This window comes from Halobaculum rarum, assembly GCF_040025155.1.
Taxonomy (GTDB): Archaea; Halobacteriota; Halobacteria; order Halobacteriales; family Haloferacaceae; genus Halobaculum; species Halobaculum rarum.
On record NZ_CP157275.1, the window covers coordinates 1272934 to 1329844 of the forward strand.

Annotated in this window: 52 protein-coding genes (1 of these 52 cut by a window edge); 29 read left to right on the forward strand and 23 right to left on the reverse strand. The window is 69.5% G+C overall.

The genetic code is table 11. From position 1 onward, the window contains the following. The first annotated feature begins 59 nt into the window (after window positions 1–59). Together ABJD39_RS06765 and ABJD39_RS06770 are read left to right on the forward strand one after the other, a co-directional pair. Window positions 60–209: a hypothetical protein gene (locus ABJD39_RS06765; protein WP_348613324.1), complete on the forward strand. Its 150-nt coding sequence runs from the start codon at window positions 60–62 to the stop codon at window positions 207–209. Window positions 210–510: 301 nt separating this feature from the next. Beyond that, on the forward strand, window positions 511–3048 hold the full coding sequence (locus ABJD39_RS06770; protein WP_348613326.1) for a DEAD/DEAH box helicase: 2538 nt from the start codon (window positions 511–513) through the stop codon (window positions 3046–3048). Between the two features lie 30 nt (window positions 3049–3078). On the opposite strand, the gene ABJD39_RS06775 is transcribed toward ABJD39_RS06770, so the two are convergent. Continuing rightward, complete coding sequence (locus ABJD39_RS06775; protein ID WP_348613328.1) at window positions 3079–3780, reverse strand: Sjogren's syndrome/scleroderma autoantigen 1 family protein; 702 nt, start codon at window positions 3778–3780, stop codon at window positions 3079–3081. Between the two features lie 139 nt (window positions 3781–3919). Here ABJD39_RS06775 and ABJD39_RS06780 point away from each other — a divergent pair, with 139 nt between their 5' ends. Next, the gene (locus tag ABJD39_RS06780; RefSeq protein WP_348613330.1) at window positions 3920–6115 is read left to right on the forward strand and encodes an ATP-dependent DNA helicase; all 2196 of its coding nucleotides are present in this window, start codon (window positions 3920–3922) and stop codon (window positions 6113–6115) included. Between the two features lie 33 nt (window positions 6116–6148). Here the strand turns inward: ABJD39_RS06780 and argF are convergent, their stop codons facing one another. The 9 genes from argF to ABJD39_RS06825 all read right to left on the reverse strand — a co-directional run bounded on the left by argF (window position 6149) and on the right by ABJD39_RS06825 (window position 15695). After that, window positions 6149–7084 (reverse strand): ornithine carbamoyltransferase, encoded by a 936-nt coding sequence (gene argF / locus ABJD39_RS06785; protein WP_348613332.1) that lies wholly within the window; start codon window positions 7082–7084, stop codon window positions 6149–6151. 108 nt (window positions 7085–7192) lie between these two features. Next, the gene (locus ABJD39_RS06790) at window positions 7193–8290 is read right to left on the reverse strand and encodes a [LysW]-lysine hydrolase (protein ID WP_348613334.1); all 1098 of its coding nucleotides are present in this window, start codon (window positions 8288–8290) and stop codon (window positions 7193–7195) included. Between the two features lie 40 nt (window positions 8291–8330). Next, a complete protein-coding gene (locus ABJD39_RS06795) occupies window positions 8331–9494 on the reverse strand; it encodes an aspartate aminotransferase family protein (RefSeq protein WP_348613336.1) in 1164 nt (387 codons plus the stop codon). Next, a complete protein-coding gene (locus ABJD39_RS06800) occupies window positions 9491–10411 on the reverse strand; it encodes an acetylglutamate/acetylaminoadipate kinase (RefSeq protein WP_348613338.1) in 921 nt (306 codons plus the stop codon). The genes ABJD39_RS06795 and ABJD39_RS06800 overlap by 4 nt, the downstream gene beginning before the upstream one ends. After that, window positions 10408–11451, reverse strand: coding sequence for an N-acetyl-gamma-glutamyl-phosphate reductase (gene argC, locus ABJD39_RS06805; protein WP_348613340.1), 1044 nt, complete (start codon window positions 11449–11451; stop codon window positions 10408–10410). The genes ABJD39_RS06800 and argC overlap by 4 nt, the downstream gene beginning before the upstream one ends. Beyond that, the gene (lysX, locus tag ABJD39_RS06810; protein WP_348613342.1) at window positions 11448–12323 is read right to left on the reverse strand and encodes a lysine biosynthesis protein LysX; all 876 of its coding nucleotides are present in this window, start codon (window positions 12321–12323) and stop codon (window positions 11448–11450) included. The genes argC and lysX overlap by 4 nt, the downstream gene beginning before the upstream one ends. A 1-nt stretch (window position 12324) precedes the next feature. Further along, the gene (gene lysW, locus ABJD39_RS06815; protein ID WP_348613344.1) at window positions 12325–12495 is read right to left on the reverse strand and encodes a lysine biosynthesis protein LysW; all 171 of its coding nucleotides are present in this window, start codon (window positions 12493–12495) and stop codon (window positions 12325–12327) included. A 428-nt stretch (window positions 12496–12923) separates the two neighbouring features. After that, window positions 12924–14432: an argininosuccinate lyase gene (argH, locus tag ABJD39_RS06820; RefSeq protein WP_348613346.1), complete on the reverse strand. Its 1509-nt coding sequence runs from the start codon at window positions 14430–14432 to the stop codon at window positions 12924–12926. Next, a complete protein-coding gene (locus ABJD39_RS06825; protein ID WP_348613348.1) occupies window positions 14433–15695 on the reverse strand; it encodes an argininosuccinate synthase in 1263 nt (420 codons plus the stop codon). 413 nt (window positions 15696–16108) lie between these two features. On the opposite strand from ABJD39_RS06825, the gene hemC reads away from it, so the two are divergent. The 5 genes from hemC to hemL all read left to right on the forward strand — a co-directional run bounded on the left by hemC (window position 16109) and on the right by hemL (window position 22705). Further along, window positions 16109–17287 carry a hydroxymethylbilane synthase gene (gene hemC / locus ABJD39_RS06830; protein WP_348613350.1) on the forward strand — a complete coding sequence of 393 codons (1179 nt, stop codon included), beginning with the start codon at window positions 16109–16111 and terminating at the stop codon, window positions 17285–17287. Continuing rightward, window positions 17288–18142, forward strand: a complete 855-nt coding sequence (gene cobA, locus ABJD39_RS06835; RefSeq protein ID WP_348613352.1) for a uroporphyrinogen-III C-methyltransferase — start codon at window positions 17288–17290, stop codon at window positions 18140–18142. Next, entirely contained in the window at window positions 18139–18957 is an 819-nt protein-coding gene (locus ABJD39_RS06840) for a uroporphyrinogen-III synthase (protein WP_348613354.1), read from the forward strand. The genes cobA and ABJD39_RS06840 overlap by 4 nt, the downstream gene beginning before the upstream one ends. Before the next feature lie 414 nt (window positions 18958–19371). Next, a complete protein-coding gene (locus ABJD39_RS06845) occupies window positions 19372–21006 on the forward strand; it encodes an ammonium transporter (RefSeq protein ID WP_348613722.1) in 1635 nt (544 codons plus the stop codon). 355 nt (window positions 21007–21361) lie between these two features. Further along, complete coding sequence (gene hemL, locus ABJD39_RS06850) at window positions 21362–22705, forward strand: glutamate-1-semialdehyde 2,1-aminomutase (RefSeq protein WP_348613356.1); 1344 nt, start codon at window positions 21362–21364, stop codon at window positions 22703–22705. A gap of 14 nt (window positions 22706–22719) precedes the next feature. Here the strand turns inward: hemL and ABJD39_RS06855 are convergent, their stop codons facing one another. Continuing rightward, complete coding sequence (locus ABJD39_RS06855) at window positions 22720–23457, reverse strand: hypothetical protein (protein ID WP_348613358.1); 738 nt, start codon at window positions 23455–23457, stop codon at window positions 22720–22722. Window positions 23458–23459: 2 nt separating this feature from the next. Beyond that, window positions 23460–23834 (reverse strand): cupin domain-containing protein, encoded by a 375-nt coding sequence (locus tag ABJD39_RS06860; protein WP_348613360.1) that lies wholly within the window; start codon window positions 23832–23834, stop codon window positions 23460–23462. Window positions 23835–23946: 112 nt separating this feature from the next. On the opposite strand from ABJD39_RS06860, the gene ABJD39_RS06865 reads away from it, so the two are divergent. Together ABJD39_RS06865 and ABJD39_RS06870 are read left to right on the forward strand one after the other, a co-directional pair. Next, window positions 23947–24168, forward strand: a complete 222-nt coding sequence (locus ABJD39_RS06865; RefSeq protein ID WP_348613361.1) for a hypothetical protein — start codon at window positions 23947–23949, stop codon at window positions 24166–24168. Between the two features lie 87 nt (window positions 24169–24255). Further along, on the forward strand, window positions 24256–24969 hold the full coding sequence (locus tag ABJD39_RS06870; RefSeq protein ID WP_348613362.1) for a DUF5828 family protein: 714 nt from the start codon (window positions 24256–24258) through the stop codon (window positions 24967–24969). Window positions 24970–25001: 32 nt separating this feature from the next. On the opposite strand, the gene ABJD39_RS06875 is transcribed toward ABJD39_RS06870, so the two are convergent. Beyond that, window positions 25002–25400 carry a VOC family protein gene (locus ABJD39_RS06875; RefSeq protein WP_348613363.1) on the reverse strand — a complete coding sequence of 133 codons (399 nt, stop codon included), beginning with the start codon at window positions 25398–25400 and terminating at the stop codon, window positions 25002–25004. Between the two features lie 58 nt (window positions 25401–25458). Between ABJD39_RS06875 and ABJD39_RS06880 the strand changes: the two genes are divergently transcribed. The 4 genes from ABJD39_RS06880 to ABJD39_RS06895 all read left to right on the forward strand — a co-directional run bounded on the left by ABJD39_RS06880 (window position 25459) and on the right by ABJD39_RS06895 (window position 28178). Beyond that, entirely contained in the window at window positions 25459–25701 is a 243-nt protein-coding gene (locus tag ABJD39_RS06880; RefSeq protein ID WP_348613364.1) for a hypothetical protein, read from the forward strand. Between the two features lie 130 nt (window positions 25702–25831). Then, window positions 25832–26221, forward strand: a complete 390-nt coding sequence (locus ABJD39_RS06885) for a helix-turn-helix domain-containing protein (RefSeq protein WP_348613365.1) — start codon at window positions 25832–25834, stop codon at window positions 26219–26221. 246 nt (window positions 26222–26467) lie between these two features. After that, window positions 26468–27778: a threonine synthase gene (gene thrC / locus ABJD39_RS06890; RefSeq protein WP_348613367.1), complete on the forward strand. Its 1311-nt coding sequence runs from the start codon at window positions 26468–26470 to the stop codon at window positions 27776–27778. Window positions 27779–27908: 130 nt separating this feature from the next. Then, window positions 27909–28178 (forward strand): hypothetical protein, encoded by a 270-nt coding sequence (locus ABJD39_RS06895; protein WP_348613369.1) that lies wholly within the window; start codon window positions 27909–27911, stop codon window positions 28176–28178. Between the two features lie 54 nt (window positions 28179–28232). Here ABJD39_RS06895 and serA read toward each other — a convergent pair whose 3' ends face one another. Continuing rightward, window positions 28233–29831, reverse strand: a complete 1599-nt coding sequence (serA, locus tag ABJD39_RS06900) for a phosphoglycerate dehydrogenase (protein WP_348613371.1) — start codon at window positions 29829–29831, stop codon at window positions 28233–28235. Between the two features lie 200 nt (window positions 29832–30031). Between serA and serB the strand changes: the two genes are divergently transcribed. Both serB and ligA read left to right on the forward strand, forming a co-directional pair. Continuing rightward, window positions 30032–30694: a phosphoserine phosphatase SerB gene (gene serB, locus ABJD39_RS06905; protein ID WP_348613373.1), complete on the forward strand. Its 663-nt coding sequence runs from the start codon at window positions 30032–30034 to the stop codon at window positions 30692–30694. Window positions 30695–30755: 61 nt separating this feature from the next. Beyond that, on the forward strand, window positions 30756–32906 hold the full coding sequence (gene ligA, locus ABJD39_RS06910) for an NAD-dependent DNA ligase LigA (protein ID WP_348613375.1): 2151 nt from the start codon (window positions 30756–30758) through the stop codon (window positions 32904–32906). A 444-nt stretch (window positions 32907–33350) separates the two neighbouring features. On the opposite strand, the gene ABJD39_RS06915 is transcribed toward ligA, so the two are convergent. Continuing rightward, a complete protein-coding gene (locus ABJD39_RS06915; protein WP_348613377.1) occupies window positions 33351–34202 on the reverse strand; it encodes an ABC transporter permease subunit in 852 nt (283 codons plus the stop codon). After that, window positions 34199–35161, reverse strand: a complete 963-nt coding sequence (locus ABJD39_RS06920) for an ABC transporter ATP-binding protein (RefSeq protein ID WP_348613379.1) — start codon at window positions 35159–35161, stop codon at window positions 34199–34201. The genes ABJD39_RS06915 and ABJD39_RS06920 overlap by 4 nt, the downstream gene beginning before the upstream one ends. A 112-nt stretch (window positions 35162–35273) precedes the next feature. Between ABJD39_RS06920 and ABJD39_RS06925 the strand changes: the two genes are divergently transcribed. From ABJD39_RS06925 to ABJD39_RS06960, 8 genes are all read left to right on the forward strand, one after another. After that, window positions 35274–36578 (forward strand): O-acetylhomoserine aminocarboxypropyltransferase/cysteine synthase family protein, encoded by a 1305-nt coding sequence (locus ABJD39_RS06925; protein ID WP_348613381.1) that lies wholly within the window; start codon window positions 35274–35276, stop codon window positions 36576–36578. Beyond that, window positions 36575–37861: a homoserine O-acetyltransferase MetX gene (gene metX / locus ABJD39_RS06930; protein ID WP_348613383.1), complete on the forward strand. Its 1287-nt coding sequence runs from the start codon at window positions 36575–36577 to the stop codon at window positions 37859–37861. Before ABJD39_RS06925 ends, metX begins: the two co-directional genes overlap by 4 nt. Window positions 37862–37957: 96 nt before the next feature. Continuing rightward, complete coding sequence (locus ABJD39_RS06935; protein WP_348613385.1) at window positions 37958–39259, forward strand: O-acetylhomoserine aminocarboxypropyltransferase/cysteine synthase family protein; 1302 nt, start codon at window positions 37958–37960, stop codon at window positions 39257–39259. 266 nt (window positions 39260–39525) lie between these two features. After that, window positions 39526–39945, forward strand: coding sequence for a PPC domain-containing DNA-binding protein (locus tag ABJD39_RS06940; RefSeq protein ID WP_348613387.1), 420 nt, complete (start codon window positions 39526–39528; stop codon window positions 39943–39945). An 88-nt stretch (window positions 39946–40033) separates the two neighbouring features. Continuing rightward, a complete protein-coding gene (locus ABJD39_RS06945) occupies window positions 40034–40213 on the forward strand; it encodes a hypothetical protein (protein WP_348613389.1) in 180 nt (59 codons plus the stop codon). After that, window positions 40210–43785 (forward strand): DNA polymerase II large subunit, encoded by a 3576-nt coding sequence (locus ABJD39_RS06950; protein WP_348613391.1) that lies wholly within the window; start codon window positions 40210–40212, stop codon window positions 43783–43785. Before ABJD39_RS06945 ends, ABJD39_RS06950 begins: the two co-directional genes overlap by 4 nt. A 149-nt stretch (window positions 43786–43934) precedes the next feature. Continuing rightward, window positions 43935–44270 carry a DUF7130 family rubredoxin-like protein gene (locus ABJD39_RS06955; RefSeq protein ID WP_348613393.1) on the forward strand — a complete coding sequence of 112 codons (336 nt, stop codon included), beginning with the start codon at window positions 43935–43937 and terminating at the stop codon, window positions 44268–44270. A 74-nt stretch (window positions 44271–44344) separates the two neighbouring features. Further along, entirely contained in the window at window positions 44345–45271 is a 927-nt protein-coding gene (locus tag ABJD39_RS06960) for a ketopantoate reductase family protein (protein WP_348613395.1), read from the forward strand. 110 nt (window positions 45272–45381) lie between these two features. Here ABJD39_RS06960 and ABJD39_RS06965 read toward each other — a convergent pair whose 3' ends face one another. The 7 genes from ABJD39_RS06965 to ABJD39_RS06995 form a co-directional block, all read right to left on the reverse strand. After that, entirely contained in the window at window positions 45382–46947 is a 1566-nt protein-coding gene (locus tag ABJD39_RS06965) for a sulfatase (RefSeq protein ID WP_348613397.1), read from the reverse strand. A 268-nt stretch (window positions 46948–47215) separates the two neighbouring features. Then, complete coding sequence (locus ABJD39_RS06970) at window positions 47216–47602, reverse strand: NifU family protein (RefSeq protein WP_348613399.1); 387 nt, start codon at window positions 47600–47602, stop codon at window positions 47216–47218. A 64-nt stretch (window positions 47603–47666) separates the two neighbouring features. Continuing rightward, a complete protein-coding gene (locus ABJD39_RS06975; protein WP_348613400.1) occupies window positions 47667–48002 on the reverse strand; it encodes a DUF5783 family protein in 336 nt (111 codons plus the stop codon). 461 nt (window positions 48003–48463) lie between these two features. Continuing rightward, window positions 48464–49090: an RAD55 family ATPase gene (locus ABJD39_RS06980; protein WP_348613401.1), complete on the reverse strand. Its 627-nt coding sequence runs from the start codon at window positions 49088–49090 to the stop codon at window positions 48464–48466. Window positions 49091–49412: 322 nt separating this feature from the next. Further along, window positions 49413–49877, reverse strand: a complete 465-nt coding sequence (locus ABJD39_RS06985; protein WP_348613403.1) for a hypothetical protein — start codon at window positions 49875–49877, stop codon at window positions 49413–49415. Further along, entirely contained in the window at window positions 49877–50572 is a 696-nt protein-coding gene (locus ABJD39_RS06990) for an RAD55 family ATPase (protein WP_348613405.1), read from the reverse strand. Before ABJD39_RS06990 ends, ABJD39_RS06985 begins: the two co-directional genes overlap by 1 nt. 77 nt (window positions 50573–50649) lie before the next feature. Beyond that, window positions 50650–51102: a chemotaxis protein CheW gene (locus ABJD39_RS06995; RefSeq protein WP_348613407.1), complete on the reverse strand. Its 453-nt coding sequence runs from the start codon at window positions 51100–51102 to the stop codon at window positions 50650–50652. A gap of 188 nt (window positions 51103–51290) precedes the next feature. Here ABJD39_RS06995 and cheB point away from each other — a divergent pair, with 188 nt between their 5' ends. The 5 genes from cheB to ABJD39_RS07020 all read left to right on the forward strand — a co-directional run. After that, window positions 51291–52337: a chemotaxis-specific protein-glutamate methyltransferase CheB gene (cheB, locus tag ABJD39_RS07000; RefSeq protein ID WP_348613723.1), complete on the forward strand. Its 1047-nt coding sequence runs from the start codon at window positions 51291–51293 to the stop codon at window positions 52335–52337. Window positions 52338–52386: 49 nt separating this feature from the next. Further along, complete coding sequence (locus ABJD39_RS07005; RefSeq protein WP_348613409.1) at window positions 52387–54681, forward strand: chemotaxis protein CheA; 2295 nt, start codon at window positions 52387–52389, stop codon at window positions 54679–54681. After that, the gene (locus tag ABJD39_RS07010; protein ID WP_348613411.1) at window positions 54678–55502 is read left to right on the forward strand and encodes a CheR family methyltransferase; all 825 of its coding nucleotides are present in this window, start codon (window positions 54678–54680) and stop codon (window positions 55500–55502) included. Before ABJD39_RS07005 ends, ABJD39_RS07010 begins: the two co-directional genes overlap by 4 nt. Further along, complete coding sequence (locus tag ABJD39_RS07015) at window positions 55502–56728, forward strand: HEAT repeat domain-containing protein (RefSeq protein ID WP_348613413.1); 1227 nt, start codon at window positions 55502–55504, stop codon at window positions 56726–56728. Before ABJD39_RS07010 ends, ABJD39_RS07015 begins: the two co-directional genes overlap by 1 nt. 92 nt (window positions 56729–56820) lie before the next feature. After that, window positions 56821–56911, forward strand: the beginning of a protein-coding gene (locus tag ABJD39_RS07020) for a CheF family chemotaxis protein (RefSeq protein ID WP_348613724.1). Its footprint extends 722 nt past the window's final position; the window shows 91 of its 813 coding nt (coding positions 1–91); its start codon is at window positions 56821–56823; the stop codon falls past the right edge of the window.

The following is a 56911-nucleotide window of genomic DNA, read 5'->3' on the forward strand; positions in this document are numbered from 1 at the left end:
CACGGTCTGTTTCTGGCACGCGGTTCGCCACGTCGCCCGGCTGGAACTGCTCGACCCGGATGCGCGCACGGTACTCGCCGCGGGCGGTCGCGCCGCGGCCCTCAGTCGGATCGGAGACGCTGCTCTCGGTGTCTCTCGTCGCCATCGCGGTGCTGACGCTGTCGCACGTCGCCGTCGTCACGTGGATAGACGCGCGACAGGGCGTCTGAGAGGGCCGTCCGGAAGGCCCCCGATAAGAAGCGGCCGTCCGCCCCCGAGCGATTGAGAACGCGAGAAACGATTATCAGGGATCCTCGTGTTGGCCCGACCGATGACATCCGACCGCTGTCACATCACGGAGTGGGCCGCGCTCCTCGAGGAGTCGGTGCCCGAGACGGCGTGCGACGAGCGTCGGCTCGAGTTCCGTCCGCGCGAGGAGCGCTGAGCCGGCCCTCCGGGTCGCGACGCGGCGGGTTTCACTTCCGCCGCGGTTCGCGAAGGTTTACCCCGCGTGAGGCGCAAGTGTGAGCGATGGCCGAGGCCGCCGCGGAGACCGAGTACGTCGATCATCCCCTGCTCGTCGAGGGGTTCATCGAGGACCGCCGCTACCAGACGGAGCTGGCGGCGACCGCCCGCGAGGGCCACACGCTCGTGTGCCTCCCGACCGGCCTCGGAAAGACGACCGTTTCGCTGCTCGTCACCGCCCACCGGCTGTACGAGACCGGGGGAAAGGCGCTGTTCCTGGCGCCGACGAAACCCCTTGTCCAGCAGCACGCGGACTTCTACCGCGAGGCGCTGGACATCGCCGACGAGGAGATAGTCGTGTTCACCGGGGAGGTCCGGCCCGACGACCGCGCCGAACTGTGGGAGAGCGCGAGCATCGTCATCGCCACCCCGCAGGTCGTCGAGAACGACCTCGTCGGCAACCGGATCTCGCTCGCGGACGTGACCCACCTGACGTTCGACGAGTGCCACCGCGCGAGCGGCGACTACGCGTACGTCTACATCGCCGAGCGCTACCACGCCGACGCCGAGCAGCCGCTCGTGACCGGGATGTCCGCCTCGCCCGGCGGCGACCGCGAGGAGATCACGGCGGTGTGTGAGAACCTCGGCATCGACCAAGTGGAGGTGATGACCGAGGACGACGCCGACGTGGGCGAGTACACCCACGACACCGACGTGCAGTGGGAGCGCATCGACCTCCCGGAGCCGATCGTCGAGATCCGCGACGCGCTCAACGAAGTGATCACGGACAGGCTGGAGAGCCTGAAGGAGTTGGGAGTCACGAACACCACCCAGCCGGACGTCTCCCAGAAGGACCTCAACAAGATGCGCGGGGAGCTCCAGCGCATGATGGACGGCGGTGATTCCGACGCCTACACCGGGATGTCGGTGCACGCGGAGGTGATGAAGCTCCGGCGGGCGGTCGAACTGGTCGAGACGCAAAGCGTGGAGGCGCTATGCCGGTACTTCGAGCGCCAGCGCAACGCCGCGCGCTCGTCGGGCGCCTCGAAGGCGAGCCAGCGGATGGTCTCCGAGCCAAAAGTGAGAGAGGCGATGCGCAAGGCCGAGAGCTTCGACGACCTTCACCCGAAGTTCCGGCGCACGCGGGTACTGCTCGCACAGACGCTCGGCATCGGCGGCGGCGAGCGCGTCATCGTGTTCACCGAGTCCAGGGACACCGCCGAGGCGCTCACCGAGTTCCTCTCTGCCTCCTTCGACACCCGACGGTTCGTCGGGCAGGGCGACAAGGAGGGCTCCGACGGGATGACGCAAAAGGAGCAACAGGAGACGCTCGACGCCTTCCGCGCCGGGGAGTTCGAGGTGCTCGTCTCCACCAGCGTCGCCGAGGAGGGGCTGGACGTGCCGGAGGTCGATCTGGTCCTGTTCTTCGAGCCGGTCCCGACAGCGATCCGCTCCATCCAGCGGAAGGGCCGGACCGGCCGGCAGGCGGAGGGCGAGGTGGTCGTTCTCCTCGCCAACGACACGCGCGACGAGGCGTTCTTCTGGATCTCGCGGCGCCGCGAGAAGGAGATGGAGAACGAACTGCGCGAACTGAAGGGCGTCGCCGACGAGTTGACGGACGAACTCGACGACGGACAGGCCGGGTTGGAGGAGTTCGAGGGCAAGGCCGAGAAAAGCGAGGCCTCGAACGGACAAGCGGGGAGTGAAACGACCCGCGAGACGGGCGATCGAAGCGCCAGCAGCGAAGACAGCGACGCCGGCACCGCGACCGCCTCGACGTCCGCGGTCGCCGCCACGAACGGCCAGCCCGGGTTGACGGACTTCGAGCCCGACGGCGACACGACCGAGAGCGACGACGAGGCGACGACAGACGACGCCAGCGACGCCGACGGCGACGAGAACGGACCCGACGCCGACGACGGCGTCGTCGCCACCGCCGGGACCGACGCCGACGGCACCGAGATCGTCATCGACCAGCGCGAGCTCGAGTCGACCATCGCGCGCGATCTCTCCACCCGCGAGGGGATCACCACCCGGCTGGAGACGCTGGAGGTCGGCGACTACGTGCTCTCCGACCGCGTCGCCGTCGAGCGAAAGTCGGTCGCGGACTTCCTCGACACGCTCGTCGGCGGCGACCGCTCGATGTTCGAACAGGTGAGAGACACCGCCCGCGCGTACGCCCGGCCCGTCGTGATCATCGAGGGCGAGGACCTCTACGGCGAGCGCAACGTCCACCCGAACGCCGTCCGTGGCGCGCTGTCGTCGCTGGCGATCGACTTCGACGCGAGCGTCCTTCGGACCGAGGACGAGGCCGACACTGCCGACCTGCTGGAGGTGATCGCCCGGCGCGAACAGGAGGAGAACGACCGCGAGGTGTCAGCGCACGGCGAGAAGGGCGCGAAGACGCTCGCCGAGCAACAGGAGTACGTCGTCTCGTCGATCGCGGACATCGGCCCCGTCACCTCGCGGGCGCTGCTGGAGCACTTCGGCACCGTCGAGGCAGTGATGTGCGCCCGCGAGGAGGACCTGCTGGAGGTGTCCGGCGTCGGGCAGGTGACCGCCGAGCGCATCCGCGAGGTCATCGGGAGCAACTACCCGGAGTGAACTGAGCGCTCCCGGGACGGCCGATCGCCGTCAGCGACGCAGCGCGGCGAGCGCGTCGGCCGCTTCACGGGCGGCTTCGAGATGCGCGGTCGCCGTCCGTGGATCGGTCGCGTCGCGGGCGGCCTCGGCGTGCTGCCGGAGTGTCGTCGCCAGCGCGTCGCCGGCGGCGGCGAGCGCGTCGTCTCCGGTGTCGGCGGCGGAAGTCGTGGCGGCCGCTCGGGTCGCGTCCGCCGGCTGCGGCGTCCCCGACTGTCGCGTCGGGTCCGCGGTCGATCGTGTCTCCGTGCCCGTGTAGTCGTGAGCGCCGGAGGCGTCGCCGGCGGTCGCATCGGCGGGGGCCGATCCGTCCGTCGGACCGGTCCGCGCCGTCGGATCTGTTTCCCCGGGTTCGGAGGCGGGGGCGGAGCCAACTTTCGGGTCGGGTGCGGTACCGGCTGCGGCATCCCTCTCGTCCGGTGCCGAGGCTCCCTCCTCCCGGGCCGCGGCGGCATCCTCGCTCGACCCGCCGTCGCCGCCGTCACACTCCGGACAGAACTCCTGTCCGTTCTGTCGGAAGACGGGCGACCCGCAGGCGTCGCAGTGGGAGTTCGTCATCGTCGCGCCCTTGAGCAGGAGTTCGCTCATCCGGCGGGTGGACTCACGCTTCTCCTCGTCGCGGGCGAACTTCTCGCGGAGCTTCTCCCGTTCGGCCTCCTTGTCGAAGCCGGAGTCGTCCTCGGCGGTGTCGCTCATGTCCGAGGGGTGGGCACGAGCGGCGAAAAAGTCAGCGACGGCCGCCGATGCGGCGGCGGCCCCGACCCCGCGAGCGGGCGTCGGTTCGTCCGCACCGCGGCACCCGTAGGTTCAAAGCCGATGAGGCGAAAGACCGTATGTGTCGACGACGGACGGCCACCTGCGCTTCTTCCCGTACGACGAGCCGTATCCGAACCAGGAGGAGGCGATGGACCGAATCTCCAACTCGCTGGAGCGCGGGCAGGACGTGCTGTTCGAGGGGGCGCCGGGGACCGGAAAGACCCTCTCGGCGCTCGTGCCCGCGCTGCAGCACGCCCGCGATCACGACCGCACCGTCGTCATCACGACGAACGTTCACCAGCAGATGCGGCAGTTCGTCGAGGACGCCCGCGCCATCCACGAGACCGAGCCCATCCGCGCGACGGTGTTCAAGGGGAAGTCGTCGATGTGTCACATCGACGTGGACTATCAGGAGTGCCAGACGCTCCGGGACACCACGCGCTCGCTCGTCGAGGACCAGTCCGACAAGGAGCAGTTGGAGCAACGGCTGGACGACCTCACCGACGAGATGCGCGAGGGGACAGAGGGCGCCGGCGAGAGCGGCGGTGCCGGAAACGCGGCCGAGGCCAGACAGGCCGTGCAAGAGGAGGTGGAGCGCCTCGACGAGGAGATCGACGACGAGGCCGCGAACACCTGCGACTACTACCTCCAGAACCTCACCGGCGACACGGGCGAGTTCTTCTCGTGGCTGTTCGACGACGTGCGTACGCCCGACGAGGTGTACGAATACGCCGGCAACCGCGGCTTCTGTGGCTACGAACTGTTGAAGGAGGGGATGGAGGAGGTCGAGCTCGTCGTCTGTAACTACCATCACCTGCTCGACCCGCAGATCAGAGAGCAGTTCTTCCGGTGGCTCGACCGCGACCCGAAGGACGTGATCACCGTCTTCGACGAGGCGCACAACGTCGAGGACGCCGCCCGCGACCACGCCTCGAAGACGCTCACCGAGAACACCCTGGAGTCGGCGCTCAACGAGTTGGAAGAGAGCGACGACTCCCGCGCGGAACCCGCCGAGAACGTCCTCCGGGCGTTCACCGAGGCGCTGCGGGACACCTACGAGGACACCCTCGGCTTCGGCGCGCGCGAGGGGATCGGCGAGAACTGGGAGGACGTGAGCATCGCGAACGATGACCGCCGCGACGACCTGACGCTCGCGTTCCTCGAGCGCTACGAGGGGAGCGGGATCCGCGCGGAGTGCGACCTCGCGCTCCAACTCGGCAAGCGACTGGACGAGGAGTACGAGGAGGCGTACCGCGAGGGCGAGACCACCACGAGACGCGAGTGTCAGACCCTTCAGGCCGCCGCGTTCGTCTCGGCGTGGATGGACGGCGGCGGCGAGTTGGGCCAGCATCCGGTCGTTTCCGTCCGACGGGACGCCGGCACCGACGAGGTGTACGGCCGCGCGGAGCTGTACACCTGCATCCCTCGGGAGGTGACCGCGGACCTGTTCGACGAGGTGTACGCGAGCGTCCTCATGTCCGCGACGCTTCGACCCTTCGACGTGACCGTGGACGTGCTCGGGCTATCGGACCCGGCGACGCTCGCGTACGGCATGGCGTACCCCGAGGCGAACCGCCGGACGTTCTCGGTGGCGACGCCCGCGCTGTTCGCCTCCGAGCGCGACGATCCCGCCACGCAGGAGACGATCGCGGCGACTCTCTCGGACGTCGTGCGGTTCACGCCCGGCAACAGCCTCCTGTTTTTCCCGTCGTACGCCGAGGCCGAACGCTACCACGAGTTGCTCTCGGGTGACCCGAACCTCGGCACGCTCCTGCTCGACGGCTCCGAGCCCGACACCGAGCAACTGCGCCGCCGGCTCGTCGAGGGCGATAGCTCGACCCTGTTCACCTCGCTGTGGGGCACCCTCGCGGAGGGCGTGAGCTTCGACGGCGACGACGCCCGGACGGTCGCGGTCGTCGGCGTGCCGTACCCGCATCTCTCCGAGCGGATGGAGGCGGTGCAGGACGCGTACGACCGCGCGTTCGCCGAGCGCTCTCGGGACGCCGGCTGGGAGTACGCCGTCGAGATCCCGACGGTCCGGAAGACGCGGCAGGCGCTCGGGCGGGTGATACGCTCGCCCGACGACTTCGGCGTGCGCGCGCTGCTGGACAAGCGCTACACGTCCGCCGACATGGGGAAGTACTCCGTGCGCGACACGTTCCCGCCGGAGGAGCGCGAGGAGCTGATCGACATCGGCCCGGAGAAGCTGAAGTTCGCGATGCTGAACTTCTTCACCGACCACGCGGCCTACGACGGGGAGCCGCCGGAGCCGTAGCGGGTCGCGAGAACGAGAACGACGCGTGGACGACTACTCCAACAGCTCCACCAGCAGCCCCTTCTGCGCGTGCATCCGGTTTTCCGCCTGTTCCCACACGAGCGAGCGCTCCGACTCCAGCACCGCCTCGGTCACCTCCTCCCCGCGGTGGGCGGGCAGGCAGTGCATGAACGCCGCGTCGGTGCCGTCGAGGAGTTCCTCGTTCACTTGGTACCCCTCGAAGTCGGGGAGCTTCACCTCGCGGAGGTCCTCCTCCCCCATGCTCACCCACACGTCGGTGTAGACCACGTCCGCGTCGGCGACGGCCTCCTCGGGGGTGTCGACGGCCACGGGTTCGGTACCCAGCTCGGCACAGCGCTCGTACACGTCGTCGCCGAGGCCGTAGCCGTCGGGCGTGGCGACCGTGAGATCGAGGCCGGCGAGCGCTGCCCCGACGGCGAACGAGCGCCCGACGTTGTTGCCGTCGCCGACCCACGCCGCCTGCACCTCCGAGAGGTCGCCGACCGACTCGCGGATCGTGAGCAGGTCCGCCAGCGTCTGGCAGGGGTGGGCGTCGTCGGTGAGCCCGTTGATCACCGGCACGTCCGCGTACTCCGCGAGTATCTCGGCGTTCTCGTGGGCGAACGTCCGCACCATGATAGCGTCGGCGTAGCCGCCGAGCGCGCGGGCGGTGTCCTTCAGCGGCTCGCCGTGGCCGAGCTGGATCGCCTCGGGACCGAGGAACATCGCGTGGCCGCCGAGTTGGGTCATCCCCGTCTCGAAGCTCGCGCGCGTCCGAGTCGAGGGCTTCTCGAACAGCATCGCCAGCGTCGTCCGCGGGAGCTGCGTGAGGTCCTTGCCCGCCTTCAGATCGGAGGCGCGCGCGAGGACGCCCGCGAGTTGGTCGGTCGTCAGGTCGTCGATGTCGAGGAAGTCGCTCGGGAACTCCTCGGGTTCGTCGGTTGCTGTCGATGTCGTGTGAGTGCTCATCGTGATCGTTGGTCGTGGGGTGGGTGTCGGGTGTGGTGAGTCGGTGTCGTGTGACGGTGCGTGAGAACGGGAGCGGGCGACGGTCGGGGCCGCCGGGTCCGCCGTGAGTCAGTCGTCCGTTCGGCCTCGCAATCGTCGGCCTGCGTCGACCAACACCTCGACGGCGCAGTCGAACTCCGCGAGGGGAAGCCGTTCGTCGGGCGCGTGATCCAGCGAGGAGTCGCCGGGGCCGTACGTCGCCATCGGCACGTCCCACGCGCCGGCGAAGATGTTCACGTCGGCGGTTCCGGTCTTGCGGAGCAGGCGAGGGTCGCCGCCCGCACGGCGGATCCCCCCGCGGATGGCCGTCGCAACGGGATCTCGGGGGTTTCCCATCACGGGCGGGATCGGCTCGTTCCAGTGGACCGTCCCGGCCTCCAACTCGGCGTCGGCGCGCTCGCGGACGTCCTCGGGGTCGAGCGACGGGGGGACGCGGAACTGCACGTCCATCGTCGCCTCCATCGAGAGCCCGTCGTCGGAGAGCCCGCCCTCGATATCGACGGGCTTGGTCGTCACCTGCTCGAAGACGGCCCCGTAGTCGTAGTAGTCGAACGCGTCCTCGACGCGCCGCCACCAGTGCATCGCGTGTTCGACCGCGTTGGGGTCCGGCCGGGAGGTGTGTCCCGACTCGCTGGTCGCGACGTAGGTGCCCGAGATGAGGCCGCGGTAGCCGAGCGTCACGGCGTCCCAGCCGGACGGCTCGCCGTTGATCACCGCCTCGGGCGCGCCGCGGGTCTCGACGAGGTGGCGCGCGCCGCGCGAATCCGTCTCCTCGCCGGTCACGCCGACGAAGGAGACGCCCGTCTCGACGGCCGCGACGGCCATCGCCGCCAGCGAACCGGTCGCGTCGACGCTGCCGCGACCCCACAGCACGAGGCCGTCGGCGCCCAACTCCTCGTCGCCGTCGGCGATCTCGACCGGGATATCGCCCGGGACGGTGTCGACGTGGGAGGTGAGCAGCAGCGAGTCGTCGCCGGGCGCGCGGACGTTCCCCACCTCGTCCGTGTACGCTTCGCGGCCGTGGTCCTCGAAGAACTCCACGAGAACCGCCGCGGCGTCGGCCTCCTCGCCCGAGACCGACGGGGTCGACACCAGGTCGTACAGCAGTCGGCGTCCCTCGGTGTCGAGCGCCTCCGTCGGGTCCAGCGGGTTCGACACCGCCATCATCCGGACACCTCGGACGCGGTCACGAGGGTCGGTACTGCCATCACAGCACCTCCGTCAGGGCGTCGACGACCTCGCGAGCGTGGCCCTCGTTGATCACCAGCGGCGGGAGCAGCCGGAGCACCGAACGCCCCGCCGGCAGCGCGAGGATCTGATGCTCCAGCGCCAACTCGCGCAGGTAGCGGTTCGCCCCGCGCTTCACCTCGATGCCGATCATCAGGCCCTCGCCGCGCACCTCGCGCACGGGGAGGTCGTGCTCCGCGACCGCCTCTTCTAGTTGGGTGGTAAGGTAGTCGCCGACCATCGCCGCGTGGCCGGGCACGTCGTTGGCGACCAGTTCCTCGAGGGTCGCGTTGGCCGCGGCGGCGACGACCGGGTTGCCCGAGAACGTCGAGCCGTGGCTGGCGGCGCCGTCGGCGATCCAGTCGGCACACAGCGTCGCCCCCAGCGGGAGGCCGGAGGCGACGCCCTTCGCCGTCGTGAGGATATCGGGGTGGACGCCCGCGCCCTCGCAGGCCCACAGGTCGCCCGTGCGGCCCATCCCCGTCTGGATCTCGTCGAACACCAGCGCCGCGCCGGCGTCCTCGGTCAGGTCGCGCGCGGATTGCAGGTACTCGGAGTCCGCGGGATTGATCCCGCCCTCCCCCTGCACGGGTTCGAGGAACACCGCGGCCGTCTCGTCGTCGACGGCCTCGGCGAGCGCCTCGCTGTCGCCGTAGTCGACGAACTCGACGCCGCCGGCGACGGGCTCGAAGGGGGCGCGGTACTTCTTCTTCCACGTCATCGCCAGCGCGCCCAGCGTCCGGCCGTGGAAGCCGCGCTTCGTGGCGACGATCTTCTCGCGGCCGGTGGCCGAGCGCGCGAACTTCATCGCCGCCTCGTTCGCCTCCGTGCCGGAGTTACAGGGCCACACCTTCGAGATGTCGCCGGGGGCGACCGCGCCGAGGCGCTCGTACAGCTCCGTGCGGGCGCCGTTCGGGTACGACGCCTGCACGTACAGCAGTTCGGCCGCCTGCTCTTGCACCGCGTCGACCACGGCGGGCGGGCAGTGACCCAGCGGCGTGCACGCGTAGCTGGCGCCGAAGTCGAGGTACTCGGTGCCGTCGTCGGCGGTGAGATGGACGCCCTCGCCGGACTCGATCTGGATGGGTTTCTCGGAGAAGACGAACCCCTCGCCCGCGCCGTTCAGGTCCTCGAAGGCGGTCATCCGTCCACCTCCGTGTCGGCGACGGCGTCCCCCTGCTCAGCGATCGCCGACCGCTCGATGCGCGTCCCCGCCCCGTCGAGAGCGGCGACGATGGGATCGCGGACGTTCGCGTCGGCGACGGTCACCGCGCTGGCGCCGGATTCGAGCGCCTCGGTCGCCGCCATCACCTTCCGGGTCATGAACCCCTCGGCGGCGGCGGCCAGCGCGTCGTACTCCTCGCTCGTCGCGACCGACTCGATGAGGGTGTCGGGGTCGTCCGGGTCCGCGTACACACCCGACACGTCCGTGAGGACGACCAATTCGGCGCCGAGCACGCCCGCGACCGCCGCGGCCGCGCGGTCGGCGTCGGTGTTCACCGGAGTTCCCTCGCTCTCGGACTCCATACCGAACATCGGCGGGGACACGACCGGCGTGTACCCGTCCGCGAGCAGGGTGTCGAGCAGGTCGGCATTCACCTGCTTCGGCGTGCCCGAGTGGTCGCCGCGTTTGATCTTCCTCTTGCCGTCTTCGACGACGCGAACGGCGGACTTGCGCGGGCCGGTCAGCAGTCCGCCGTCGACGCCCGAGAGGCCGACCGCGTCGACGCCGGCGTTCTTCATCGCGGCGACGAGGTCCGTGTTCACCCCCCCGGCCATCGCCATCGTGAACGCCTCCATCGTCTCCGCGTCGGTGAAGCGGCCGGTGACCCCCGAGGGCGTCTCGACGTACTCCGACTCGATCCCGAGCCGGTCGAGCAGGTCGTCGACGGCGGTCGAGCCGCCGTGGACGACGACCACGCTGCGCCCGTTGGCGACGAGATGTGCCACGTCGCCGACGGCGCCCGCGGGGTCGACCGCGCGCGCGCCGCCGAGCTTCACGACGACCGGAGGAACGTCGCCCGAGCCGTCGGTCAGCGGCGTCGATCCGAAGCCGGTCACGGTGCGCCCACGGGGTGGAGCCCCTGGAACTCCAGACCGGCGGTCTCCTCGAGCCCGAGCGCGACGTTGGCGGCGTGGACCGCCTGCCCCGCCGCGCCCTTCATCACGTTGTCGATGGCCGAGAACGCGACCACGCGACCGTTTTCGGGGTCGAGCTCGAAGCCAACCTCGGCGTGGTTCGTCCCGGCCACGGCCTTCGGCTCGGGGTAGCGGTACACGCCGCCGCCGCCCGCGACGAGGCGGACGAACGGCTCGTCGTCGTACGCCTCGCGGTAGGCGCCCCACAGGTCGCCCGTGGTGACGCGCTCGCTCGGGAAGGCGTGACACGTCGCCGCCGCCCCGCGGGTCATGTCGACCGCGTGGACGGTGAATGAGAGGGAGAGACCCAGCTCCTGCTGGATCTCCGCCTCGTGGCGGTGCCCGGTCGGCGCGTACGGGCGCACGACGCCCGAGCGCTCCGGGTGGCTGGAGGCGGCGCCGCCGCCGGCGCCGCCCTCCGAGGAGCCGACCTTCAGGTCCGCGACCACCTGATCGTCGGGCGTGACGATCCCGGCGTCGACCAGCGGCTTCAGCGCCAGCATCGTCGCCGTCGCGTTGCAGCCGCCGGAGGCGATGAGGTCCGCGCCCTCCAGTTTCTCGCGTCCCAACTCGGGGAGCGCATACGCCGCGTCCGCGAGGTGCTCGGGCGCGACGTGGCCGTCGTACCACTCGTCGTAGTCGGCCTCCTCGCTGAGGCGGAAGTCCGCCGAGAGGTCGACCACCGTGCCCGCGGCGTCGCGGAAGGCGTCGATGTGCTCCATCGAGACGCCGTGGGGGGTCGACGCGAACAGCACGTCAACCGAGTCCAACTCCTCCGGCGAGGAGAAGCGCACGTCGACGCCGCGGAGGTTCGGGTGGACGTAGCCGAGCGTCTTGTTCTCGTATTCGCGGCTGGTCGCCTGCACGAGTTCGAAATCGGGGTGGCCGGTCAGCAGGCGGCACAGTTCGCCGCCCGCGAAGCCGGAGGCGCCGACGACGGAGGCGGTGAGTTTCTCGCTCACGCCGTCATCACGGCTTCGTTCGCCGTCTCAGCCTTCAGTTCGAGCCAGTCGACGACCGCCGCCGGCACGTCGACGTCGCTCGCCTCGTTCAGCGCCTTGAACTCGACGGTGTGGTTCACCTCGTGGACGGTGTACTCGCCGTCCTTCGTCTCCATCAGGTCGACACCCAAGAGACCGCCGCCGACGGCGTCGCTCGCCTTCCTCACCAGCTCTTTCGCCTCGTCGTCCAGCTCGAACGTGGCCGTCTCGCCGCCCTTCGCGGCGTTGGTGAGCCAGTGTTCGGAGGAGCGCGTCATCGCGGCGACCGGCTCGCCGTCGCACGCCAGCACGCGGATGTCGCGGCCGGGCTTGTCGACGTACTCCTGCACGTAGAACACCTTGTGCTCATAGTGCCCGAGCGTCGCCTTGTGTTCGAGAACGGCCTCGGCGGCGTTCTCGGTGTCGAGCTTGGCCATCAGCCTGCCCCACGAGCCGACGACCGGCTTGATCACGCAGGGGTAGCCGAACTCCTTGATGGACTGCATGGCCGCCTCCTTCGTGAACGTCACCTCCGTCGCCGGCGTCGGGACGCCCGCGGACTCCAGCGCGAGGCTGTTCTTCACCTTGTCCGCACAGACCGCCGCGGTCTCGGGACTGTTGATCACCGGGACGCCGTACGCCGAGAGGAACCGCGTGGCGTACAGCGACCGAGAGGTCGCGAGACAGCGGTCGATCACCAGATCGCAGTCGGCGATCTCGGCGGTCGTCTCGTTCAGGCCGAACCGCTGCTTGCGCACGTCGATCTTGGCGACCTCGTGGCCGCGGTCGCGAAGCTCCGACAGGAGGAGCTTCTCGTCCTTGCGGATCCGGGAGTAGAGCAGGCCGAGCTTCATCTCACTCCCCCCAGTCCTCTTCGAGCTCCGGGGCTCGATCGAGGACCGGCGGGGAGACGTCGACGACCTCCAACTCCGCTCCGCACGTTTCACAGTCGACGATCTCTCCGACCTCCAGGTCGTCGTGCAGGGTCACCGTTCCCCCGCACTCGACGCATTCGGATTCGGTCATGGTGTACTCCTCTCTATCGGGGAAGGCACCTTTAATCCGTCGATTCTGTCAGCGAAAATTATTGTCGGAGTCGTCGCTATCGAGCGGGAGCGGACGAGTCGGCGCGGATCTCGAATCCGATGTTCGAAATCTGAGTAGTGTAGGCCCCGAGGGGGGCCGGCGGGGCCACCGCCGCCGGCGGTCGCGGGGCGACGGCCGGGACCGGTCGGGGTCGGGCCCCCGGTCGCGGTCGGCCGCCCCGCGGTCGTCGCGGCGGTCGTGGAAGTCGTGGGAGTCGCGGAAGCCGGCCGACCGCCGGAGCGGCCGCTCGCAGTCGGGCGAGCGGTCGTCTCGCGGCTTCGCCGCTCGACTGTCCGAGGCGCTTCGCGCCTCGCATTCGTCGGGTCGTCGGGCGTCCGGTCATGAGTGGGGTCGTGGTCGGTCGTCGGTCAGACGTACGGTTCGACCGCATCGGCCAAGTCCGTTTCGGCGGCCGCCAGCGCGTCGCGGCGGGCGTCGACGGCGGCCTCGTGGTCGTCGTAGGTCTCGGTCATGCGCGCGAGGGAGTCGGCCACGGCGTCGGGTGCCGGGCCGCCGCGCGACGCTCGGGAGCCGACGCTCCCGACGGGGTCGAGCGTGGCGTCGAGGTCCTCGCGGCTCACGTGTTCGTATAGGGACTCCCCAAGTACCTCCTGTGCGGCCGCGTCAAGATTTGCAGCGAGCGTCTCCGGGTCGGCGTCGGCGGGCGAGGTCGCGGCGGCGGCCGCGACGACCTCGTGAGCCGTCCGGAACGGGATCCCCGCCGCCGCCAGCGCGTCGGCGACGCCCGTGGCCGTCGAGAAGCCCGCGCCCGCGTCGGCCGCGCACGACTCCGCGTCCCAGTCGCCGGTCGCGACCGCGCCGGCGACGACCTCGGTCGCCTCGGTCGCGTCGTCGACGGCGTCCCACGCGTGCGGCGTCGCGCGCTGGAGGTCGCGGTTGTACGCCCGCGGCAACCCCTTCAGCGTCGTGAGCAGTCCGGTCAGGTCGCCCGACACGTCGCCCGTGACCGCGCGGGCCAACTCCAGCGTGTCCGGGTTCACCTTCTGGGGCATGATCGACGACGTTGACGCGTAGTCGTCCGAGGGGAGGAAGTAGCCGTCCTTGGCGTGCTCGATCAGGTCCGCGGCGAGCCCCGACAGCGTCGCCGTCAGGTTCGCCAGCGCGGCGGTCCCCTCAACGAGGAAGTCACGCGCGGAGGCTGCGTCCGTCGAGTTCTCGACGATGCCGTCGAACCCGAGCAGGTCGGCGGTGCGCTCGCGGTCGATGTCGAAGGTGGTGCCGCCGAACGCCGCGCCGCCCAGCGGCGACTCGTTCGTCCGGTCGAACGCCGCGAGCAGCCGAGCGGTGTCGCGCTCGACCGCACCCGCGTACGACGACAGGAAGTGCCCGACGGTGACGGGCTGGGCGTACTGCCGGTGGGTGAACCCCGGCATGACCGTGTCGGCGTGTTCGGCGGCCGCGTCCAGCAGCGCCTCACGCAGCGCCAGCGTCGCCTCGGCGGCCGCCAGCAGGTCCGCGCGGTAGCGGTAGCGGATGCAGGCGGCGACCTCGTCGTTGCGCGAGCGCGCGGTGTGCATCTTTCCACCGACGGCGCCGACCTCGGCGACGACCGCCGACTCGATCGCCTCGTGCACGTCCTCGCCGTCGGGGAGCGCGCTGTGGCCAGCCGCCTCGACGGCGGCGAGCCCGGAGAGGATCTCGCCGGCCTCGTCGTCGCCGACGATCCCTTGCTCCACGAGCATGACCGTGTGCGCGCGGTCGACGGCGAGGTCGGCCGCGAAGATGCGCTCGTCGGCCGCGAGGCTCGACATGAAGCCGCGGGCCGGGCCCCCGGCGAAGCGGTCGCGCCGGACGACCGTCTCGGTGTCCGCCTCGGCGTCGCCGGGCTCGGCCTCGCTCTCGCCGGTGTCAGTCATCTACTCGTCGGCCTCACCGGATTCGTCCTCGCCGCTGCCATCGGCCGCCAGCGTCTCCCCGCCCTCGCCGGCCTTCACGTTCTCGAGGACCTTGTTCGCGAGGCGCTCCTGGAAGCCGTGGTACTTCGCGACGCCCGTCGCGTCGGCCTGCTCGATGCCGTCGACCGTCTCCGTGTTGAACGAGGCGGCCGACTCGGAGTAGACGCCGTACTCGGAGTCGCGGGCGACGGGGCGGCACTGGCCGCCCTGCAGTTTGACGGTGACCGTCCCGGTGACCTTCTCCTGGCCGGCGTCGAGGTAGCCCTCCAGGGAGTTCACGAGCGGGGAGTTCACGAGGCCCTTGTACCCCTGCTGGGCCCACTGGTCGTCGATCTGTTGCTTGAAGTCGCGCTCGGACTTCGTGAACACGAGCTGTTCGAGCGCCTCGTGGGCCGTCAGGAGGACGGTCGCCGCGGGGTGCTCGTAGTTCTCGCGCACCTTCAGCCCGAGCATGCGGTCCTCCATCATGTCCGTGCGGCCGACGCCGTAGGCGCCCGCGATCTCGTTCAGCTCCTCGATGAGCGAGACCGAGTCGACCGTCTCCCCGTTCAGCGTCACCGGGTAGCCCATCTCGAAGCCGATCTCCACCAGCTCCTCGCCGTCGACCTCGCCGGGCGTCGTCGTCCAGTCGTAGATGTCCTCCGGCGGGACGTACGTCGGGTCCTCGAGGTCGTCGCCCTCGACCGAGCGCGACCAGAGGTTCGTGTCGATCGACCACGCGCCCTCGTTGCCGCCCTCGACGGGGAGGTTCTTCTCGTCGGCGTACTCGATCTCCCACTCGCGGGTGAGGCCGAGTTCGCGCACCGGCGCGATGACCTCCTTGTCGGAGGCGCGCCAGACGGTCTCGAAGCGCAGTTGGTCGTTACCCTTCCCCGTGCAGCCGTGGGCGAGGGCGTCGCAGTCGTGCTCCTCGGCCACGTCGAGGATGGCCTCGGCGATCACCGGACGCGCGAGCGCCGTCCCGAGCGGATAGCCCTGATACGTCGCGTTCGCGCGCACGGAGTCGAAACACAGCTCCGCGAACTCCGTCTTCGCGTCGACGACGTAGTGCTCCAAGTCGAGCGCCTCGGCCGTCTCCGCGGCCTCGTCGAACTCCTCCTCGGGCTGGCCCACGTCGACGGTGACGCCGACGACCTCGTCGTAGCCGTACTCCTCCTCGAGGAGCGGGACGCAGACGGTCGTGTCGAGTCCACCGCTGAATGCGAGCGCAACGCGTTTCGTCATACCTCACGCTCGCACGTCGACACCCATAAATTCGGCGTTTGTAAACTTTGAAAATTAATCGCGGACTGCACGCTACCCGGAGGAAGGCGAGCGGATCGAGTCGATGAGGAGTGGTGTTGGTGGGCCTAGCGGCCCGGTCGTCGCGGCGCGGAGGCTCGGTTCCGGGCCGCGGCACCGCGGACGCGTCGCTCGAATGAGGCGCGAACGTGAGCGACGGCGTCCGCTGTCATACACGGTGATACACCCTCGATCGGTAAAAACGGTACCGGTCCGGCGAAGGTTGCGACACGGGGCGATGACGGACCCTGGCGACGGACGTGGCACGACGCCGCGGAGTGACTGTGCACTGGTGCCGTATCCCGCCGTATTGGCGAAGCGAACCCGTTTTCCCCGGCGGCGCCGGAGTTTCGGGCATGACAACTGGGACGCTGCGGCTCGCAACCCGCGGCTCCGACCTCGCGCTCCGACAGGCGGCTGGCGTCCGAGACGAACTCTCGACGCGCCGCCGCGACGTGGAGCTGGTCGAGGTCGAGACGCGCGGCGACCGACTCGACGAGGACCTCATCACCGAACTCGGCCGCACCGGCGCGTTCGTGCGCGCGCTCGACGAACACGTGCTCGCAGGCGAGGTCGACGCCGCGGTCCACTCACTGAAGGACATGCCCACCGAGATGCCAGACGGCCTCGTCGTCGCGGCCGTCGGCGAGCGCGCCCCCGCCGGCGACGCGCTCGTCACCCGCGAGGGCGGCGACCTCGCCGACCTCCCCCGCGGCTCGGTCGTCGGGACCTCGTCGCTGCGGCGGAAAGCGCAGGTGCTCGCCGAGCGCCCCGACCTGGAGGTTCGCCCGCTTCGCGGCAACGTCGACACGCGGCTCCAGAAACTGATCGCGCCCGACCTGCAGGCCGAACACGAGGCCCGCGTCGAGGCGGAGGCCGACCACAAGGGCGACCCCGGCGCACGCGAAGAGGACCGCGAGTACGAGCGCACCGTCGAGGAGTGGTTCGACGACCTCACCGAGTTCCAGCGCGGGGCGATGGAACACGACCTGGACCACGAGTACGACGCCATCGTGCTCGCGGAGGCGGGCCTCCGGCGCTCGGACCTGTTCTACCGCGACGAGTACGAGGTCGAGCGCCTCGACCGCGCGGACCACGTTCCCGCGCCCGGCCAGGGCGCCGTCGCCGTCACCGCCAGCGACCCTGACGTGATCGAGACGATCCGGTCGGCGATGGACCACGAGCCGACCCGTGTCGCCACCAGCGTCGAGCGTACGGTCCTCGCCGAGTTGGGCGGCGGCTGTATCGCCCCGATCGGCGTCAACGCGCTCGTCCAGGGCGAGCACGTCAGCGCTCGCGTCCGGGTGCTGTCGGCCGACGGCGACACCCAAGTGGCGGCGACGCGCGACCTCCCGCTGCGCACCTACCGCGAGGCCGCCGCCGAGTTCGCCGCGTCCCTGCGCGAGCAGGGCGCCGCCGAACTCATCGAGGCCGCGAAGCGTGCCGCGGACACGGAGACGGCCAAGCGCGCGGAGGAGGACGATGACGACGACGGCTCCGCCGGCGACGACGCCGCGGAGGCCGTGGAGGAGTAGATGTCCGCCGACACAGACGCCGACGCGGACGAAGCCGACGGCGCCGAGGGGTTCGTCTCGCTGGTCGGCTCAGGTCCCGGCGACCCCGAACTGCTCACCGTGAAGGCGCGCAGACTCCTCGACGAGGCGGACGTGGTCCTCCACGACAAACTCCCCGGCCCCGAGATCCTCGGGTCCATCCCCGAGGACAACCGCGAGGACGTGGGCAAGCGCGCGGGCGGCGAGCGCACCAGCCAGGAGTACACGAACGACCGGCTCGTCGAACTCGCGGAGGCCGGTAAGCACGTGGTCCGGCTGAAGGGCGGCGACCCGTTCGTATTCGGGCGCGGCGGGGAGGAGGCCGAACACCTCGCCGCGAACGGCGTTCCCTTCGAGGTCGTTCCCGGCGTCACCTCGCCCATCGCCGCGCCGGGCGTCGCGGGCATCCCGGTCACTCACCGAGACCACGCCTCCTCCGTCTCGTTCGTCACAGGTCACGAGGATCCGACGAAGGACGAATCGGCCGTGGACTGGGGGGCGCTCGCGGCCACCGGCGGCACCATCGTCGTCCTGATGGGCGTCGGGAAGCTGCCGCTGTACACCGCGGAACTGCTCGACGCCGGGATGGCCCCCGGCACGCCCGTCGCGCTCGTCGAGCGCGGCACCTGGCCCGACATGCGCGTCGCGACCGGCACGCTCGCCGACATCGTCGACGTGCGTGACGAGGCGGGGATCGAACCGCCCGCGATCACCGTGATCGGCGAGGTCGCCGGCGCGCGCGAGCGAGTGGTCGAGTTCCTCCGGGGCCGCGGCGACGCCGCCGCGACCGCGGACGTCGATGCTGGCCCCGCCGACACCGGAGGTGACGACGTATGAGCGGCGAGGGCGACAGCGGAGGCGACGACGACGGCGCCGACCGCCCCCTCGTCGCGGTGTTCCGTCCCGACGACGAGCGCCTCTCGACGGCGGTCGAGACGCTCGGCGCGCTCGGGGTCGACGCCCTCCCGGACCCGATGCTGGAGATCCGTCCGACCGGCGCGGTGCCGGAGGGTGCCGACTGGATCGTGTTCACCTCGAAGACGGGCGTCGAACTCGCGGACGAGGCCGGCTGGTCCCCCGCCGACGCCGGCGGCGACGGGCGAGACGGAGCAGCCACCGAGGACCGTGGCGGCCCCGCGATCGCGTGTATCGGCTCTTCGACCGCCGAGGCCGTCCGAGAGGCCGGGTGGCCGGTCGATCTGATCCCGAACGAGTACTCCTCGACGGGCCTCGTCGCCGCGTTCGACGCGCTGGGCGTCGACGGCGTCCGTATCGAGGTCGCCCGGTCGGACCACGGGAGTCAGGTACTGCTCGACGGCCTCCGCGACGCCGGCGCGACCGTCCACGAGACGGTGCTGTACGAACTCGTCCGACCGGAGGGGAGCGGCGACTCGGCCGAGGCGGCCGCCCGAGGCGACCTCGCGGGCGCGTGCTTCACTTCCTCGCTCACGGTCGAACACTTCCTCGACGCCGCCGACGAGCGGGGCGTCCGCGACGAGGCGCTCGCGGGGCTGGACGACGCCGTCGTCGGCTGTATCGGTCACCCGACCCGCGAGACGGCCGAATCACACGGCGTCGCCGTCGACGTAGTGCCCGCGGAGGCGACGTTCGAGGCGCTCGCGGAGTCGGTCGTCGCCGAGTTGGACGCCTGATCGGCCCGCGGCGGCTACCGGACCGGATCGAGCGCACGGATCGCCGTTTTTCACGCCGAATCGGGAAGCGCGCGCGAGCGATTCCGACGGGATCGGCGGCCGTTTTGCCTTATATATCAATAAGTGTATACTATATTTGTCAACGCCGAGTGCAACAATTGCCACACATGTGACGCTGTTACATCCTTATATGACCTATATTTACTTGGATATTCGACGCTCGACTGAATACCTCCTTCATAATTTTCGAATCTCAACTCCAATCTTTATGTACGTCCGGATCAGGCTGTCTGGCGTCGAGATGTACCAGAACGACACGGAATTCACGGCACTGCTGAACAGTTGTGGATCGAGTGGGGTGGAACAGTGACGCTCTTACAAGTCGACCCGGCGGTCCTGGCGGAGGGCATAAACATGATGTGGGTGCTGGTGGTCACCTTCCTCATCTTCTTCATGCACGCCGGCTTCGCGATGCTGGAGGCCGGGCAGGTGCGCTCGAAGAACGTCGCCAACCAGCTGACGAAGAACCTCCTGACGTGGAGCGTCGGCGTGACGGCGTTCTTCCTCGTCGGCGCGGGCGTCTCCTCGCTCGCCGGTGGGCTCACCGGCGGCGGGGGATACTCCATCGCCGAGTCGTTCGGCGTATTGACGACCGAGAACACCGCCGACTGGGTCGGCTGGCTCTTCGGCGCCGTCTTCGCGATGACGGCGGCGACCATCGTCTCCGGCGCCGTCGCCGGACGCATGAAGCTGCGCGCGTACGTGAGCTACACGATCCTGCTGGCGGCGGTCATCTACCCGGTCGTCACCGGTCTGACGTGGGGCGGCGGCTTCCTGTTCAACTTCGGCTTCACCGACTTCGCGGGCGGGATGATCGTCCACGGCATGGGCGGCATCGCCGGCCTGACGGCCGCGTACATGGTCGGTCCCCGTCTCGGCCGCTACAACGAGGACGGGTCGTCCAACGTCATCCCCGGCCACTCGCTGACGTTCGCGGTGCTGGGCACGCTCGTGCTCGCGTTCGGCTGGTACGGCTTCAACGTCGGCACCGCCGCCTCGGTGTTCGCCGTCGAGAACGGCGAACTCACGCTCGGGGCGTTCTCCTACGTCGGCCGCGTCGCGCTGACGACGACGCTCGGCATGGCCGCCGGCGCCATCGGCGCGGGCGCGCTGTCGCTGCTCAAGACCGGGAAGGTCGACACCCTGTACGTCGCCAACGGGCTCCTGGCGGGACTCGTCGGCGTCACCTCGAACACCGACTTGATCGTCTGGCCCGGTGCTATCGTCATCGGCCTCCTCGCCGGTGCGCAGCTCCCGATCGTCTTCGAGTTCGTCGAGAAACGCCTGAAGATCGACGACGTCTGTGCGGTGTTCCCCGTCCACGGCTCCGCCGGGGTGCTCGGTGCGCTGCTGTTGCCGTTCTTCACAGTCAACGGCTTCAGCGTCGGGCTGCTCGTCTCGCAGATCGTCGGCGTCGTCGTCATCGCCGCCTGGACCATCGCCGCCACCGCCGTGGTGTTCGGCGTCATCAAGGCGCTGGGCGAGATCCGCGTCGACCGCGACCACGAGCTCGAGGGGCTCGACTCCTCCGAGCACGGCGTCGACACCTACCCCGAGTTCGGCAGTCCGGACACGGCCGTGACTGACGGCGGCACCGACGACGAGAACGGCATCATCCGCGCCGACGGCGGCGAGGCGAACGACGGCGGTATCAAGCTGGTGACCGGCTTCATCCGCCCGGACAAGCTCTCGGCGGTCAAGACCGGTCTCGCGGAGATAGGCGCGCCGTCGCTGACGGTGACCAACGTCTCCGGCCGCGGCAGCCAGCCCGCCAAGAAGGGCCAGTGGCGCGGCGAGGAGTACACGGTCGATCTCCACCAGAAGGTGAAGATCGAGTGCGTCGTCGCGGACATCCCCGCGGGCGACGTCGCCGAGGCGATCAGCGAGGCCGCACAGACCGGCGAGAAGGGCGACGGCAAGGTGTTCGTCCTCCCCGTCGAGAACGCCTACCAGATCCGGACCGGAGAGGTGGGACGCAGCGCCGTCTGATCGCCGCCTCGCGGCACCGCTCGGCCGCCGTTCCGAGCGATCGACGCACAGACACACCACTGCAACCGGACGCCCACTTCGCACGCGGCGCGGACGCGGCCGCCGGGGGCACGCGACGGAGGACCCCACTGGTACTGGTGCTCACCTCCTCGCGCCCGCCACCGTGCCACGTTCCGTGTCACCGCCCCCGCGGCCGCCGCAGCCGCCTGCCGGGTGACGCGTCCGGCCACGCCCGCGACGGTCCGCCAGCCCGTCGCGGGTCGTCACCCGATCCTGTCGAACACACGACGCCGATAGCGGCGGCGCCCGCCGCGACCCAGTAACTACTTTCGGGGTCACACTCGAAGGGCGGCATATGAACCACGACCGCTCGCGGGAGCTGTACGACCGCGCGCTCTCGGTGCTCGCCGGCGGAGTGAACTCCTCGGTCCGCGCGACGCGACCGTACCCGTTCGTGATCGAACGCGGTGACGGCGCGCACGTGATCGACGCCGACGGGAACCGCTACCTCGACTACGTGATGGGGTACGGCCCGCTGTTATACGGCCACGACGCCCCCGACCAGGTGCAGTCGGCGATCCAGCGCCACGCCAGCCAGGGGCCGATGTACGGCGGGCCGACGGAGATCGAGATCGACCACGCCGAGTTCGTCGCGCGCCACGTCCCCAGCGTCGAGATGCTCCGGTTCGTCAACTCCGGAACGGAGGCGACTGTCTCGGCCGTTCGCCTCGCGCGGGGGTACACCGGCCGCGACAAGATCGTCGTCATGCAGGGCGGCTACCACGGCGCCCAGGAGTCGACGCTCGTCGAGGCCGGCGACGACCCGTACCACACCCACCCCTCCTCGCCGGGGATCCCCGACGAGTTCGCCGAGCACACGATCGCCGTCCCGTTCAACGACGAGGCGGCGATCCGCGAGGTCTTCGAGGAGCGCGGCGACGAGATCGCGGCGGTGCTGACCGAGCCGATCCTCGCGAACTACGGCATCGTCATGCCCGTCGACGGCTACCACAGGACGCTTCGGGACCTCTGTGACGACCACGGCTCGCTGTTGGTCTTCGACGAGGTGATCACCGGCTTCCGCGTCGGCGGCCTCCAATGTGCCCAAGGGAAATTCGGCGTCACGCCCGACCTCACCACCTTCGGGAAGATCATCGGCGGCGGCTTCCCGGTCGGCGCGATCGGCGGCCCCGCGGAGATACTCGAGCACTTCACGCCCAGCGGGGAGGTGTTCCAGTCGGGGACCTTCTCGGGCCACCCGGTCACGATGGCCGCCGGGCACGAGTACCTCCGCTACGCCGCCGAAAACGACGTGTACGACCACGTGAACGACCTCGGGGATCAGCTCCGGTCCGGGATCCAAGACATCTGCGAGGACCAAGCACCCGAGTACACCGTCGTCGGCAGCGACTCGATGTTCAAGACGGTGTTCACCCGCGATGCGCCAGAGACGTTCGAGAATCACTGCGGGGGCGGCTGTCGCCAACGCGAGTCGTGCCCGCGCTACGAGATCTGCCCGAAGACCGGCGCCGACACCGCGGCGGCCGCCACCGAGCGCTGGGAGCGCGTGTTCTGGCAGGAGATGAAAGACCGGGGGGTCTGGCTCACCGCCAATCAGTTCGAGTCGCAGTTCGTCTCGTACGCCCACACCGAGGAGGACATCGAGGAGACGCTGGAAGCGTACAAGGACGCGCTGTAAGGCGCGGGAGCGCCTCACCCGAGCAGCTTCTCGCGGACCGTCCCGACCAGCCGCGTGATGTACCCGCGCTGAGAGCGGCGCTCGGGGACCTCGTCCCACAGGGCGAACGCCGACACCACGTCGGCCTCGCGGCTCGCGACCGCCGCCTCGCGCTCGGGCGCGACGACGCCGAGGTTGATCTCGTAGTGGCCGAAGTAGCCGTACTTCAGGAGCTGTCGCTCGCGGAAGTCGACGACGAACTCCCGCACCTCATCGGTGAGTTCCGGAACGATGACGACGAACGAGAGGTCCGTCCCGTAGTGTTCCTCGTCGCCCTCGACGCGCTCGTCGGCGAGGGCGTGGCCCAGCTGGACGATCCGCTTCAGTTCGTCGACCGTCACCGACGACTGGCGCCTGGCGAACAGGTGTTCGTCGCTGTGGTGGTCCGCGTAACCGAGCGACGGGTGGAAGAACTGCTTTTGCGACTCGATCCGCATCAGTCCGTAGAGATCGAAGCGTTCCCCGCGAACGCGGTAGTCGCGTTCGAGGTCGTAGTTGAACATGAGCCGGTCGCTCACGCGGTCGAGGTACGTGTCGTCCCACGTGGGGACGTCATCGTAGGCGGCGCCGTCGAGGATCCGCCCCTGCTCGTCCGTCCGCAGCTCCTCGCCCTCGGCGACGGCCGCGTCGTTGGCCGTCTCCGGGTCGACGCCGCCGCCGGATCCGTCGGGCTCGATACGGGGCGTCCCGTCTTCCTCGCCGTCCCCACCCATACTCACACCTCCGATTCGTACGGGTGGACGTCGTCGACCGCGGGCGCGCCGACCGCCAACAGCGTCACCGGATCGTCGGCGTCGGCGGGGTTGTGCGCACGCTGGGGGCTGTCCGGCTCGACGGCGAACAGCGATCCCTCCGGAACCTCGAACGTCTCCTCGGGCGTTTCGACGTGGAGCGTCCCCGCGATCACGTAGAACAGCTCCTCTTGATCGTCGTGGTAGTGATACGCCAGGGGGACGTCCTCGCCGGGCTCCGCGCGGAACCAGTTGGCGGCCATCCGCTCGAATCCCGCCGCCTCGCTCACGCGGCGAAGCTCGCACGGCCGGTCGGGAACGGCCGCCAGTCCGTCGGGATCGATGACGTGGTAACCCATACCTCGCGGGAGGCTCACGGGGATGAAAAGCCCGTCGTCCGACGGCGGCGCCGCGGACGCCGCCGGAGCCGAGGATTTATCAGCGTCGTGCACGACGTTGTGATCAATTATCATGGGATCCGGTGATCGCGAGGCGTGCGGTCGGTGTTCGATGACGACCGTCGTGGACGCGACCGAGGACGGCGAGGGCGTCGCCGACCGCGACCCCTTCGGCGACGAACGGATCGAGCTCGACGACGACGAGCTTCGGCGGACGTCGCCGAGCGCGTGGCTCACCGGCGTCGTCTCGGCGCTCGACGAGATGGGAACGCGGCTCACGTACGGCCGGCGGTGAGCCGGGCCGATGGCGGCGCGAGCCGACGGACGCGCGCCGACAGGGGGACCCTTATACCGCTCCAGAACGTACGCGGCTGCTAATCGCATGGAAGAGAGCATCTCCGGCTTCAAGCTGCGCGGAGAGTGGGGGGACGCAGTCGAGCACGGCGAACGCATCACCAACGCGCTCCGGGACGCGGATGCCTCCGAGGAGTATCCTGAGGCGTTCACGGCGTGGGACGAGTGGCGACCCAAGGCCCACGAGCGCCTCGGCGAGGACGTGAACGAGAAGACCGCCGATCAGGCGAGCGTCGCCGAAGGGAAAGGCGAGCAAGAAGGGAAAAGCCCGGAGGAAGACCTTCAGACCGCCGGTGAGAAACTCTCCGAGTCGTATGATCGCGTCGAGGACGGCGACAACGGCGGCGCACTCGACTCGTGGAAGGACTCCATCGACCACGTCGCGCGCGCGGCCGACTCGGCTGGACGTAAGGCCGTGCGGAAGCTCGAGAACACGGTGTACCAGCGCGTGATGACCCAGATCGCGCCGTACTACTTCGACAACGAGCTCGTCTCCGCGAACATCCAGAAGTCCACGCGCGGCGAGGGCGGCCCGGAGTTCATCTTCGAGGTGAACGTCAACGACGACCAGTTGAAGTCCGCGGTGTCCGACCGGCTGTCGTCGTACGAGGACGACATCGACCGCTGGCACGTCGACACCCCGAAGGTCGTCGAGGCGTCCGAGGCCGCGGAGGGCGCTGAGGCGCCCGTCGAGACGGTCGAGGACGGAACCGACGGGGAGTCGAATCCGACGACCAACTGAGGGCGCTCCGTCGCCCGATCCTGTGAGCGCGCTCACTCGACCGACGCTTTCAGTTCCACGCGGTAGCCGAACGGGTCGCGGACGTACACCGCGGGCGCCTCGCCGGTCGCGCCGAGCGGACTCGCGAGCTCCTGTTCCACCTCGACTCCCGCGTCGGCGAGGTGCTCGGTCACCGTCTCGATCCCCTCGTCGACGACGAGCGCGACGTGGTCGTAGTTCGTCGCCTCGGGAGGGTCGAACGCGTCAGTCGGCCACAGGTGGATCACGTGCTCGGGGGCGAGTCGTACGTCGAAGAACGGCTTGTCGCCGGCCTCGAAACGGTCGACACCCTCCAGTTCGAACCCGAGCGCGTCGCCGTAGAACGCGCGGGCGTCCGCCAGCCCGTCGGCGGGGATGCGGAGGTTGACGTGATCGATGGTGCGAACGTTCACAAGAGAGACACGCGGGCGGGAGACAAGAACCATTACGGCCCCTCTCCCATGCCCAGGCATGACACCGCTCGAGGTCGACGCCGGCGAACTCACCGCCGAGGAGATCATCGACGCCATCCGGGGAGGGCGGCGCGTCGTCGTTACCGCGGACCTGTTCGGGAGCGAGCAGACGCTCACCCTCCGCCACGACGGCGAGACGTTCTACTGCGACACGCCGACGCGCCTGCACAAACACGACGACGAGGCCGGGATGCTCACCTGCATCGAGAAGATGGGCTACGCGAAGGGGGACGACGACTGAAGCGATGCCGGCGCGGGTCGATACCGGCGACCGAGGTCGTCGACCGAGCGCGCTGACGGCGGCCGACGGACCCGCGGTGTCGCCGCGACCGCCGGGGTTTATTCGCGCCGCGGCCGTCGGGTGACTCGACATGAGCGACGCGCCGGACATGGAGGATCTCATCGACACGAACGACCCCAGCTTCGGCCACGTGATGGCGTGTGTCTTCGGTATCCAGAAGCACGAGAGCCGGACGTACCTCCACCTGCTCGACAATCCCGGGAGCACCGTCGAGGAGCTCGCCGGCGTGCTGGAGCGCGACCGCTCGAACGTGAACCGCTCGCTCACGACGCTGCTGGAGAAGGGGCTGGTGGAACGCGAGCGGCGGCTGCTCGATCCCGGGGGCTACGTGTACCAGTACACCGCGACGCCGCTGCCCGAGGCGAAGGAACTGCTCCACGAGGCGCTCGACGAGTGGGCCGAGACCGTCCACGGCGTCATCGAGACGTTCGACGAGCAGCGCGACGCGGACGACGAGTAAGCGGCGACTGTTGACCGCACCCCATCGCGGTCTCGCTCCGTTCACGGGTCGCTTACGCCCCCTGTTCGCGTCTCCGAGGCCTCGCTTCGCTCACGGCTCACTTCGTTCGTGCCTCGCTCGACCTCGTTTTTGCGCGGAGCGGCACAGGACCGCTCCGCCGTCTGTCGAGGCCTCCCGCCGGTCGGCCTCGCTGGCACTACCCGCCACGAACGGCCGACTTTTAGCCCGCGAGGTCGACGCCTACCCATGAGCCTCTCTCTGGACGCGCCGACACAGGACGCCCCGTCCGTCGCCGACGACGGCGTCTGGCTGGAGTGCATCGCCTGCGGCGGACAGTTCGCCCCGTTCGACGACGTCCGATTCACCTGCGACGACTGCGACGGCCTCCTCGAGGTCCGCTACGCCGACCCGCCGACCTGGGACGACTTCTCCGGCGAGGGTGTCTGGCGGTATTCAGCCGGTCTCCCCTTCGAGGAGAGCGAGGCGCGGAGCGCCTCGGACGGAGCCGCCGGAGGCGGCGGAGCGTGGTACTCGCTGCCCGAGGGCCACACGCCGCTGCACGAGGTCCCCCGCCTGCGCGAGGATCTGGGCGTGAACCGCCTCCGCGTGAAACACGAGGGGATGAACCCGACGGGCTCGTTCAAGGACCGCGGGATGACCGTCGGCGTCCGGGTCGCCGAGGAGCTGGGCGTCGACCGCCTCGCGTGTGCCTCGACTGGCAACACCTCCGCGGCGCTGGCGGCCTACGGCGCCCGCGCGGGGCTGGAGACGCTCGTATTGCTCCCGGCGGGGAAGGTCGCCGCCGGCAAGGTCGCGCAGGCGAGCCTCCACGGCGCGCGCATCCTCGAAGTCGACGGCAACTTCGACGCCTGTCTCGACATCGTGCAGGACCTCGCGAACGAGGGCGAGGTGTACCTCCTCAACTCGCTGAATCCCTTCCGGCTGGAGGGACAGAAGACGATCGGTTTCGAGATCCTCGAGGAGTTCCGCGACGACTACGGTCGCTTCCCCGACCGGATCGTCCTCCCCGTCGGCAACGCGGGCAACACCTCCGCGCTGTTCAAGGCGTTCCGCGAACTCGTCGCCGCCGGCGCGATGGACGCCGACGAGGTGCCGAAGCTGACGGGCGTGCAGGCCGCCGGCGCCGCGCCGATGGTCGAGGCCATCGAGAACGGCGCCGACGAGGTCCGCCGCTGGGAGTCCGTGGAGACGATCGCGACCGCCATCCGCATCGGCAACCCGGTGAACGCCCCGAAGGCGCTGCCGGGGATCCGGGAGACCGGCGGCACCGCCGTCGCCGTCGACGACGAGGCGATCACCGAGGCCCAGCGCGACCTCGCTCACGAAGGTGTCGGCGTCGAACCCGCCTCCGCGGCTTCGGTCGCCGGCCTCCGGAAGCTCCGCGAGCAGGGCGTTGTCGACGCCGACGAGGACGTGGTCTGTCTCACGACCGGGCACCTGCTGAAGGATCCCGACGCCGCCTACGAGGCCGGCGGCGACCCCGAGCCCGTGGCGAACTCCACAGACGCGGTGCTGAAGCACATCGGCGCGGAGTAAGGGAGTACGGTGCGGCGAAGGGGAGTCGAAACGAGCGCAAGTTCGGAGTGAGGGCGCGGCGCCGGCGAACGGCGCCCGTCACCTGTCCGTCCGACGAAGCTTTTTCTGGGTTCGCGCGGTACTGTGTGACATGGGGGATGAGCGTGCGGACCGCGGCAGCAGCGGCGTCAGCGAGGACGCCCGTGACGGCGAGCGCCCGCGTTCGATGGTCGTAACGGAGCTGCGACGGGAGAACCAGCGACTCCGCGAGCGCGTGGCCGAGCAGCAACGCGAGCGCGAGCGGATCGTCGACCACTACGAGACGCTGCTCGACGCCGCGCACGAGAGCGACGGGACCGAGGGGAACGACGCACAGCGGTCGATAGTCGCGCGGCTGTTCGACAGGCTACGGAGAACGTGATCGGGAGAAGGCGGAGCGGGCAGCGTCGGCGTCGGCGACGGCGCGACAGCCGTCTCAGCGACCGTTCTCCGCGTCGTCGAGAACGATCCGGTTCACTGATATGATCCGGTCGTCCGAGAGCAGGCGATCGACGGCGTCGTCGGGGAGGCGCTCGTCGAGGTTGTACACCGTCAGCGCCTCGCCGCCGATCGTCTCGCGGGCGTTGAACATCCCGGCGATGTTGACGCCGGCGTCGCCCAGCACGGTCCCGATGAGGCCGATAACGCCCGGCTCGTCGCGGTTGCGCGCGACGAGCATGTGGCCGTACGGGCGCGCGTCGACGCGGTAGCCGTCGATGCGGACGATACGGGGGTCGTCGCCCGCGAAGAGGGTGCCGCAGACGGACAGCTCGGTGTCGCCGTCCTTCACGGTCACCGTGACGAGGCTCTGGAAGTCCTCGGCCTGACGGGTCTTGCTCTCGGTCACCTCGATGCCGCGGTCCTCGGCGAGCTGCGGGGCGTTGACCGCGTTCACCTCGTACTCCAGCGGCGAGAACACCCCCTTCAGCGCGCTGGCGGTGACGAGGTCGACCTTCTCGCCGGCGATATCGCCCTCGTAGTGGACCTCGACGCCGGAGATGCGCTCGCCCAGCAGCTGGGCGGCGATCCGCCCGGCGGTGTCGGCCACGTCGAGGTACGGCTCGATGCGCGGGAACGCCGACTCGTCCACCGAGGGGGCGTTGAGCGCGTTGATGACCGGCTCGTCCGCGAACGCCGCCAGCACCTGCTTGGCGGTGTCGACGGCGACGTTCTCCTGGGCGGCCTCCGTGCTCGCGCCGAGGTGGGGCGTGACGATCACGTCGTCCACGTCGAGCAGCGGCGAGTCCTCGGGAAGCGGCTCCTCGGCGAACACGTCCAGCGCCGCGCCGGGGACCGGACCGTTCTCGATGGCCTCGGCGAGCGCGGGCTCGTCGACGATGCCGCCGCGCGCGCAGTTGATCAGGTAGGCGTCGCCCATCGCCTCCAACTCCTCGGCGCCGATCATCCCCTCCGTCTCGGGGAGCAGCGGCGTGTGGATCGTGACGAAGTCCGAACGGGCGAGGCAGTCGGTCAGGTCGTCGACGAGTTCGGCGCCGAACTGCGCGGCGCGTTCCTCGTTGATGTACGGGTCGTAGACGACCAGATCCATGCCCAGCGAGTCGAGCCGCTTGGCGACCTCCTGGCCGACGCGGCCGAGCCCGACGACGCCGAGCGTCTTGTTGTTCACCTCGCGCCCGAGGTAGTCGCCCTTGGCCCACTCGCCGTCCTTGAGGCGGCCGTGCGCCTGCGGGATGGAGCGGGCGGCCGCGAACGTCATCGCGACGGTGTGCTCGGCGGCCGCGCGGACGTTCCCCTCGGGAGCGTTCGCGACGACGACGCCGTGGTCGGTCGCCGCCTCGATGTCGATGTTGTCGACGCCGATGCCGGCGCGCCCGACGATGACGAGTTCGGATGCCGCCTCGAACACCTCGGCGGTCACTTCGGTTCCGGACCGGACGATCAGGGCGTTCGCGTCCGCGACGGCGTCGAGGAGGTCCTGCCCCTCGAGTTCGTAGCCCGTGACGACCTCGTGGCCGGCGTCTCGGAGCGTCTCGATCCCCGCGTCCGCGATGGGGTCCGTGACGAGTACCTTCATGCGCGACCGGAGTTTCGGCGCGAGGTAAAGGCTTTCCACCTCGGCGGAACTCGCCCGGCGATGTGATCCACACATCTGAATATACTACCCCTCATTTCGAGTGGAAACTCCACGTATATGGGATATTTATCCGACAGGCGGGTCGTCGCGAACCTGCGCGAACCACAGGAGTTGAAGCCGCGGCTCTCCAATGGACGCGCATGACTCGACTCGTGGCGTTCGACTTCGACGGGACGCTCTCGGACTCGGAGATGACGGTGCTGCTCGGCGAGCGGTGCGGCGTGGCCGAGGAGATGGCCGACATCACCGAGCGCGCGATGAACGACGAACTCAGCTACGCGGAGAGCCTGCGCAAGCGCGCTGCGCTGCTGGAACACCTCGAAGAGGAGGACGCGGCGGCGGCCTACGGCGAGGTCGAACTCCGGGAGGGCGCCGCGGACGTGATCGCGCGCCTGCGCGAGCGCGGCCACTACGTCGCCATCTTCACCGGCGGCTTCGAGCGCGGCGTCGCCGCCGCGCTGGAGAAGGCCGGCGCGGAGGTCGACGAGATCGTCGCCAACCGCCTGCCGATCGAGGGCGGCCGCCTCACCGGCGGGGTCGAGGGGCCGCTCGTCGAGGGGACGAAGGACGAGCAGTTGGAGCGCGTCGCCGACGAGCAGGGCGTCCCGATGAGTCGGACCGTCGCGGTCGGCGACGGCGCCAACGACCTCCCGATGCTGGAGGTGGCGGGGCTGGCGGTCGGCTACGAGCCCAAGCCCGCGGTCGAGCCGTCCTGCGACGTGGTGGTCAACTCGATGTACGAGTTGGCGGACCTGTTCGAGGACGAGGGGGTCCTCGTCCCCGACGTGCAAAACGAGCGGTGAGGTGAGCACCGGGGCGGCGCCGGTCGTCCCATTTTAGCCCCCGCCCCGCCAACTGCCGTCAATGAGCCAGCCAGCCGAGGTCGACGACGACGACCTCCGCTACGCCGACCCGGACAACCCCTATCTGACTGAGCCGGACACCGAGTTCGCGCCGGTCGAGGGGCTCGACGCCGACGCGGCGGCGGCCGAGGCCGACCTGTTGCGCGCGGCGCTGCGCGAACACGACCACCGCTACTACGCCCGAAACGATCCGCTGATCGCCGATCGTACCTACGACGCGCTGTTCGCCCGCCTGGCGGAACTGGAGGAGGCCTTCGACCTCGACACCACCGATTCTCCCACGCGCCGCGTCGGCGGCGGCACTCTGGACGAACTCGGGGAGGTGGAGCACGCCGCGCCGATGCTCTCGATCGACCAGTCGGGCGACGCTGAGGACGTGCGCGAGTTCGACGAGCGCGTGCGCCGTACGCTGGGCGAGGGCGCCGAGGTGACCTACTCCTGCGAACCGAAGTTCGACGGCCTCTCCGTCGAGGTGGTGTACGAGGACGGCCGCTACGTGCAGGCGGCCACGCGGGGCGACGGCCGCGTCGGCGACGACGTGACCGAACAGGTGCGGGCGATCCGCTCGGTCCCGGAGCGCCTCGCGGGCGACCCGCCCGAGACGCTGGCCGTGCGCGGGGAGGTGTTCATCCCCCGCGACGCCTTTCAGGAACACAACCGCGAGCGCGTCGAGGCGGGGAAGGAGCCGTTCGCGAACCCCCGCAACGCCGCCGCCGGCACCCTCCGCCAGCTCGACATCGACGCCGTCGCCGACCGGCCCCTCGACTGTTTCTTCTACGACGTGCTCGGGTGGGAGCCGGACGGCGACGCCGATCCGAACGCCCCGACCCGCCCCGACACCAACCTCGGGGAGCTCGACGCGCTGCGCTCGTTCGGCCTGCACGTGAACGACCGAGCCGAACTCGCGGCCGACATCGAGGCGGCGATCGACTACCGGGACCGTCTCGCCGAGGCGCGCGAGGACCTGAACTACGAGATCGACGGCGTCGTGATCAAGGTGAACGACCGCGCCGCCTGCGAGAAACTGGGGACCAAGTCCCGGAGCTATCGCTGGGCGTTCGCCTACAAGTTCCCCGCGCGCCACGAGGTGACGACCGTGGAGGACATCGTCGTGCAGGTCGGTCGGACCGGCCGCCTGACGCCCGTGGCGCTTCTCGACCCGGTGGACGTGGGCGGGGTGACGGTGTCGCGGGCGACGCTGCACAACCCCGACGAGATCGCGTCGCTGGGGGTGACCGTCGGCGACGAGGTGCGCGTGAAGCGCGCCGGCGACGTGATCCCACAGGTCGCCGAGGTCGTCGAGTCCCGCGGCGAGGCGCCCTACGAGTTCCCCGACGAGTGCCCGGTCTGCGGGACCGAGGTGGAGCGCGACGGGCCGCTCGCGTTCTGTCCGAACGGGCTCGCGTGTCCCGCACAGGCCGAGCAGGCGGTCGTCCACTACGCGAGCCGTGGGGGGCTCGACGTCGAGGGGCTCGGCGAGGAGTCCGTCGAGCAGCTCCGGGAGGCGGGGCTCGTCGAGACGCTCCCCGACCTCTACCGCCTGCCCGACCGCCGCGAGGAGCTGGCCGAGCTGGAGGGGTGGGGCGAGACGAGCGCGGACAACCTGATCCGCGAGGTCGCGGCCAGCACCGAGCCGGAGCTGGCGGAGTTCCTCGCCGCGCTCGGTATCCACGAGGTCGGAGCCGCGACCGCCCGCAACCTCGCGCGCCACTTCGGCACCTTCGAGGCCGTCCGGACCGCGAGCGAGGCGGAGTTGCAGGCGGTCGACGACATCGGCGAGACGGTCGCCCGAACCGTCCGCGACTTCTTCGAGGCCGAGCAGAACGCTCGTGTCATCGACGACCTCCTCCGGTTCGTCGACCCACAGTCCGACGACACCGAGACGGGCGACGCCCTCGACGGCCTGACGTTCGTGTTCACCGGGTCGCTCTCGACCGCGCGCAGCGAGGCGCAAGAGCTCGTGGAGGCGCACGGCGCGAACGCCACCGGCTCCGTCTCGGGGAACACCGACTACCTCGTCGTCGGCGAGAACCCGGGGACGAGCAAGCGCGAGGACGCCGAGGCGAACGACGTGAAGGAACTGGACGAGGAGGGGTTCGCCGACCGCCTCGCGGAGCACGGGATCGAGTGGCCGCCCGAGGACGAGGGCTGATCACCCGCGGTGGCGCGTGCCGGCGGGCCTCCGTTCACGCGAGCGGTGCGCGGTCGAATGGAATGAGACCGCGATAGCGAACGGCGAACGAAGTGAGCCGTGAGCGATGCGAGTGTGAACTCACGGGACCGAAGGTTCCGGGTAGTGCCCGCCGGACGCGCGCGAGGGATGAGCGAGGAGCGAACGGGGTGAGCGACGAGTGAATCGGCTGGGGAGGTTGTGGTCGCTGTGCGGTCGTGGCGGGTGGGACTGAAAGGGGGCGGCCGTCTCGGCGAACCCCAACACCGGAAGCACCGCAGGCGAACGGAGTGAGCCGAGGAGCGCAGCGCGTGTCGCGGGAGTCGAGACGGCCGGGGGCTTTCTCGGTCGTCGAGCCAGAACCCCCGATGCCGCCGGGAACCGAAGAAACGGAGAAATCGAAGGAGCAGACAGCTGATTAGTAGTTTACAGATCGGCGCCCTCGAACCGCCACAGCCCCAGCAGCGGCGGCACCAGCAGCCACGCGCCGAGCATCGCGAACGCCGCGATCTCCATCTGCGTCGCGTACTGCCCGGCAGCCTCGGTGCCAGCCTGCCCCGCGGCGAACAGGACGCCGTTGACGAACTCGCCGGCGACGATCTTGAACGACCCGGTGGGGTTCACCAGCCGGAAGACCTCCAGCAGCGACGACCCCGAGATCGGGAGCCAACTCGGGCCGCCGCCCGTGCCGAGGTACAGCCGCAGCGGGAACTGGATGGCGCCCCACAGCGGGACGAACAGGAAGTACAGCCCGACGGCGCCGCCGATGGCGAGCCGATTCGACGACACTGCCGCCGAGAAGCCGACGGCGATGGCGACGAACGCCGCCGACAGCAGCAGCGTCAGCAGGATGTAGCCGAGGAACGTGAACGGCCGCAGCGACAGCGGCCCGATCGCGGCCACGAGCCCCGGCAGTAGGAACCCGACCGAGACCGGCACCGCGATGGCGCCCGCGCGGCCGGCGACCTTGCCGAACACCACGTCCGCCCGCGAGTGCGGCAGCGCGAGCAGCAGCTTCAGCGACCCCGTCTCGCGCTCGCCGACGACCGCGTTGTACGAGACGACCAGCGCGATGAGCGGGATGAGCGTCGTGACGAGCGCGTCCCGGATGAACACCGACCCGAGCAGCGCGCTCGTCGAGAGCGTCTGGCCCTCGCCCGGACGGACGAGGTAGACGACCACCGACACGAGCAGGACGAAGAACGCCGTCAGCCCCAGCAGCCACCGCGAGCGCACCGCGTCCTGGAAGTCCTTGCGCGCGACGGCCTCCAGACTCATTCGGCTACCTCCGTATCGGCGGTAGTGGCGTCGCCGCCGGTCCCGGCGCCCGCGCCGTCGCCCTCCGCGTAGGTGAGGAACAGGTCCTCGAGGCTCGCTTCCTCCGTCGAGAAGTCCTTCACCGTGACGCCGGCGTCCTCCAGCGCGCCGATCACCTTCGTCTTCGCGTCGCTCTCACACGAGACGGTGACGGTACCGCCGTCGGTCGCCGCCGAGGAGACCCCGTCGAGCGCGCGAACGCCCTCCAGGTCCTCCTCGCTGGCGGCGTCGACGGTGACGACGAGCTGCTCCTCGCCGCCGACGGCCTCCCGGAGGCCCTCGATGGAGTCCTCCGCGACGAGTTCGCCCTCCCGCATGATGCCGACGCGGTCACAGACCGACTCCACTTGACCGAGGACGTGGCTGGAGAAGAACACCGTCGCCCCCCGCTCCGCCTCGTCGCGAACGATCTCGCGCATCTCCTTGGCGCCGGCGGGGTCCAGCCCCGAGGAGGGCTCGTCGAGGATGAGGATCTCGGGCTCGCCGACGAGCGCCATGCCGAGGACGAGCCGCTGGCGCATCCCCTTGGAGTAGCCGCCGGCGCGGCGGTCGGCCGCGTCGGCGATCCCGACACGCTCCAGCACGGCGTCCACGTCGCCGTCGAGTTCCTTGGAGCGCATGGCGAACTCGACGTGCTGGCGGCCGGTGAGCCGCTCGTACACGTCGTACCCCTCCGGGAGGACACCCGTCCGGCGGCGCACCGCCACCGACTCCGCCTGCGCGTCCCGCGAGAGCACCCGAACGCTGCCGCTCGTGGGGCGGACGAAGTCGAGCAGCATGTTGATCGTCGTCGACTTGCCCGCCCCGTTGGGGCCGAGGAAGCCGAACACTTCGCCCTCCTCGACCGTGAGGTCGAGGTCGCGGACGGCCGTTACGTCGCCGTACCGCTTCGTGACGCCGTCCAACTCGATGGCGGCCATATACCGCCCGCTTCCGCCGGTCTCCGCTTTAGGCTTTGGGAGTCCGTTCGCACCCGGCAGACGTTGCCGTAACTGTCGTGCATATCCGTTTGAGTGAATATTCCTGTAGTACATGACTGACGACGCCGACGCGCCGACGGGCGAGTGGGGCTCGCGGACGCGGGCGCTCCACACCGGCTGGACGGGCGACCCGGCGACCGGCGCTCGGGCGCCACCGATCTACCAGACGACCTCCTACTCGTTCCCCGACGCCGACACGGCCGCGGACCTGTACGCCCTCGAACGCGAGGGCGACGTGTACACGCGCATCTCCAACCCCACGACGCGGGTGCTGGAGAAGCGGCTCGCGGACCTGGAGGGTGGGGTCGACGCCGTCGCCACCGCCTCCGGAATGGCCGCCATCGACACGGTGACGAGCCTGCTCGCGCGCGCCGGCGACAACGTCGTCGCCAGCGCCGACATGTACGGCGGCACGAGCACCTATCTCGGACACATGGCTTCCCGGCGCGGCGTCGACCTGCGGACCGTCGAAACCACCGACTACGCGGCCTACGAGGACGCCATCGACGACGACACCGCGTTCGTCCACGTCGAGACGCTGGCGAACCCGTCGCTCGTCACGCCCGACTTCGAACGGATCGCCGAGATCGCTCACGAGCACGCGGTCCCGCTCGTCGTCGACAACACCTTCGGAACCCCCGTGCTGTGCAACCCGATCGACCACGGCGCCGACGTCGTGTGGAACTCCACCACCAAGTGGATCCACGGGGCGGGCACCACCGTCGGCGGCGTCCTCGTCGACGGCGGCACCTTCCCGTGGGACCACCCGGACGCCGATTACCCGGAACTGTCGGGGGAGAACCCCGCCTTCGACGTCGACTTCTCGGAACACTTCGGCGAGCGCGCGTTCACGCAGGTCGCGCGCCACCGCGGCGTCCGCACGCTCGGCAACCCGCAGTCCCCCTTCGACGCCTGGCAGACGCTCCAGGGTCTCTCGACGCTCCCCATCCGCATGGAGAAGCACTGCGAGAACGCCCGGATCGTCGCCGAGCATCTCCGTGACCACCCCGAGGTCGCGTGGGTCACCTACCCCGGATTCGAGGATCACCCCACTCACGAGTCCGCCGCAGAGTACCTCGACGACTTCGGCGGCATGGTCGTGTTCGGGCTGGAGGACGGCTTCGCCGCCGGGAAACGTCTGTGTGAGGAGGTGGAGCTGATCTCGTTCCTCGCGAACATCGGCGACGCGCGGTCGCTGCTCATCCACCCGGCGAGCACGACGCACGCACAGCTTTCCGAGGAGGAACAGAAGGCAGCCGGCGTGAGCCCGGATCTGCTGCGCCTGTCGGTCGGCATTGAGGACCCAGGGGACATCGTGGGCGACCTCGACCGCGCCATCGCGGAGGCGACGCGATGACCGCCGTTGAGTCGGTCGGCGAGTTCCAGTTCGAGTGCGGCGAGTCGGTGCCGGACCTGACGCTCGCGTACGAGACGTACGGCGAGTTCGACGGCGACAATGCGGTCCTCGTCTGCCACGCGCTCACCGGGAGCCAGCACGTCTCGAACGCGCCCCGCAGCGAGGACCACGACGCCGACGCGGTGGACGGGAGCGACGCGGGCGACGACGGCGACACGGGCGTCCAGACCGCTGGCCAGGCCCGCGCGTGGTGGGACGACGTGGTCGGCCCGGGGAAGGCCATCGACACGACCGAGTACTACGTCGTCTGCGTGAACGTCCCCGGCTCCTGTTACGGCTCCTCCGGCCCGCCGTCCGAGGGGCCGGATGGGGAACCGTGGGGCACCGACTTCCCGCCCGTCACCGTCGGCGACTGGACGCGCGCACAGCGCCGGCTCCTCGACCGTCTCGGCGTCGGCCGCCTGCACGCCGTCGTCGGCGGCAGCGTCGGCGGCATGAACGCGCTCGACTGGGCGAAACGCTTCCCCGACGACGTGCGCCGCGTGGCCGCGGTCGCCACGGCCGCGCGCCTCGACACGCAATGCCTCTCGCTGGACGCCATCGCGCGCCGCGCGATCACCACCGATCCGAACTGGAACGGCGGCGACTACTACGGCGCCGACCGACCGAACCCCGACGACGGCCTCGCGCAAGCCCGTCGGATCGGCCACATCATGTACCTCTCGAAGGCGTCGATGGGCCGGAAGTTCGGCCGCCGCACGGCCGGTCGCGGCGCCTTCGGCGACGCCCCAGCGGACCCGACGGATCGGTTCTTCCCGTACCGTGAGGTCGAGTCGTACCTCGATTACAACGCCGACTCGTTCACCGGGCGGTTCGACGCCAACAGCTACCTCTATCTCACGCGGGCGATGGACGAGTACGACCTCGCCGCCGACTACGGCTCCGACGCGGAGGCGCTGGCCGCCTTCGAGGGCGAACTGCTCGCGCTGTCGTTCACCGGCGACTGGCACTTCACCGTCGAGCAGTCGCGTGCGCTCGCGGACGCCGCCCGCGACGTGGACGTGCCGACGGCACACCACGTCGTCGAATCGGATCACGGCCACGACGCGTTCCTCGTCGAACCCGAGTCCGTGGGGCCGCCGCTGCGCGATTTCCTCGCCGACGGCGTCGACGGACGCGCCGTCCGCGATGAGGGAGACGAGCGCAACGATCGCGGTGGCTCGGGCGGCCACTCCGGCGGGCCCGACCGCGCGCCCGTCCACGCGAGCCTGTTCCCGGGGTAGCCGCACGGCTCGAACGGGTCGGTGACGTCACGGACGCCGGCGAATTTCCGTATCGGCGGCAGTGCTTAGCCGTCGGCCTCGGTACGACTGAGCGAGATGCCCGATGAAGACACCGACGACTACGGCTTCTGGACGCGCAGCGTGCACGAGGGCGCGGAACCCGACCCGGCGACGGGCGCGCGGGCCCCGCCGATCCACCAGACGACCTCCTACGTGTTCGACGACGCCGACCACGCGGCGCGGTTGTTCGCGCTGGAGGAGGAGGGGTACATCTACAGCCGGCTGCTTAATCCGACGGTGGCACGGCTGGGCGAGCGGCTCGCGTCGCTGGAGGGCGGCGTCGGCGCCGTGCCGACGAGTTCCGGGATGGCGTCGTTCGATCTCGCGACGTTCCTGCTCGCCTCCGCCGGCGACAACATCGTCTCGTCGTCGTCGCTGTACGGCGGCACGTACACCTACCTCACGCACACGGTGGAGCGTCGAGGGATCGAAACCAGATTCGTCGACACCCTCGACTACGACGCCTACGCGGAGGCGATCGACGGCGACACGGCGTTCGTCCACCTGGAGACGATCGGGAATCCGGCGCTCGTTACGCCCGATATCGAGCGGATCGCCGACATCGCCCACGAGCACGGCGTGCCGCTGTTCGTCGACAACACGTTCGCCACGCCGTATCTCTGCCGGCCGATCGAGCACGGCGCCGACCTCGTGTGGGAGTCGACGACCAAGTGGATCCACGGCTCCGGCTCGACGGTCGGCGGCGTGCTCGTCGACGGTGGTTCGTTCTCGTGGGGCGAACACGCCGATCGCTTCCCAGAACTGGGCGCCGACAATCCTGCCTACCACGGCGTCAACTTCGCCGAGCGTTTCGGCGACGCGGCGCTCACGTACGGAGCCATCGCTCGCGGCCTGCGGGACCTGGGGAGCGCGCAGTCGCCGTTCGACGCCTGGGCGACGATGCAGAAGCTGGAGTCGCTGCCGATGCGGATGGACCGCCACTGCGCGAACGCCCAGCACGTCGCCGAGCACCTCGCCGACCACCCGGCGGTCGAGTGGGTGACGTACCCGGGGCTCCCGGACCACGAGACGCACACCGAGGCGTCGGAATATCTCGACGGCGGCTACGGGGGGATGATCGCCTTCGGGCTGGCCGACGGCTACGAGGCAGCGCGCGGAACCGTGGAGAACACGGAGCTGGCGTCGCTGCTGGCGAACGTCGGCGACGCCAAGACGCTCGTCATCCACCCCGCGAGCACCACCCACCAGCAGCTCACCGAGGAGGAGCAACTGGCCGCAGGCGTCAGCGACGACATGGTCCGGCTCTCGGTCGGCGTGGAGGACCCCGAGGACATCGTGACCGACCTCGACCGGGCCATCGCCCAGGCGACGCGATAGCTGCGGCTCCGGAGGGGCTGACAGGCGGCCTGTGTGACCAGATCGACCGCAGTATTGCAGTGTCGATCGAGCCACCTCCGCGCGCCGACGGTCGGACCGCGCACCCGCCTCGCCGTCGGCGACAGTTCTCAGCGTCGCATCGCCGGTGCTGGTCCCGGCATCGGATTTGAACCCTCGCCCGCCGGGCGGGGCGTCGGCCGAACGCGCGCGACGTCTCCCCTACCGCGGCGGCAACGTTTTACTGCCGGTCGGTCGACGCATCGGGTATGAACTACCGAGAAGTCGAGGTCACCGGCGAGTACATGGCGAGTTTGGACAACGGCGCCGACTGGCGCGAGGAGATCGAGTCGCTCGCCGACGAGGTGGATACGGACGCGGCGTGGTTCAACGCCATGGGCGCCGTCCAGGACGCCGAGGTGTGGTTCTACGACCAGGAGGATCAGGAGTACCAGTCGGTGACGTTCGACGAGCCGCTTGAGGTCGCGGCCTGCGTCGGCAACATCGCGCTGCTGGAGGGCGACCGCTTCGCCCACACCCACGCGGTGCTGTCGCGCCGCAGCGGGCAGGCGCTGGCGGGCCACCTGAACGGGGGGACCGTGTTCGCGGGCGAGGTGTACCTCCGCGCGTTCGAGGAGCCGCTGGAGCGCGAACACGACGAGGTGACCGACCTCGACCTCTGGTTGTAGGCTGTGGAGGATCGGAGGCAGGCGGCACGCCGGTGATCCGCCGGCGACGACGAACCGCTTATCACCTTCCCCCGCACAGGAAGGTGACGTGCACCGACGACCCCGACACGCGGGCCGAGGCGACGCGTTCGTCGCCGCCGTGACGCCGGCTCCGGGGCCGTCACCGACGACGCGACCGCGGTGCGTCACGACCGTGGAGGCGATCGAGAAGACGGGCGGGCGATCGACGGAAGAGGCGAGCGAGGGGTCGACGGAGGCGACGACATGAGACCGGACGACGAGCGCTACTTCACACGGATCGAGGACAGGCTGGACGAGGCGTTCGAACGTGCCGAGGCCGCGAAGGCACAGGGAAAGGACCCCGAAACGGAGATCGAGATCCCCGTCGCCCGCGACATGGCCGACCGCGTCGAGAACATCCTCGGGATCCCGGGCGTCGCCGAGCGCGTCCGCGAACTGGAGGAGGAGTTCTCCCGCGAGGAGGCCGCCCTCGAACTCGTCACCGACTTCGTCGAGGGCACCGTCGGCGACTTCGACTCGCGGGCGGGCAAGATCGAGGGCGCCGTGCGGACCGCCGTCGCCCTGCTCACCGAGGGGGTCGTCGCCGCGCCCATCGAGGGGATCGACCGCGTCGAGATCCTCGAGAACGACGACGGCACCGAGTTCATCAACGTCTACTACGCCGGCCCGATCCGCTCTGCCGGCGGGACCGCGCAGGCGCTATCGGTGCTCGTGGGCGACTACGCCCGCGCGCTGCTCGGGATCGAGGAGTACCGCGCCCGCGACGACGAGGTCGAACGCTACGCCGAGGAGATCGGCCTCTACGACAAGGAGACGGGCCTTCAGTACACGCCGAAGGACAAGGAGACGAAGTTCATCGCCGAGCACATGCCGATCATGCTGGACGGGGAGGCCACCGGCGACGAGGAGGTCTCCGGGTTCCGCGACCTCGAACGGGTTGACACCAACAACGCCCGCGGCGGGATGTGTCTCGTCCTCGCGGAGGGGATCGCGCTCAAGGCGCCCAAGATCCAGCGCTACACCCGCCAGCTCGACGAGGTCGATTGGCCGTGGCTCCAGGACCTCATCGACGGCACCTACTACGACGACGCGGATGATGACGCGGCCGCCGCCGACGACACCGACGACGCAGCCGGCGACGATGTCGAGGGCGGTGAGGAGGGCGACAGCGGCAGCGACGGCGACGAGAACGCGGGCGACGGCGACGCAGACGATGGTGAGGACGGACCGGCCGGTCCGGTCCGCCCGGAGCCGTCCAAGAAGTTCCTGCGGGACCTGATCGCCGGGAGACCCGTCTTCGGCCATCCTTCCGAGTCGGGCGGGTTCCGACTCCGATACGGTCGGGCACGCAACCACGGCTTCGCGACCGCCGGCGTCCACCCGGCGACGATGCACATCGTCGACGACTTCCTCGCGACGGGCACCCAGATCAAGACCGAGCGCCCCGGAAAGGCCGGGGGCGTCGTCCCCGTCGACTCCATCGACGGGCCGACGGTCAGGCTGGCGAACGGCGACGTGCGCCGCATCGACGACCCGGCGGAGGCCAAGGAGGTCAGAAACGGCGTCGAGGAGGTGCTCGACCTGGGCGAGTATCTCGTCAACTTCGGCGAGTTCATCGAGAACAATCACCCGCTTGCGCCCGCCTCCTACGTCCGCGAGTGGTGGGAGCAGGACCTCGCCGAGGCGGGGGCGGACCTCCAAGCGCTGGAGGACGACCTCACCACGGACCTCGACGACCCCGACGCCGAGCAGGCGCTCGCGTGGGTCGACGAGTACGACGCGCCGCTGCACCCCGCCTACACCTACTGCTGGCACGACATCTCCGTCGCGGAGTACGACGCTGTCGCCGCCGCGGTCGCCGCCGGCGAGGTCACCGGCGACCTGCTCGTCGTCGAGAACACCGACACGGTGCGCCCCGCGCTGGAGACGCTGCTCGTCGAGCACACCCAGACCGAGGACGCCCTCCGGATCCCCGACTTCCGCCCGCTGCTCCGGCAGCTCGGGGTCACGGACGGCCTCCGGCGCGAGTGGGCGCGTTCGGACCTCTCCGAGAAGGCGCGCGAGTGGGACGGCGGCGACAACGCCATCCGTGCGGTCAACGAGGTGACGGACTTCGAGGTCCGCGAGCGCGCCCCCACGCGGATCGGCAACCGGATGGGTCGCCCGGAGAAGTCCGAGAGCCGCGACCTCTCGCCGGCGGTCCACACGCTCTTTCCGATCACTGAACTCGGGGGCAACCAGCGTTCCGTCGGCGAGGCCGCCCGAAATCGGACGGACAAGGGGAAGGGCGTCTACGACGTGCTGGTCGGCGAGCGGGAGTGCCCCGACTGCGGGGAACATACATTCAAGCCCGAGTGCCCCGACTGCGGCGCACACACCGAACCCTACTACGAGTGCGACGAGTGCGGGACGCTGTGTGAGCCGGACGAGTCCGGCCGCGTCGAGTGCCCGCGCTGCGAACGCGACGTGGAGAGCCCCGACTGGCACGAGATCGACCTCAACGAGGAGTACTGGTCGGCGCTGGAGCGGACCGACGAGCGCGAGGCGAGCTTCGAGATCCTGAAGGGCGTCAAGGGGCTGTCCTCCGCGGACAAGACGCCGGAGCCCATCGAGAAGGGGATCTTCCGCGCGAAACACGGCGTCACGTCGTTCAAGGACGGGACGGTCCGCTACGACATGACCGACCTCCCGGTCACGTCGGTCCGGCCGGAGGAACTGGACGTGACCGCCGACCACTTCCGCGAGCTCGGCTACGAGACCGATATCGACGGCGAGCCGCTCGTCCACGACGACCAGCTGATCGAGCTGAAGGTGCAGGACATCGTCCTCTCGAACGGCGCCGCCGAGCACATGATGAAGACCGCCGACTTCGTCGACGAACTCCTCACCGACTTCTACGATCTGGAACCGTTCTACGAGGTGAACGAGCGCGACGACCTCGTGGGCGAGTTGGTGTTCGGCATGGCGCCACACACGAGCGCGGCCGTGGTCGGTCGGGTCGTGGGGTTCACGAGCGCGGCCGTCGGCTATGCGCACCCGTATTTTCACGCGGCTAAACGCCGGAACTGTGACGGCGACGAGGACTGCGTCATGCTCCTCATGGACGGCCTGCTCAACTTCAGCAAGGCGTTCCTCCCGGACCAGCGCGGCGGGCAGATGGACGCGCCGCTAGTCATGTCCTCGCGGATCGACCCCTCGGAGATCGACGACGAGGCGCACAACATGGACATCGTGCGGCAGTACCCCCGCGAGTTCTACGAGGCGACCCTCGACATGGCGGACCCGGGCGAGGTCGAGGACCTGATCCAGATCGGCGAGGACACCCTCGGCACCGACGACGAGTACCGCGGCTTCGACCACACCCACGACACGACCGACATCGCGCTCGGGCCGGATCTGTCGGCGTACAAGACACTCGGGTCGATGATGGACAAGATGGACGCCCAGCTCGCGCTGGCCCGAAAGCTCCGTGCCGTCGACGAGACGGACGTGGCCGAGCGCGTTATCGAGTACCACTTCCTGCCGGACCTGATCGGGAACCTCCGGGCGTTCTCCAGACAGGAGACCAGATGTCTGGACTGCGGGGAGAAGTACCGCCGGATGCCGCTCACCGGCGACTGCCGCGAGTGCGGCGGCGACATGACGCTCACCGTCCACCGCGGCTCCGTGAACAAGTACATGGACGTGGCGCTGCGGGTCGCCAAGGAGTTCGGCTGCCGCGAGTACACCATCCAGCGGCTGGAGATCCTCGAACGCTCGCTGGAGTCGGTGTTCGAGAACGACAAGAACAAGCAGGGGAGCATTGCGGATTTCATGTGAGCTGGCGGTCGCGCCGTCTCCGTTCGCCCCGGTGCCGCGATCTCCCGGCGAAACGGGCGCGGATCCCGCGAATCGGCCGACCCACGGCGGTTTCGTGGATCCCGGGAACCGACGTGGGTCTTTAGCACGGATCCGACCGCCCTTCCGGTATGGTCGGAGACTCGGGGGAGCAGCCCGAAGATGGCGACGTGACCGAGGAGGAACTGGAGCGGTTGAACCTCGGGATGAGCGTCTACGACGAGGACGGCACCGAACTGGGGACCCTCCGCGGCTTCGACGAGGCCGGGTTCTACGTCACGATGCGCGGCGGGTACGAGGCGCTGAGCGTCGATCACGCCCGCACCGGCCACGAGTTCGGCGAGGGGCACCTCATGTGGCGCTGCACGCAGTGCGGCGAGATGGGCGAGATCGGCAAGGGGCTCCCGGACAACTGTCCCAACTGCGACAGCCCGAAGGAGGACCTCTACTACTGGACGGAGGACTGATCCGCGGGCCGAACCGACGATACGACTGACCGGTCGACCGAACCGCTCTTTTCGTCCCCGACCCACCCGAGGTCATGGAGATCGTCGTGTTCGGCGCCGGCGCGCTGGGGAGTCTCGTCGGCGGACTGCTCGCCCGTGAGCACCAGGTGACGCTCGTCGCCCGCGACCCGCACGCCCGGCGGATCGCCGGGCAGGGGCTCCGCATCGTCGGCGAACTCGACGCCCACACCCGACCGCGGGCGACGACCGCCCCCACGCCCGAGGACCTGACCTGCGATCTCGCGCTCGTGACGGTGAAGGCGTACGACACCGAGGCGGCCGCCCGGACGCTTGCAACCGGCGATCCCGACCTCGTCTGCTCGCTCTCGAACGGCCTCACCGAAGAGACGCTCGCGGAGCACCTCGGCGACCGCGTGCTCGCCGGGTCCGCCACCTACGGTGCCGAGCTCGTCGGTCCCGGCGAAGTGCGCTGTACCGGAATCGGGCGGATCCACGTCGGTGAGTTCGCGGACGACCGGCTCACAGACGACGCCGACGCCACGAGCGACCGGGCCGAGCGCGTCGCCGCCGCGTTCCGCGAGACCGGCCTCGACTGCACGGCAGCCGCAGAGATGCCGCGGCGACGCTGGGAGAAGCTCGCCGTCAACGCCGGCATCAACGCCGTGACCGCGCTCGCGCGCGTGACGAACGGAGCGCTCGCGGACGGCCCGGGGTGCGCGGTCGCCCACCGCGCCGCCCGTGAGACCGCGCGCGTCGCTCGTTCCGAGGGTGTCGACCTCGCCGACGACGAGGCGGCCGCCGCCGTCGACACCGTCGTCGCGGAGACCGCGGCCAACCGCTCGTCGATGCGCCAAGATATCGAGTCGGGGAGTCGGACCGAGGTCGACGCGATCAACGGCGCCGTCGTGGACCGCGGCGCAACCGCGGGGATCGACACGCCGACGAACCGAACGATGGGGGATCTCATCCGAACGTGGGAACGGGAGCGGATCGAGGAGTGAACAGCGGTCGGACGAACCGCGGTGCGTTCTCCGAATCCCGACTACGGCAAGCGATCGCTCGGTAGAATCGGATTTTCGGGGAACCCCCGTACGGAACCCCGAAACGGAGCTTATTCGACGTAGCCCAGGTCGCGGAGTCGCTCGGTCGCCTCGTCGTCCATCTCCGCCAGCGAATCGTCGGTCACCTCGGCCTCGTCGGCGTCCGTCCACGCGCCGCCGGCGGCCGCCTCGAACTTCCCCAATCTGGCCTCGGCCTCGGCGATCCGGTCGTCGTCGCCGTCGGCGAGGTTGCTGTCCTCTTCGGGGTCCTCGTCGAGCCGGAACGCCTCGTCCGGGACCCGATCGATGCGGACGTACTTCGCGTCCGTGGCGCGGGACGCGCGCATCCGCGAGTAGAAGCGTGAGTTCTCGGGCAGCTCGATCCCCCCGCTCGACGCCTTCTCCTCCAGCTGCTTCAGTTCGACCACGGGCCGGGAGTACTCGACGAAGCCGAATTCGCCCTCGGGCGACGCGCGCTGGCCCGGGTCGCGGTCGGCCTCGTCGACGCCGGCGAACTCGCGGTAGTCGGCCGACAGCAGCGAGCGCGTGCGGTCGAGCGCGACCGCCTCCTCGCCGGCGCCGGCGGACTCGCCGCCCGCCACGTCGAGCGCGTCGAGCACCGTGTGGTAGGTGTCGAGGAGTTCGACGGTGTCCTCGTGCCGGTCGCCGTCGAGCGCCGGGTGCTTGACCATGAGCGGGACGTTGATCAGCTGGTCGTACAGACAGAACTCGTGGCCGTACAGGTCGTGTTCGCCGTGGAGTTCGCCGTGGTCGGCACAGACGACGACCGCGGTGTCGTCCCAGCGGTCGGTCTCCTTCAGCCAGTCGAACAGCCGAGTGAGTTGGTCGTCGATGTGGGCAATCTCCGCGTCGTACAGTCCCCTGATCGCCGCCCACTCCTCGTCGTCGATGTCGCGGGCGCCGGCGTTGTACTCCTTGGAGTTCTGGCATACCTCCGTCGAGTCGACGCCCGGGGCGTACTCGTCGACGTACTCCTGGGGGGGGTGATACGGGAGATGGGCGTCCATCAGGTTGATGAACGCGAACCAGTCGTCGCCCCCGGCCTCGCTGTCGTCGATGAACGATTTCGTGCGGTCGATCACGGCGGGCGTCTTCGAGTCGGCGCCCTCGCCGCTCGCGAGGTACTCGTGGGCGACGTTGCCCAGCGAGACGAGCTTGTCGGCGACTGTTCGCAGCGCCTCGTTGTCGTTCATCGCCTTCCACGCCCTCGCGAGCGGCCCCGACAGGAAGTCCCCCGGCATCACCTCGAAGAAGTTGTCCTGATCGTCGAAGCCGTCGGTGAGGTGGGTGTAGGGCGTGATCCACGCGTTCGAGGAGTAGCACGCCGTCCGGTATCCCTCCGCCGAGAGGGTCTCGGCGAGCGTCGTCGCTCCCTCGAGGTACGGGTTCTCCTGGTCGGCGCCGTGCCGGTGCGGGTACATCCCGGTGAACAGCGACGCATGCACCGGAAGCGTCCACGGCGCGGGCGCGACGGCGTTCTCGAACACCGTTGCCTCCTCGGCGAACGCGTCAAGCCCCGGCGTGGTCCCCCCGTCGTAGCCGTACGGCCCGAGCCGGTCCTTCCGGACCGTGTCGAGCACGACGAACAGCACGTTCTCGGGCGAATCGTCGCTCATGTGCCCCGAATCCCGCTCGCGAGTAATCTCTCTTCTGGTCTTCACGGCGCTGCGACGGCACCCGGATTCGATCGGGCGACATTCGATATCGCGGTATCCAATTTATGCTTGCTGCGCACGGTCAGCATGCGACACGGCGAGGACAGTCGAGAGACGGACGCGCGGCTCCGAAATCAGCGGCTGGTCGGTCGAGACCCAACGAGAACCGAGCGGGTCGCTGTGCGGTTCGAAGACGAAAGAGAGAGGAAAACGGAGACGAGTCGCCCGATCAGAACGGCGCCTGCGGCCCTTCGTCGTCCTCGCCGTCCGAGGACTCGCCGGGGAACGAGGGGGACATGCCGTCGTCGGAGTGCCCCATCCCGCCGAGGTCGCCGTCGGCGCCCGACCCCATGCCCGTGTCGGCGACGACCTCGTTGATCTCGGGGATCTCCTTGGTCATCCGGGACTTGATCGCCTGGATCGTCATCGGCGAGATGCCGCAGCCAGAACAGGCACCGCCCAGCGAGATGTGGACCTCGCCCGTCTCGCGGTCGAGGTGCTGAATGGCTGCGCTGCCGCCGTGCATCTGTATCTGCGGGAAGTTACGGCGCAGGAAGTTCGTCACGCGCTCGCGCAGTTCGTCCTCGCCGCCGTCGTCCTGAGAGTCGGCGCTCATTACCGTCTGCTTGGCGGCACGAGGGTTTCAACCTTGTGCTCGGCGGGGTCTCGCAGTCGTGCGATCACCGATCTTCGGGCGGCTCGAGGCTGAAGACGCGGTACAGCTCCGATTCGATCTCCGCGACGTACCGGTCGAGCGTCTCGGCCACCTTCTCGTCGTCGACGACGATGGCTGTCAAGCGCTCGGTCGGGTTCTCTGGGAGGTCGACGGTGAACGCCCCGCTGTCCTCGTCGTAGAACGGCTCGGATTCGTTGAGGATCTGCTGGTCGATGGCGTGGATCAGCTCCGAGTCGAACCGGTCGTTCATCGTCTCGAAGGCGTTCTTGTACGCCCGCTGGAGCTCCGAGAAGTAGTTCGCGTACTTGTCCTCGAACAGTTCGGGGTCGAACTCGGCCATTATCGGACGATCCACGGGGACTGGTGTAAGGGCGACGGTCGGCAGTAGTAAATGGTATGCTGCGATATCGAATCAGTGTCGTTCCGGACGATCGACAGCAGCCGGCGACGGCTCACCGGCGTGTTCAACTCCGGTGCCGGGCTGCCCCCAAGTCGAAAGCCCCTCCGAGTCCCGGGCAGTCGGACCTGTTCGGAGCGCGGACGGTTGCAACGCTAGCGGGGAGGAGGCCGAGGGTGACCGCGGTACGCCCGACGAACGACGTGCGCGCGGTCGACGCTGTGCGGGTATCAGTGGGAGGTCACTGTGCGGGTAGTCAGTGAGAGGTCACTGTGCGGGTAGTCAGTGAGAGGTCACTGTGCGGGTAGTCAGTGAGAGGTCACTGTGCGGGTATCAGTGAGAAGTCAGGCTGTCGAACGTGTGCGCTCGCCGCCGTCGAAGGAAGCGTCAGAACGAAGGCAGCGTCAGAACGTCGTCCACGCGGTCGCCGCCTGCGTCCGGTTTCGGACGCGGAGCTCGCGGGCGCCGTTCTCCTCGCGGGTGTTGATCACGGTGTCGAACGGCTCGTACATCGTGTGCAGCGTCTGTTCGTCGTGCATCGTGGAGTTGATCACCGCGATGGTGGTCCACCCCTCGCTTTGCGTCTGGCGGGTAAGCACGCGGACGAACTGGTACACGTCCTGTGGGTCGAGGTACATCAACAGCTCCGACAGCGAGTTGATGCCGACACTGACGGATCCGTCCGTCTCGCGGAACGCCTCGTACAGGTCGGTGAACTTCATTCCGATGTCCGTGACGTTCTTCGGGGAGGACGCGTACCTGACGAGGTCGTCCTCGATGAGGTCGCCGCCACGCTGCTTGGAGACGCAGTCGACGACACCGACCGATTCGGGCGCGACCCCGGCGACATCCGCGTAGTCCGCGCGAACCTGTTCGGCGGGATCGCCGGTGGTGATGAGGACGCCGCGATCGCCGGCCTCCGCCAGCAGGCGGAGCATGAGCGCGTACTTGCCGGTCATGGGCGGACCGGCGATGAGGAGGCTCTCGCCTCCCCCACCGCCGTCAAGCGACAGCGGGGCGTCCTCCAGCATACGCGTCAGCATGCGTCGGACAGCTAAAACCTTTGTCCAAACCGACGGAAACGACAGCTCAGATCGGTACAGGCTCACGTGTTTCCTCCGTCACGGGCGATCGAAGCGTCGTGTTCCGCAGTCACGACGGACGACCCCGCTCTGGCTGAACCGGTCGGGGCAGTCAACGAGGGACGCTGCGGTCGTTCAGAGCTGAAACGGGCCTGTCGACCCGGCCCGAAATGAACCTGTCCGCTCGGCTCGAAGCGAGTCCGCCGACCCGGACGGCGGTTGTCCCGTCGGCTCAGCTCGAAGCGGACCGATCGGGCCGTCCCGCGCAGGATCACGACTCATCATCCGGGCTCCCGGAGTTCGGTGCCGAGCCGAGAAACGCGGGGAAGCCGAGCGCGCCGAGGTCGTCGCCACCGTCGAGCAGTCCCGCGCGCCCGAGCGCCGGCGGGAACTCCGTGGCGGTGATCGGTCGGCCGGTCGGCGATCCCTCGGCGGAGCTGTCGGGATCGGACAGGTCGCTGGGCGGGGCGGCACCCTCGATCAGCTGCTTCCAGACGGCGTCGCCGTCGGTCGCCTCGCTGTCGGCATGGATCACCTCCGCCTCGTGTTTCCCCTCCTGGTACGCGAGGTCGATGATGCTCCGATCGTAGGACGTGTCGAGCGCGTCCCGGAGGCGGTCGAACTCCTCGCGGTTCTCGTAGCCGAACGCGGCCGCGACGCCGAGCGCGTACGCCCGGCGGATCGCCTCGGTTCCGGAGATGTCCTCCCAGTCGGTTCCCAGTCGTGTCTCGTACATCAATGGGTGACCGTCCGGTCGTCGCCGACGACGAGGCCGTCGCTGGTGAACCGAAGGTCTTGGATGTCGGTGTCGACGTCCGCGCCGCGCATCTTCACCACCTGAACGCCGCGGCGCATCCCGTCGTCTTCCATGTAGTTGTGGAAGAACACCACGCCGTGCGCGAGGAAATGCTCGTCGGCGTACGCCGAGGGGTCCGTCATCTCGGAGATGAGATACGTCGTCGCGCTGGTTCGCTTGAGCGCCGAGAGAAACCGCATGGTCGTGTCGTCGTCGTCGTCGAGGAGATACCGCAGCAACATCGTCGAGTCGATGACGACCCGATCGATGTCACGCGACTCGACGAACGAGCTGATCCGGTTGGTGACGCTGTTGACGTCGCGACGGTCCCCGGGCATACCGAAGAAACGCTTCCCCTCCGAGGAGAACGCGTCGAGGAACGTCACCGACCCGGAATCGAGCGCCCCCTCGAAGCCGAAGTCGTAGGCCGCCATGTCCCGCTCGAGGTCGGCCTGACTCTCGTGCATACTGATGAACAGACAGCGCTCGCCGTCGGCAGCGCCCTCGGCGATGAACTGTGCTGAGAACGTCGTCTTTCCGCTTCCGGGCGGTCCGCAGACGACGTAGAGCCGTTCGGCCGGGAGCCCCCCGCCGACGAGGTCGTCGAATCCCACAACGCCGCTCGAAACGCGCATACCACACCACGGAACGAGGGGTCAGATAAGGACTACTCCCCGATACTCAGCAGTGATACTCCGGGGTAGGGGCGCGCTCACTCCGTGCGCGGTTCCACCCAGACGACGAAGCGGTCGTCGCCTTTCACGATGCCGCGGACGGCGTCGTCGCCGGCGGTTGTCGCCTCGTCGACCTGATCGGCGGGTACGTCGCGAACCTGATAGACCTCGTCGACGACCCAGCCGACGGTACCGCCGTCGTCGATCTCCTCGGGATCGAACACGATGATCCGCTCGCGGGCGCCCGTGCCGGTGACGCCGAGCAGCGTCTTCGGGTCGATGATCGTGGTCGTCTTGCCGCGCAGATCCATCACCCCCTCGACGTGTCGCGGCGAGTTCGGGATCGCCGTGAGATCGCCCGCGTCGACGATCTCGTCGATGTAGGCGATGTCGAGACAGTACGTCTCGTCGCCGAGCCCGAACTCCAGCACCTGCGTCGTCTCCTCGGCGGAGACGGCGTCTCCGTCGGCTGCGCGCTGACTGCTTGCCATACAACCGATCCCCGAATCCGCTCGCTTAACGGTAGCGCACGAGGTATCAGCAGTGAAATTCGGGACGGTGACTTCAATAACGGCGTATCGGTAGGCGAGAGCATGATTCGAGACGCCGCACGACCGGCGGGGGGTGCGCCGTGAGCGCGCGGGCGCCGCGAACGGTCGTGGTGGACGATTCGCGGTTCATGCGGGGACTCATCTCGGACATCCTGGAGTCCGGGGGCGTCGAGGTCGTCGGCGAGGCCGCGGACGGTCGCGAGGCGCTGTCGGTCGTCGCCGACGCCGACCCCGACGTGGTGACGATGGACGTCGAGATGCCCGAGATGAACGGGATAGAGGCGGTCGAACGGCTGATGGCCGAGAACCCGACGCCGACGCTGATGTTGTCGGCGTACACCGCCGAGGGCGCCGAGGAGACGTTCGCCGCGCTGGACGCGGGCGCGGTCGACTTCTTCGCCAAGCCCGGCGGGGAGGTGTCGATGGGCGTCTCCCGGCTGGAGGAGCAGCTCGTCGAGACCGTTCGATCGGTCGCCGGCGCGGACGTCTCGCGGACGGGGCGACGCCGGCGGAACGATGCCGCGACGGCCGCCGCGGGCGGGGGCGCGCCGGTGTCGCCGGACGCGTCGTCCGCAGGCAGTTCGGCCGGGACGACCGTCGAGCCGAACACGACGCTGATCATCGGCTCGTCGACCGGCGGCCCCGACGCCGTCGAGCGGGTCGTCTCGGCGCTTCCGGCCGACGCCGACCTCCGCGGCGTCGTCGTCCAGCACATGCCCGAAGCGTTCACCGGGCGGTTCGCGAACCGCCTCGACGACGCCTGCGATCTCTCGGTTCGGGAAGCCGAGGACGGGATGCGGCTCGGCCGGGGTGAACTGGCGGTCGCCAAAGGCGGCCACCACTTGGAGATCACGAACGCACGCAACGGTCGGCTCCGCTTGAAGGTGATCGACGAGGAGCGCGGGGAGGGCGTGCGCCCGTCGGTGAACGTGACGATGCGGTCGGCCGCCGAGGTGGTGGACGACCCGCTGATCGGCGTGATCCTCACCGGGATGGGCGGCGACGGGAGCGACGGCGTACAGGTACTCTCGCGGGCCGGCGCCCGCGTGCTCGCGCAGGACGAGGACTCCTGCGTGGTGTACGGGATGCCCAAACGCGCGGCCGCGACCGGCGCGGTCGACTCGATGCTTCCGCTGGACGACATCGCAGCGGGAATCGCGGGTGAGCGCGCATGAGCGACGACGATTCACGTCGAGCGCACACGGCCCACCGGAGGTGGTCCGCGTGAGCGAGGCCCACATCCGCGCGTTCGTCCGCGAGTCCGAGGAGGGGATCACCGAGCTGAACAACTCCCTGCTCGCGCTGGAGTCGGACCCGGACGACCCGGAGGCGATGGACGCCATTTTCCGGACCGCACATACGCTGAAGGGGAACGCCGCGGCCATGGGCTTCGGCGACTTCTCCGGGCTCGCACACGCGATGGAGGACCTGCTCGACGAGGTCCGCGGCGGCGACATGGCGGTGTCGGGCGCCCTGATGGACCGCCTGTTCGAGGCGGTCGACCTGCTCGATGCGATGCTCGGGGAGATCGACGAATCGGGCGACACGAACATCGACCCGACCGGCGTGGAGGAGGACCTCCGGGTGCTCGCGGAGGAGGGCGCCGAGGCCCTCGGCAGCGAGAGCGGGGACGGCGCGTCCGAGCCCGGCGACGCCGTGACCGGGTCCGACGACGGTGACTCGGACGACGATTCAGCTGCCGATTCTGGCGGCTCCGATGGTGAAGCCGACGACGCCGGCGACGACACGGCCGCCGTGGACCCTGAGTTCGACCACGGACTCTCTCTCGGCGACGACGAGGGGGTCTACCGCGCCCGCGTCGACCTCGGCGGGGCCGACATGCCCGGCATCGACGCGATGTTCGTGCTCGAAGCCGTCGAGGACGGCTTCGGCGGGATGGCGTGCGATCCCGACCGCGAGGCGATCGAGGAGGGCGAGTTCGAGGGGACGTTCGACCTGTACGTCGTCGCCGACGCGGGCGCGACCGTCGAGGCCGGCGTCGACGCGGTGAGCCAGGTCGAGTCGGTCGAGGTGAGCGCGGTCGATCCGGCCCCCGGCGACGACGCGGGAACCGGGGCGAACGAGACTGGCATCGACGCGAACGAGACCGGCATCGACGCGAACGAGACTGGCACCGATGCGGTCGACGACGCCGGCACTGACGACACGGGCGACGCTGCAGAAGCCGGGAGCGGCGGAGATGATGACGGCGAAGACAGCGAAGACGACGACGACAGCCGTTCGTCATCCGGATCCGGCGGGAGCGGCGGATCGAACACGTCGTCGTCGGACAACATCTCGTCGGTCAGGGTCGACGTGGAGCAGCTCGACGACCTGTACGGGTTGGTCGAGCAGTTGGTGACGAGCCGGATCAAGCTCCGGCGGGAGATGGAGGAGGCCGCCATCGACTCCGACAACCTCGACGAACTGGACAAGATCTCGACGAACCTCCAGGACACGGTGATGGACATGCGGCTCATCCCGCTGTCGGCGGTCGTCGACACGTTCCCCCGACTCGTGCGCGACTTAGCCCGCGACCAGTCGAAGGACGTGAACTTCGACATCGACGGCCGCGACATCGAGCTGGACCGAACCATCCTCACGGAGATCCGCGACCCGCTGGTTCACATCCTCCGCAACGCCGTCGACCACGGCATCGAGTCGCCCGAGGAACGCGAGGCCGCCGGAAAGGACCCGACCGGCACGATCGAGCTGCGGGCCGACCGCGAGCGCGATCACGTCACCATCGTCGTCGAGGACGACGGCGGCGGCATCGAGGCCGACGCGCTGCGCGAGAAGGCCGTCGAGAAGGGCGTGAAGTCCCGCGCCGAGGTCGAGGCGATGTCGGACGCGGAGGCGCGCGAACTCGTCTTCCACCCCGGCTTCTCCACCAACGACGAGGTGACCGACGTGTCCGGACGCGGCGTCGGGATGGACGTGGTGCGGACGACGGTGAAGGACCTCGACGGGAGCGTCACCCTCGACTCGACGCCCGGCGAGGGGACGCGCTTCGAGATCAAGCTACCCGTCACGGTCGCCATCGTCCGCGTGATGTTCGTCGAGGTCGACGGCGTCGAGTACGGCGTCCCGATCAAGAACATCGCGGAGGTGAGCCGCGCCGACGGCATCGACGTGGCCCACGGCGACGAGATCGTCCGCCACGACGACGACATCTACCCGGTCGTTCGGCTGCGCGAGGTGCTCGGCACCGCCGGCGCGGCCGCCGGAGGCGGAGCAGGCAGTGCGCTCGCCGACGGGGGAAGCGAGGTCGAACGAAGTCGTTCGAGAGACGACGGTACTGGGGACGATAGCGACGAGGACGGCATGCTCCTGCGGATCCACGAGGAGAAGCGGCCGGTCGCACTCCACTGCGACGACGTGCTCCATCAAGAGGAAGTCGTCGTGAAGCCGCTGGAGGGGATCCTCTCGGGGATCCCCGGGCTGTCGGGGACGGCCGTCCTCGGCGACGGCGACGTGGTGAGCATTCTCGACGTGGAGACGCTCGGGGGACGGCGATGAGCCGCGCGCGCGGCGACGCCGGCGACCTGCAGGGCGTCATCGACTTCGTGGAGGACCGCGTCCCGTTCGAGCCCGGCTACTACAACGAAGCGTACCTCGGGCGGCGGATCGCCGCGCGGATACAACGACGCGACGCCGACGACCACGCCGAGTACCGCGCAATTCTCGAGGACGACGACGAGGAGCGCGAGGCGCTGCTGGACGCGCTCACGATCAACGTGACCGGGTTCTTTCGTGACCCGGACATGTGGGCGGACCTTCGTTCGGTGCTGCGGGATCTTTCCGAGGAGAACGGACGTGCCGGCGTCGACGCCTGGAGCGCGCCGTGTGCGGACGGCCGCGAGCCGTACTCGCTGTCGATGCTCGCGGCCGACGACGACGAGGTGAACGAGCGCCACCTTCAGATCACCGCCGTCGACATCAGCGAGGAGGCGCTCGACGCCGCCCGCGCGGGCGTGTACGAGACGACGCGGACGACGGACATCGGAGAGGAGCTGTCGCCGCTGTCGGACCCGGAGGCGTACGTCGAACAGGAGGAGCGCGTCTTCCGGGTGCGCGAGTCGGTGCAGTCGCGAGTCACGTTCGAGCCGTACGACCTCATCCGCGACGGACCGAAGGCGGACATGGACCTGGTGTTCTGTCGCAACCTCCTGATCTACATCGACAGCGAGTACAAGGGCCGGCTGTTCGAGACCCTGCGCGATTCGATCCGGCCGGGCGGCTACCTCGTGCTCGGGAAGACCGAGACGGTGCCCCCGGACATGCGCGAGTCGTTCGAACCGGTCGCGAAGCGTAGCCGAATCTACCAGTACACGGGATAATGTCGCTGTACACGCTCGCCCGCGACGGGGACATGGAGCAGCTCACCGATACCGCCAAGAACAGCGACAGCGCCGCGGTGCGCCGGCGGGCCGCCGAGATGCTCGGCGACGTGGGTGATCCCGAGGACGACCGGACCGTCGACGTGCTCATCCACCTCGCCCGGAACGACGAGGAGGACGCCGTCCGCGCGGCGGCGGTCGACGGTCTCGACGAACTGGGCGGCAACGGGCTCGAGCGGCTCATCGCCAAGGAGACGGGCGTGGATCCGAACGCCGCCGACTGGGCCGCCGTCCGCGCGTTCGCGAAGGTGCTCGGCGGCGCGAACGTCCCGGAGTACCGGATGGCCGCCGCCAACGCGCTCGGTCGGATGGGCGACGGGGACGCCGTCGGCCCGCTGGCGAAGCGCCTCGCCGATCCGGACCCCAGGGTGCGCGAGCGCGCCTGTCTCGCGCTCGGGCGTATCGGCGATCCGCGCGCGGTCGGGCGGCTGAAGGCGCGATTGGACGACGACCATCCCGCGGTGAAGTCGGCCGCCGCCGACGCGCTCGGTACCATCGCCAGCGGCGAGGCGCTCGCGGCGCTGTTGGACCTGTTGGACGACGAGAACGTCAGCCTTCGGCGGCTCGCGGCCTCGGCGCTCGGCAACGCGAGTTCGGCGAAGCCGGTGCCGAAGCTGGCGGGGGCGCTCGCGGACGAGCACGACACGGTGCGCCGGGCGGCGGTGTTCTCGATCATCGAACTGCTCGCGAACGCGCCGACCAAGCAGAGTCACGCCGTGCGCGATGCGGTCGTCTCCGAGCTCCAAGACGCCGACGACGAGACGGTGACCGGTCCGCTCGTAGAGATCCTGGAGGACGCGACGCAGGCGCGCCAGCGGCGCAACGCCGTCTGGTTCCTCGGGCGGGTGACGAGCGCGGAGCCGCCCGACCACGTGCTCGACGCGCTCGTCGACGCCCTCGACGACGACGACAAGATGACCGCGCAGTTCGCGGCGACAAGCATCACCAACCTGGAGGGACTCGCGGTGGAGTCGACGCTCATCGACCTGGTAAAGGACGACGACGCGTCGGTCGACGCACGGGCGAAGGCGGCGTACGCCCTCGGCGACGTGGGCGGCGACCGCGCGAAAGAGACGCTCGACGTGATAACCGACAGCGACGTGGACAAGCAGATCCGCAAGCGGGCGTTCGCGTCGCTGTCGAAGCTCGGAGGTGTTAGACAGTGAGCGACAGCAGCCAGCGGAACGGCGGTGGTGGACAGCAGCGCGGCGACGAGGAGTACAAGGTCGCGGACACCCGCGGCAAGTTCGCGCAGGCGATGAAGGGCGGACGGAAGCTCAACGACGTCGGGTGGACCACCGGCCGGATCGTCCTCTCGAACAAGCGGGTCGTCCTCGTCGGCAACGGCG

Bases quoted from the DNA above. Each gene is read 5' to 3' on its own strand.
- ABJD39_RS06865 (WP_348613361.1), top strand. From the start codon at position 23,947: ATGGGATCCGGTGATCGCGAGGCGTGCGGTCGGTGTTCGATGACGACC.
- ABJD39_RS06770 (WP_348613326.1), top strand. From the start codon at position 511: ATGGCCGAGGCCGCCGCGGAGACCGAGTACGTCGATCATCCCCTGCTC.
- ligA (WP_348613375.1), top strand. From the start codon at position 30,756: ATGAGCCAGCCAGCCGAGGTCGACGACGACGACCTCCGCTACGCCGAC.
- cobA (WP_348613352.1), top strand. From the start codon at position 17,288: ATGTCCGCCGACACAGACGCCGACGCGGACGAAGCCGACGGCGCCGAG.
- lysX (WP_348613342.1), bottom strand. From the start codon at position 12,323: ATGAAGCTCGGCCTGCTCTACTCCCGGATCCGCAAGGACGAGAAGCTC.
- argH (WP_348613346.1), bottom strand. From the start codon at position 14,432: ATGACTGACACCGGCGAGAGCGAGGCCGAGCCCGGCGACGCCGAGGCG.
- ABJD39_RS06990 (WP_348613405.1), bottom strand. From the start codon at position 50,572: ATGCGCGTTTCGAGCGGCGTTGTGGGATTCGACGACCTCGTCGGCGGG.
- ABJD39_RS06965 (WP_348613397.1), bottom strand. From the start codon at position 46,947: ATGAGCGACGATTCGCCCGAGAACGTGCTGTTCGTCGTGCTCGACACG.
- ABJD39_RS07010 (WP_348613411.1), top strand. From the start codon at position 54,678: ATGAGCCGCGCGCGCGGCGACGCCGGCGACCTGCAGGGCGTCATCGAC.
- thrC (WP_348613367.1), top strand. From the start codon at position 26,468: ATGAGCCTCTCTCTGGACGCGCCGACACAGGACGCCCCGTCCGTCGCC.
- ABJD39_RS06980 (WP_348613401.1), bottom strand. From the start codon at position 49,090: ATGCTGGAGGACGCCCCGCTGTCGCTTGACGGCGGTGGGGGAGGCGAG.
- ABJD39_RS06955 (WP_348613393.1), top strand. From the start codon at position 43,935: ATGGTCGGAGACTCGGGGGAGCAGCCCGAAGATGGCGACGTGACCGAG.
- metX (WP_348613383.1), top strand. From the start codon at position 36,575: ATGACCGCCGTTGAGTCGGTCGGCGAGTTCCAGTTCGAGTGCGGCGAG.
- ABJD39_RS06950 (WP_348613391.1), top strand. From the start codon at position 40,210: ATGAGACCGGACGACGAGCGCTACTTCACACGGATCGAGGACAGGCTG.
- ABJD39_RS06870 (WP_348613362.1), top strand. From the start codon at position 24,256: ATGGAAGAGAGCATCTCCGGCTTCAAGCTGCGCGGAGAGTGGGGGGAC.
- serA (WP_348613371.1), bottom strand. From the start codon at position 29,831: ATGAAGGTACTCGTCACGGACCCCATCGCGGACGCGGGGATCGAGACG.
- ABJD39_RS06795 (WP_348613336.1), bottom strand. From the start codon at position 9,494: ATGACCGCCTTCGAGGACCTGAACGGCGCGGGCGAGGGGTTCGTCTTC.
- ABJD39_RS06880 (WP_348613364.1), top strand. From the start codon at position 25,459: ATGACACCGCTCGAGGTCGACGCCGGCGAACTCACCGCCGAGGAGATC.
- lysW (WP_348613344.1), bottom strand. From the start codon at position 12,495: ATGACCGAATCCGAATGCGTCGAGTGCGGGGGAACGGTGACCCTGCAC.
- ABJD39_RS06960 (WP_348613395.1), top strand. From the start codon at position 44,345: ATGGAGATCGTCGTGTTCGGCGCCGGCGCGCTGGGGAGTCTCGTCGGC.
- ABJD39_RS06825 (WP_348613348.1), bottom strand. From the start codon at position 15,695: ATGACGAAACGCGTTGCGCTCGCATTCAGCGGTGGACTCGACACGACC.
- ABJD39_RS06940 (WP_348613387.1), top strand. From the start codon at position 39,526: ATGAACTACCGAGAAGTCGAGGTCACCGGCGAGTACATGGCGAGTTTG.
- ABJD39_RS06845 (WP_348613722.1), top strand. From the start codon at position 19,372: ATGATGTGGGTGCTGGTGGTCACCTTCCTCATCTTCTTCATGCACGCC.
- ABJD39_RS06775 (WP_348613328.1), bottom strand. From the start codon at position 3,780: ATGAGCGACACCGCCGAGGACGACTCCGGCTTCGACAAGGAGGCCGAA.
- ABJD39_RS06855 (WP_348613358.1), bottom strand. From the start codon at position 23,457: ATGGGTGGGGACGGCGAGGAAGACGGGACGCCCCGTATCGAGCCCGAC.
- argF (WP_348613332.1), bottom strand. From the start codon at position 7,084: ATGAGCACTCACACGACATCGACAGCAACCGACGAACCCGAGGAGTTC.
- ABJD39_RS06935 (WP_348613385.1), top strand. From the start codon at position 37,958: ATGCCCGATGAAGACACCGACGACTACGGCTTCTGGACGCGCAGCGTG.
- ABJD39_RS06985 (WP_348613403.1), bottom strand. From the start codon at position 49,877: ATGTACGAGACACGACTGGGAACCGACTGGGAGGACATCTCCGGAACC.
- ABJD39_RS06895 (WP_348613369.1), top strand. From the start codon at position 27,909: ATGGGGGATGAGCGTGCGGACCGCGGCAGCAGCGGCGTCAGCGAGGAC.
- ABJD39_RS06790 (WP_348613334.1), bottom strand. From the start codon at position 8,290: ATGATGGCGGTGTCGAACCCGCTGGACCCGACGGAGGCGCTCGACACC.
- ABJD39_RS06840 (WP_348613354.1), top strand. From the start codon at position 18,139: ATGAGCGGCGAGGGCGACAGCGGAGGCGACGACGACGGCGCCGACCGC.
- ABJD39_RS06925 (WP_348613381.1), top strand. From the start codon at position 35,274: ATGACTGACGACGCCGACGCGCCGACGGGCGAGTGGGGCTCGCGGACG.
- ABJD39_RS06860 (WP_348613360.1), bottom strand. From the start codon at position 23,834: ATGGGTTACCACGTCATCGATCCCGACGGACTGGCGGCCGTTCCCGAC.
- ABJD39_RS06765 (WP_348613324.1), top strand. From the start codon at position 60: ATGCGCGCACGGTACTCGCCGCGGGCGGTCGCGCCGCGGCCCTCAGTC.
- ABJD39_RS06975 (WP_348613400.1), bottom strand. From the start codon at position 48,002: ATGGCCGAGTTCGACCCCGAACTGTTCGAGGACAAGTACGCGAACTAC.
- ABJD39_RS07015 (WP_348613413.1), top strand. From the start codon at position 55,502: ATGTCGCTGTACACGCTCGCCCGCGACGGGGACATGGAGCAGCTCACC.
- ABJD39_RS06970 (WP_348613399.1), bottom strand. From the start codon at position 47,602: ATGAGCGCCGACTCTCAGGACGACGGCGGCGAGGACGAACTGCGCGAG.
- serB (WP_348613373.1), top strand. From the start codon at position 30,032: ATGACTCGACTCGTGGCGTTCGACTTCGACGGGACGCTCTCGGACTCG.
- ABJD39_RS06915 (WP_348613377.1), bottom strand. From the start codon at position 34,202: ATGAGTCTGGAGGCCGTCGCGCGCAAGGACTTCCAGGACGCGGTGCGC.
- ABJD39_RS06995 (WP_348613407.1), bottom strand. From the start codon at position 51,102: ATGGCAAGCAGTCAGCGCGCAGCCGACGGAGACGCCGTCTCCGCCGAG.
- ABJD39_RS06920 (WP_348613379.1), bottom strand. From the start codon at position 35,161: ATGGCCGCCATCGAGTTGGACGGCGTCACGAAGCGGTACGGCGACGTA.
- ABJD39_RS06885 (WP_348613365.1), top strand. From the start codon at position 25,832: ATGAGCGACGCGCCGGACATGGAGGATCTCATCGACACGAACGACCCC.
- cheB (WP_348613723.1), top strand. From the start codon at position 51,291: ATGCGGGGACTCATCTCGGACATCCTGGAGTCCGGGGGCGTCGAGGTC.
- hemL (WP_348613356.1), top strand. From the start codon at position 21,362: ATGAACCACGACCGCTCGCGGGAGCTGTACGACCGCGCGCTCTCGGTG.
- hemC (WP_348613350.1), top strand. From the start codon at position 16,109: ATGACAACTGGGACGCTGCGGCTCGCAACCCGCGGCTCCGACCTCGCG.